Raw genomic sequence first — 54,663 nt, 5'->3', positions numbered from 1 at the left:
CGAGATCGGCGACGTGGACGTGGACGTGGAAGCGGTGCTGGGCGGTCATGGCCGGGATTCCTCCGGGGATGGGCTGCAGGGCGCGGCGGGCGTGCCGCAATCGGCGCCGGCGCAGCAGTTCTGGGTGAGATAGGCAAGCAGGGCGTTCATCTGCGCGTAGGCGGCGCTGACCCGGATCACCCGGCCCGCGCGCGCATCGCGCACCAGGCCGGCACGGCGCAGGACGTTGAGATGGGCGCTGAGGGTCGCCGCGGGCAGGTCGAGCTGCTCGCGCAGCTCGCCCACGCTCAATCCGTCCACGCCCGCCTGGACCAGGGCGCGGAAGGCGGCCAGGCGGCTGGGCTGGCCGAGGGCATGCAGGGCCTGGAGGGCGGTATCGGTGTGCATTGTTCGATACTTCCAGAAATATGGAATATCGTCAAGCAGGCCGTCGCGCCCGCTACCATCACACCATGTCCCGGGACCTGCTCACCGTCGTCGTCGCCGCCTTCAACGAGGCCGACGCCCTGCCCGCATTGCACCCGCGCATTGCCGCGGTGCTGGACCGCCTGCGCGGCGAGGGCGTCGACGGCCGGGTGCTGTACGTGGACGACGGCAGCCGCGACGGCACCTGGACCGTGCTGCAGCGGCTCGCCGCCGCCGACCCGCGGGTGGCGCTGCTGCGGCTGTCGCGCAACTTCGGCAAGGAGGCGGCGCTGACCGCGGGCCTGGACCGGGTCGAGGCCGGCGCCGCGCTGATCCTGGACGCCGACGCCCAGGACCCGCCCGAGCTGATCCCGCAGTTCGTGGCCAAATGGCGCGAGGGCTACGACGACGTCCACGGCACCCGCATCGCCCGCGACGGCGAGGGCTGGCTCAAGCGCGGCACCGCACACGTCTTCTACCGCCTGATCGGGCGGCTGTCGAAGACCCCGATCCCCGAGGACACCGGCGACTTCCGCCTGCTGTCGCCGCGCGCGCTGGCGGCGCTGCGGCAGTTGCGCGAGCGCCAGCGCTTCATGAAGGGCCTGTTCGGCTGGGTCGGCTTCGAGCGGGTGGCGATCGCCTACCAGCGCGAGCCGCGGATCGCCGGCCGCAGCAAGTTCAACTTCTGGAAACTGTGGAATTTCGCCCTGGAGGGCATCACCAGCTTCTCCACCGCGCCGCTGCGGCTGGCGACCTATCTGGGCGTGCTGACGGCGCTGCTGGCGTTCGTGTATGCGCTGTGGATCGTGCTCAAGGCGCTGTTGTGGGGCGACCCGGTCGCCGGCTGGCCGACGATGATGACGGTGATCCTGTTCCTGGGCGGGGTGCAGCTGGTGGCGCTGGGCCTGATCGGCGAATACCTGGGGCGCCTGTACATGGAGTCCAAGCAGCGCCCGCTGTACCTGATCGACGCCTGGCGGCCGGCGCCAGCATGCGCCGCGACAGCGCCCGGGGTATGCTCGCGCCAGTCCCCTGTCGAAGGAGATGGCCATGCGCAGCGTGCGGCAGTTGCTGGAGGCGAAAGCGCCTGAGATCTTCGCCATCGGCCCGGACGCGCCGGTGATCGACGCGATCCGGCTGATGGCCGAAAAACGCATCGGCGCGTTGCTGGTGATGCAGGCCGGCGGCCTGGTCGGGATCGTGTCCGAGCGCGATTACGCCCGCAAGATCGTGCTGCAGGGGCGCTCGTCGAAGGACACCCCGGTGCGCGACATCATGACCGCCGAGGTGATCGGCGTCGGCCTGGAGGACACGGCCGACCGCTGCATGCAACTGGTCACCGACCGTCGCATCCGCCACCTGCCGGTGCTGGACGGCGACAACGTGCTGGGCGTGGTGTCGATCGGCGACCTGGTCAAGGCGGTGATCGAGGACCAGCAACTGGAGCTGGAACAGCTGCAGCGCTACATCGCCAGCTGAACGCCGGCGGCGCGCCGCGACGCCGGACGAAAATCGCGCCGCGCCACAGGCCGCGCGTCCACCATGCGTTCCTGCCGTGCGCGCGGGCAGCCCTTGCTGCGCGGCGGGCGCCGCTCATTTGGCGTAGTTGCCGCCGCAGGCGGCGTCCTCGCCCGGGCCGAGTTCCAGGGTTGCCAGCAAGGCGGCCGGTGGCGCGATGCTGCCCAGCGCCAATGCGATCGCGCCGCGCAAGCCGACGCGCGCGTAATCCGGATGGAAGTCCGGATCCTTGAACGTGCCGCCGACGATCAGCGGCGAACGCAACACCAACAGGCTGCGGTCCTTGGGGCGGGGTCGCAGCTTCAACTGCAGCGTCTCGTCCTTCAGACTGATCGTGCCCTCGCCGACGATGATGGTGTCGGTGGTGTCGAAGGCCAGCGCACGTGCCGTCATCACCCCGTCCTCGACCGCGAAATCGCCGAACGCGCAGCGGATCGGGATCTTGCGGTCGCCCTGCACCAGGAATTTCAGCGCTTCGGCGATGTCCAGACCCGCGTATTCCATCAGCAGGTTGCCGATCTGGCCACGGCCCATGCCGAGCGCGGCGTCGCCATCGCTGCTGCCCAGCATCCGCGCGATCGAGTTGCCGCTGCCGCGCAGCGATACCTGGCCGCCGAGCTTGCCGATCGCGTCCTCCGCCAGTTTTGCCTCAGGCAGCAGTGGCCCCAGGTTGAGGCCGCGCGCGGCGATGTCGGCGCGAGTGCGGATCGGCGACTGGCGCGCGTCCATGCGGATGTCGGCGCGGATGTCGCCGCCGGCGACGCCGAAGTCGAGCGGCTGCAGCCGCAGGACGCCACTTTCCAGAAGCAGGTGCGCGTCCATGTCGTCGAGCGGCAATTTGGGCGCGTCGATCCGCTGCGCCTTCCAGCGCACGGCGGCGTCCATCGCGCGCAGTTTTTCCAGTGCGTAGGGCGTGTCCGGCAGCAGCTTCGGGCTGGCCCGCTGGCGCGCGGCCTGCGCGGCGAGTTCAGGGTTGGTGCTCTCGCTGCCGCCGGCCCGCGGCGCGGCGCCGACGAAGCCGGCGAGATCGTCGAAATCCAGTTGTCTCGACACCAGCTGTGCGCGCAGGTAAGGGCGCGGACCGCCGGTAGTGATGCTGGCGCTGCCGGACAGGTCGCTGTCGCCGACCGTGCCGCCGAAGCTGTCGTAATGCCAGGTGGTGCGAGCCCCCTGGATCTCGCGGGTCAGGCGTCCGTCCAGCGCATACGGCGGCGTGGGCGGCGTGGCGATGCCGAGCAGCGGGTACAGGTCGGCCATGTCCTGGCCCGCCAGCGCCAGCTTCAGGTCGAAATCGCGCAGCCGCAATGGATCGAGCAGGGTGCCGCGCGCATGCGCCTTGGTGCCGCCGGCCTGGGCGTGGGCATCGATGTGGTAGGGGCTTCGCGGATCACGCAGGTCCAGCGGCGATTGCGCGTGGCCGCGCACGCTGAACCTGTTGCCGTGCCAACGGCCGCCGCCTTCGACGTCGATCGGTGGCGCGACCTGGCCTTTGCCCTGCGCGGTGCTGTCGACGGCGACTTCGATGTCGGTCTTGTTCGCGGCATCGATGAAGCGCAGGCGGCCGTCGTCGATCCACAGCCGCCGGAACCGCGGCTGCATTTCGCCGCGCTCGCCGAACACCCAGTTGCCGACGCCCGTGGGGCCCTTTTCCAGGTGCAGACGCGGCTTGGCGAGGCGGATGTCCGGGATCAGAACCTCGCGATGCAGCAGCAATGGCCACACGGCGATGCCGAATTCGAGCCGGTCGGTGCTGGCCATGATCGGCGCCTTCGACCAGTGTGCGTTGCCGAAGCTGGGCGCGTCGGCGCGGATCGTGGTGATGCGCCCGAGGTCGACGTCCAGGTTGCCGCCGATCTCGAAACTGCGCCCGGTGCGGGCCTCGACCTGGCGTTCGATCGGGCCGCGGAACCAATTCCAGTCCCAGAGTGCGACCAGCACCGCAATCGCGGCCAGCAGCGAGGCCAGCACAGCCAGCCAGGGATGCCGCCGCAGCCCGGCCCACGCCCGGCGCGGATCGAAGGGAGGCATGCGGGCGTCCGGATCCGCCATCGGCGCAGCCGCTTATTGCGGCCGGCAGGTCAGTTCATTGGTGCGGTCGCCCTGCGTCAGGTACGCGCCGTTGTCGCCGATGGCGAAATACAGGTCTGCGCCGGTGAACACCGGCGGCTGGCTGCCGGCGACCTTGCTCAGGGTGATGTTGCGGCCCTCGGGCAGGAACACCCGGGCCCGCTCGCCCTCCAGGATGGCGACCTCGGTGTCGCCGTCGCACGCGTAGCGCATGAGCGCGCCGGCGGCATCGCGGGCGGGTGCGGCGGCAGGCGCGGGGGCATCCGTTGTCGGCGCGGCGGACTCGGCGGCGTTGCGGTTGCAGCCGGCGAGCAGCAGCAGCGCGAGCAACGGCAGGCAGATGAAGTGGCGCATGGGAACCTCGCGTGGCCGGGATCGCCGCCCACCATTGCCAGCGCAGGGTCAAGCGGCGGTGAAGCCTCGCCGCGCGGCTCAGCGCGGCGACAGCAGCAGCGGCAGCACCGCGAGATAGTGGCAGAGGCTGCCGGCGATCACGAACAGATGCCAGACCGCATGCGAATAGCGCAGCGACGGGCGATGATAGAACACCGTGCCCAGGGTATAGGCGCCGCCGCCGGCCAGCAGCCAGCCCAGGCTCCAGCCGCCCAGCGCGGCCAGCAGCGGCCGGATCGCGATCAGCGCCAGCCAGCCCATCGCCACGTATACCAGTGTCGACACCAGCTTGAAGCGCCCGGTGAAGCGCAGCTTGAACGCGATCCCGAGCGCGGCCAGCGACCAGATCGCCGCGAACAGCCACCAGCCCACGCTGTCGCGCAACGCGACCAGGGTGAACGGGGTGTAGGTGCCGGCGATCAGCAGGTAGATCGCGCAATGGTCCAGCACCTTCAGCCGCGCCTTGATGCGGGGCTGCCGGGCCGCGTGGTACAGCGTGGAGGTCACGTACAGCAGCAGCAAACTGGCGCCGAACACGATCGCCGCGGCCAGTTGCCAGCCGTCGCCGCGCAGTCCCGCCAGCGCGATCAGCGTCGCCCCGCCGGCCAGCGCGGCCAGCGCCCCGGCGCCGTGGGTCATGGCATTGGCGACTTCCTCGCGGGGCGACGCGACCTGCATGGCCGCAGCATCGCGGCCCCCGCTGGAGCAAATGCTCGGCTGCGCGGGCGCGGGCGCGGCCGCGAGCGGGGGGGCCGGGACGAGCGGTCGCGCGAAGGCGTCGCTTCCCCTGTGCGGGCGTCCGCGGGTTTGCCGGCCAGCGTCGCGGTCGCGGACGACGGCGCCGTCGCGCCGGCGGGCATCAGTCGGTGGCGACCGTGCGCGCGTGCTCGCGGGTGGCCAGGAACGTCACCCCCGGCGCGCGTTCCTGCGCCAGCTGCAGGTTGACCCGGCTGGGGGCGAGGTAGACCAGTTCGCCGGCGGCATCGATGCCCAGGTGCAGCGCGTGCTTGTCGCGGAATTCCTCCAGCGTCCTGGCATCGTCGCAGCGGATCCAGCGCGCGGTGGCGACCTGCACCGGCTCGAAGCTCGCGTCCACGCCGTACTCGTCCTTGAGCCGGTAGGCGACCACGTCGAACTGCAGCGTGCCGACCGCGCCCAGGATCAGGTCGTTGCTCATCAGCGGGCGGAAGAACTGGGTCGCGCCTTCCTCGCTGAGCTGGGCCAGGCCCTTGTGCAGTTGCTTGAGCTTGAGCGGATCGCGCAGGCGCGCGCGGCGGAACAGCTCCGGGGCGAAGTTGGGGATGCCGGTGAACTGCAGCGGCTCGCCTTCGCTGAAGCTGTCGCCGATGGAAATGGTGCCGTGGTTGTGGATGCCGATCACGTCGCCGGGATAGGCGGTTTCCACGATCTCGCGGTCGCTGGCCAGGAAGGTCAGCGCATTGGCCAGCTTGACCTCCTTGCCGCTGCGCACGTGGAAGGCCTTCATCCCCGCGCGGAATTCGCCCGAGCAGATGCGCATGAAGGCGACGCGGTCGCGGTGCTGCGGGTCCATGTTGGCCTGGATCTTGAACACGAAGCCGGTCAGCTTGTCCTCCGCGGGCTGCACCTCGCGGGTGGTGGTCGCGCGCGGCCGCGGCGCCGGCGCGTGTTCGACGAAGAAGTCCAGCAGCAGCTGCACGCCGAAGTTGTTGACGGCCGAGCCGAAGAACACCGGGGTCTGCCGGCCGGCGAGGTAGGCGGCCTGGTCGAACGGATGCGAGGCGCCCTGCACCAGCTCCAGTTCCTCGCGCAGCTCGGCCAGCATGGCCGCGCCGATCCGCGCTTCCAGTTGCGGGTCGTCGATCGAGGCGAAGATGGTCGAGTCCTGGCGGGTGAAGTTGCGCCCGGGCTCGTACAGGTGGACCTCGCCGCTGAGCAGGTGGACGACGCCCTTCAGCCGCTGGCCCATGCCGATCGGCCAGGTCACCGGCGCGCACCGGATGCCGAGCACCGATTCGACTTCGTCGAGCAGGTCGATCGGCGAGCGGCCCTCGCGGTCGAGCTTGTTGATGAAAGTCATGATCGGCGTGTCGCGCAACCGGCACACCTCCATCAGCTTGATCGTGCGCTCCTCCACGCCCTTGGCGACGTCGATCACCATCAGCGCCGAGTCGACGGCGGTCAGCACGCGGTAGGTGTCCTCGCCGAAGTCGGCGTGGCCGGGGGTGTCGAGCAGGTTGACGATGCGGCCGGCGTAGGGGAACTGCATCACCGAACTGGTCACCGAGATGCCGCGCTCCTTCTCCAGCGCCATCCAGTCGGAGGTGGCGCTGCGGGTGGTCTTGCGCGACTTGACCGAGCCGGCCAGCTGGATCGCGCCGCCGAACAGCAGCAGCTTCTCGGTCAGCGTGGTCTTGCCGGCGTCTGGGTGCGAGATGATCGCGAAGGTGCGGCGGCGCGCGGCTTCGAGGGAAACGTCGGGCATGGCGAAGCGGCGCAGGACGCGCCGGCCGAAAGCGGGGAGGCAGCGATTATACCGGCGCCGGGTGCCGCGCAGCGCGCCGGGCGGGAGAGGGGAAAGGCCGACAGGAAAGCCGCATGGGCGCCCTGCGGGCTCATCCGCGGCATCCAGGCCGCGCACAGGGTCGCGGTCTCTCCCGCCCGCGTGCACGGTGTTCTCGCCGTCCGACCCGCGGGCGAGACCCCGTGCCGCATCGGACTGTGCGCGCCTGCGCAGATCGCGGCGCGCCTCAAGAAAACCGGCCAGCGGGCGTTATCGTTGGGGAAAACAAGGAGGAGTGGAGCGTGCGCATTGCGATCCTGGGCGAGGACGGCGGTCGTGTCGGGCAGTTCGAGCAGGCGCTGGCCGACTTCGGACTGGACTGGGAGGTGGAACGCCCGCTGGACCCGGCCCACGCCCTCGATGCGTGCGAGCCGATCGACGTCTACGTGGCCACCCGGGCGCAGGCCGAGCTGCTGAAGCAGGTGCGCGAACGCCATCCCTCGGCCGTGCGCGTGCTGCTGGTCGAAGCGGAGCAGGAAACCGACGTGCTGCAGGCGCTGGACAGCGCGCATCGGCTGCTGCGCGTGCCGCTGGACGCCGGCGAACTGATCGAGGCGGTCGAGAGCCTGGCCGACTTGCGCGAGCTGCTCGGCAACGCCGACCTCAAGCGCCGGATCGGAGCGATCGGCTCGCTGCCGCCGCCGCCGCGGGTGTACATCGAACTGACGCAGCTGCTGCGCGACCCGGAGGCCAGCAACGGCGAGATCGCCGACGTGCTGGCGCAGGATCCGGCGATCGCGGCGAAAGTGTTGCGCCTGTGCAACTCCGCGTATTTTTCCGGCGGCCGCCAGATCACCGATTTCCGGATGGCGGTGACCCGGCTCGGGCACCAGGCGATCCGCCGGCTGGTGCTGGCGAGCGAAACCTTCGGCTCGATCCAGTCGGCCAGCCGGGTGGATCGCGATGCCCTGCAGGACCGCGCATTGCGCACCTCCCGCCTCGCCGGTCGCCTGCTGGCCGGCGCCAGCGCCGAGCTGGCGGTAACCGCCGGCCTGCTCTCCGAGATCGGCCTGCTGCTGCCGGGAGTGGGCGCCGACGGCGGCCCGCACTATGCCGAGGCGGGCGCCTACCTGCTCGGCCTGTGGGGATTGCCGATGCCGATCGTCGAAGCGGTCGCCTACCACCACAATCCGGCGCGCGTGCGTTCCGGCGGGTTCTGGGTGACCGGCGCGGTGCACGTCGCCTTCGCGCTGGTGACCGGTACCGAGGTGGACGAAGCGTACCTGCGCACCGTCGGCGTGCACGACAAGCTGCCGCGCTGGCGCGAGATGGTCGCGCAGATGGCCGACGCGGCGTAGCGGCCGACGGAACCGCCGTCGCGGGCGGTCGCGGACGCGGCCCGCCGAAGGCGTTCCGGGCCGGGCGTACCGCCGTCGCGGCCCGCGCGAACCGCTCGCCGCTGCACCCGCCGACGGGCGTTGCCGGAGCCCGGGAGGCGCCCGACGTCAGCGCGCCGCCGCCTCCACGCCCCGCATGCGGAACGGGATCGATTCCAGCCGCATGCCGCGGTTGACCTGCACCGCGAAGTGCAGGTGCGGGCCGGTGGTGAAGCCGGTGTTGCCCGACAGGCCGATCTGCTGCCCGGCCTGCACCCGCTGGCCCACGCGCACCAGCACGCCCTCGGGCTTGAGGTGCGCGTACAGCGCCATGCTGCCGTCCTCGTGCAGGATGCGGACGAAATTGGCGCGACCGCCGTATTTCTCGCGATTGAGGCCGGCCTTGTCGAAATCGCTCTCCACCTGCATCACCACGCCGGCGCGCGCGGCCAGCACCGGGGTGCCGACGTCGGCGGCGAAATCGACCGCGTAGCGGTTCTGCGGGTCGGTATGGCTGAAACTGCCGCCGTAGCCCTGGTCGACCTGCAGCGCGCGCTGGCGCAGCGGCAGCAGGTAGTCGACGTCGCGCGGCCGCGCCGAGGGATCGCCGGGAATGCCGTCCAGGCGCAGCTCGAACTGGCCCGGCAGCGAAGGGTCCGCGGCACCGATCCGCGCCACCAGCGCGCTGCCGCGCGCCGGCACGGTGGCGCGCGCGGGCAGCGGCGGATCGCCGGCGACGTTGCGCTGGCTGCCGAAACGCAGCAGCACCTCGATCGGCCCGGCCAGGGTGTTGTCGGCCCAGGCCAGATAGGCGCCGCGGTCGTTTTCCACCCGCAGCCGCACCATCGCGCCGGGTTGCGCCTGCACCGGGATCACCGTGATCGGGGAGGCCGCCATTTTCGCTTCCGGCGGGCGGTCGCCGTAATGCACCACGCCGTTGCGGTCGGTCCACTTGTAGACCTTGCCGGCCTGCGCCGCGCCGCTCGCTGCCACCAGCGCGGCGAGCAGCGCGGGCAGCAGGCGGGCGAGGGCCGGGCGCAAGGGCATCGCCGTCAGTGCACGCAATCCGCCGCCAGGCCGAAGGTGGCGGCGACGTCGCGCAGGTCGAACGCGCTCACCGACTTGTCGTCGTGCACCGCGTACAGCGCGCCGCCGGGGAAGCGCGGCGTGGCGATCGCGTGCAGCGCGACGCCGTCGGTGTGCGCGGTGACCTGGCCTTCGAAGCTGCCGCGCGGCTCCAGGGTGAGGCGGTCGAACAGATGGAAGGTGGTCAGCGGCGACAGCTGGTCGACCGCGATCCAGTAGCCGCCACCGTCCGGGCAGGCCCACAGCGCCACGCCCTCGGCCTCGGCGCCGAAGACGTCCTGCGGCAGGCTGACCCCGGTGTAGCGGCCGCTGAAGGAATATTCGCGCAGGGTGGAGGCGTGGCGGGTGTCCTCGTCGGCGATCAGCAGGCGGTCGTTGGCCGGGTCTCCGGCGATGGACTCCACCATCCGCAGCGCGGTGTCCTCGTGGGTGTCGCCGAAGGAACCGGCGTAATGGGCGCGCAGCCGCCCGGCCTGGTCGAACTGCACGCGGAAGCGGCGCACGCGCTGGTCGAGTTCGCGCCACGGCGGCACCTGGTCGAAGCGCTTGCCGTACATGAAGCTGTCGGTGACGTAGGCCTCCAGTTCGCCGGGTTCGGTCTCGTTGATCCAGATGCCGTAGGGGCTGCGCAGGATGTCGCCGCCGAAGCTGCCCAGCGGGGCGAAATCCGGCAGCGTGAACACCTGCACGCGGTGGTCGTCGCGCTCGACCACGAACAGGTGATCGCCGTACACGGCGACGCCGTTGGGGCGGTCGAACTGCCCCAGCGCGGTGCCCTCGCCGCCGACGGTACGCAACCGCTGGCCGGTCTGCGCGTCGTACACCACCAGGCGGTGGGTGGACTTGGCAGTGGCGATCAGCCAGGTGTCGCCGTCGGGCGTGGTCCAGGTCGCCAGCGAGTCCAGCTCCTCGGCCGGGGTCGGGGCCGAAACCCAGGCCTCGGCGATGCGCTGGACAGCCGGCGCGGCTGCGGCCGCCGGCCCGGCCGGGGCGGGCGCCGGTTCCAGGCGCGGTTGCGTGGTGCCGCAGGCAGCCAGTAGCAGGGCGACGCAGGCGCCCGGGAAGATTCGTTTCCGCATGCGCGCAGTATGCGGATATCGGGAAGAAATGCGACGGGGGCGGGGACTGCACGCCCCCGTCCCTGCCTGGCGACACGGCGATCGGCCAGCCAGGACAGGGCCGGAGCCGCCAGGGCGATCCGCGACGGACGGTACCGGGGTGCCGGCAACCGGGTTGCCGCCCGGCCGGACTCCGCACGCAGTTGCTTGCGGGTGCGGGGCCAAGGCCGGTGCGAGGCGCTGCCGCGCTGCCCGACGCTGCGCGCGGATCGCCGGACCGCAAGCGCCCGGCGGGCGGCCGCGTCTACCGGCTCAGCACTCGATGACGTTGACCGCGAGCCCGCCGCGCGAGGTTTCCTTGTACTTGTCCTGCATGTCGCGGCCGGTGTCGCGCATGGTCTTGATCACCTTGTCGAGGCTGACCTTGTGCTTGCCGTCGCCGCGCAGGGCCATGCGCGCGGCGTTGATCGCCTTGACCGAGCCCATCGCGTTGCGCTCGATGCAGGGGATCTGCACCAGCCCGCCGATCGGATCGCAGGTCAGGCCGAGGTTGTGCTCCATGCCGATCTCGGCGGCGTTCTCGACCTGCGACATGCTGCCGCCCAGCACCGCAGCCAGGCCGCCGGCGGCCATCGAGCAGGCCACGCCCACCTCGCCCTGGCAGCCGACCTCGGCGCCGGAAAGCGAGGCGTTTTCCTTGTACAGGATGCCGATCGCCGCGGCGGTGAGCAGGAAGTCGAACACGCCCTGCTCGTCGGCGCCGGGGATGAAGCGCGTGTAGTAGTGCAGCACCGCGGGGATGATGCCGGCGGCGCCGTTGGTCGGCGCGGTCACCACCCGGCCGCCGGCGGCGTTTTCCTCGTTGACCGCCAGCGCGAACAGGTTGACCCAGTCCAGGGTGGTCAGCGGGTCGGCCGGCGTCGGCGCCGGCCTGGCGGTCAGCTCGGCGTGCAGCAGCGGCGCGCGCCGCTGCACGTGCAGGCCGCCGGGCAGGGTGCCGCTGGCGCGGATGCCGCGCTGCACGCAGGCCTGCATGGCGTCCCAGAGTGCGCGCAACCCGGCGCGGATCTCCTCGTCGCTGCGCCAGACCCGTTCGTTGGCCCACATCAGCCGGGCGATGCTCAGGCCGTCGGCCGCGCAGCGCGCCAGCAGTTCGTCGCCGCTGCGGAACGGATGCGGCAGCGCCGTGGTATCGGCGACGATGCGGTCCTGCGCGGCCTCGTCCTGGTTGACCACGAAGCCGCCGCCGACCGAGTAGTAGTCGCGGGTGGCGAGGATGGCGCCGTCGCCATCGTAGGCGGTGAAGCGCATGCCGTTGGGGTGGTAGGGCAGCTTCTGCCGCTTGTTCATCACCAGGTCGGTCTTCTCCTCGAAGCCGATCGCATGGCTGCCGCGCAGCAGCAGCCGGCGCTCGCCGCGGATGCGCTCCAGTGCGGCGGGGATGAGGTCCGGGTCGATGGTGTCGGGCATGTGGCCTTCCAGCCCCAGCAGCACCGCCTTGTCGGTGCCGTGGCCGCGGCCGGTCAGCGCCAGCGAGCCGAACACCTCGGCGCGGATGCGGGCGGTGCGGTCGAGCGTGCCGGTCTCGTGCAGCCAGCGCTCGACGAAACGCGCGGCCGCGCGCATCGGCCCGACCGTGTGCGAGGAGCTGGGGCCGATGCCGATCTTGAACAGGTCGAAGGTGCTGACGGCCAACACGGATCTCCGGGTAAAAGGGCGGCCACCGCCGCGCGCCCGGCAGCGCGGCCGGACGCGGCTATTCTAGGCGGCCGCGCGTGCATGTGGCGCCGACGATCCGCATCCGCCCGTCAACGAGAGTCCGCATGACGCCGCCCGCCCTGATCCTCTACCAGCGCGACGATTGCCACCTCTGCGACCTGGCGCTGGAGGCGCTCGCGACGGTGCGTGCGCCGGCGTTCGAGAGCGTATTCATCGACGACGATCCCGAGCTTGAACAGTGCTACGGCCAGCGCGTGCCGGTCCTGCGCGACGCGGTCGCCGGCCGCGAACTCGACTGGCCATTCACGCCCGACACCCTCCGCGCCTTCCTCGCTGCCCCATAGGGCCGTGGCAGCAGGAATCCTTGCGGGGAAGCCGTCGGCCCTGCTTGTGCAGATCACGTCGTGAAGACATTCCGCCAGGCTCCGCGCTGACTCCAGGCTGGCAATGGTCTCGCCCGGATCCGCCTGCCGACACCTTTGCTGGCATCGCGCTGCGCATAGGGCAGGCACTCTGGGTTCTTGTCACAAGCACGGAGCCTCTGCGAGGGAAGCCGGTGGCCCGACCTGTGCGGGACACGCCGTGAATACATCCCTGTAGGCTCCTCGGCGGCATCCATGCCGCCGACGGTCCCGCACAGGCCGGGCCACCGGCTTCTGCGCAGTGAGTCGGCGCCTGCAGAAAAAAGCCGCCCGAAGCGACGGACTCCAAGCTCGCGCAGTCGCCGCCCGGCGGGCTGGGGGTGCGGAGAGTGGACCATGGAGGGTCCACGACCCGACTTAAAGACAGGAGGTCGTCAGGAGGGCGTAGCACCCCCAGCCCGCCGGGCGGCGACTCCTTCCGAAGCCGATCTCTCAAGGCCAGGCCATGGCCCGAAGTCAGGCCAGGCACGCCCTACGCCCCGACTTAAAGACAGGAGGTCGTCAGGAGGGCGCAGCACCCCCAGCCCGCCGGGCGGCGACTCCGTCTGAAGCCGGGGGCGTGTTTATCCGCCATTCCTGCGGAAGCAGGGCGCGCTTGCCCCTCTATGGCTCGACGCTGGATGGACAGACGCGCGTCTGCCGAAAGCCCCGTTTTTGCGAGGATGACGGCAATGCTGCCGGCCTTCCTCCGAGAAACAGCAGCAGTCGGGGGGACCGGAAGATCAGCGTGGTTGCAGGACGACGCGGGTGCTGATCGCGATTTCGTTGGGAATCAGATCGGTATCGGCCCAGTCGCCGCCGCCGACGTCGAAGTCCAGACGCCGCACCGTGGCCTGGCCCGCCAGCACCGGTCGCGCGCCCGCAGTCCAGGTGAAGGTAAGCGTGACCGGCCGCTCGATACCATGCAGCGCCAGCGTGCCGTCGGCCGCGTAACGGTTGCCGCCGAGGCTGCGGAAGCGGCTCGCCGTGTAGCGCGCCTGCGGGAAACGGGCGCTGTCCAGGAACGCCGCACCGCGCAGCTCGCTGTCGTAGTCGGGGTTGGCGGTGGTGGCGGTGGCCAGCGGGATGGTCACCTCCAGCCTGGCCGCCGCCAGCTGCGCCGGATCGAACGTCAGCGTGGTGACGAACCCGGGGAAGCGGCCGACGAACACCTCGTCCTGGTATTTGCCGGCGAACGCCAGGGTCGAACCCGGCGCCTGCCGATAGTCGGCGGCGAGGGCCGGGGCGGCGATCAGCGCGAACAGCGCGGCGAACACGACAACGCAATTACGCATCGGAAGACTCCTCGGAAGCCGGGACGCGCAGCCAGCCGCGCGGCAGCATCCGCGCCAGGGTGGCATCGCGCCGGAACAGGTGGTGCCAGAAGGCGGCGGCCGCATGCACCAGCACCAGCGCCGCCAGCGTCCAGAACAGGGCCGCATGCCAGCGCTCGGCCAGGTCCTGCAGCGCCGGATTGCGCGCCACCAGCGGCGGCACCCGCAGCAGCCCGAACCAGCGCAGCGGAAAGCCGCTGGCCGAATGCGCCAGCCAGCCGCTGAGCGGCATCGCCAGCAGCAATCCGTACAGCGCGGCGTGGGCCAGTGCAGCCGCGCGCTGCTGCCAGCGCGGCCCGGGCAGCGCGCGCGGCGCGCCGGCGTACCCGCGCCACGCCAGCCGCAATACCACCAGCGCCAGGATGCCCAGGCCGATCGACTTGTGCAGCGCATAGACGCGGACCTTGACCGGGGTGTTGGGCAGCTCGGTCATGCTCAGGCCGAGGTAGGCCATCACCAGGATCAGCGCCACGATCAGCCAGTGCAGCGCCTGGCTGACCGCGCCCCAGCGCGTGGCGGAATTCTTCAGGATCATGGCTGCGGACGCGCGGGCGGCGGCGCGGGCACCGGCGGTGGCGCGGCCGCGTCGGCGGGCGGTGGCGCCGCAGGGGCGGGGACGGCCGCGGGCGCCTCAAGGGTGTCGAGGGCCTGGAGCGCCTTGAGCGCTTCGTCGTCGCGCACCGCCTCGGCCTCGATCCGCAACTCGACCTCGTCGCCGATCATGCTTTTCCAGGCATCGATGCCGAAGTCGCTGCGCTTGAGGGTCGCGGTTGCGGAGAAGCCGGCGGTGCGCCGGAACGGCGGCAGGGGCGCGCGCCGGAGCTGGTGGAAGGTCACCTGCAGGCACTGCTCGCGGGCGACTCCGCGCAGGGTCAGGGTGCCGCAGACGTTGGCGCGGGCCGGGTCGATGGGTTCGATGCGGCTGGAGACGAAACTCGCCACCGGCCAGCGCGCGGTGTCGAGCAGGTTGCGGGCGGCCAGCGCGCGGTTCCAGCCCGCGTCGCCGAGATCGGCGCGGAGCAGCGGCACCTCCACCTGCAGCCGCGCGCTGCGCCAGTCCTCGGGGTCGAACGCCAGCGTGCCGGTGCTCCCGGACACGGTCCCCAGCGCGGTCGAGAAGCCGGCATGGCTGACCCCGAACAGCACCCGCGTATGCACCGGGTCCAGCCGGTAGCCTGCGGCCTGCGCCAGCGCCGACGCAGGCAGCGCCAGCGCGGGCAGGGCCAGCAGCGGCCAGGCGCGCAGGCAGGCGCGCAGCGGCGGGCGAAGGCGCGGAAACGGCAGCGGCAGGGGACGATACGGCATGCCGGGATTCTAGGCCGGAACGACGCAAGCCTCCGTCGCGCCGGTGGAACGGTGCGACTTGCGGCCGCCGACCCGGGTTGCGACCATGCCGGCGGGGGGCGCCGCGGCCTGCGGCGGCAAAGGGGGCGCCATGTCGCGCATCGCATGGATGCTGTCGGGGCTGTTGTGGCTGTGCGCCGCGCCGGCCCTGGCCGGGGTGCCGGAAACGCCGCGCTTCCGCCTGGTCGGCGTCGCCGAGGGCTTGCCGTCGAGCAGCATCAACGCGGTGGCGCGCGACCGTGCCGGCTATCTGTGGCTGGCCACGCCGGACGGACTGGCGCGCTACGACGGCATCGGCTTCCGCATCTGGCGCAGTGCCCCGGGCGCGGCGGATGCGTTGCCCGGCAACAACATCCAGGCCCTGCACGTCGACGCCCGGGACCGGGTCTGGGTCGCGACCGAAGCCGGCGGCCTGAGCGTGCTGGATCCCCAGCGCCGGCACTTCCGCCATTACCGCCAGGCCGACTATCCGGCGATCGGCAGCGACGACACCTGGGCGCTGGCCAGCCGCGACGGCGCGCTGTGGTTCGGCACCTACGGCGGCGGCCTGCACCGGCTGGACGCCGACGGCCGCATCACCCGCTACATGCCCGAGGCCGGCAATCCGCGCAGCCTGCCGGCGGACACGGTGCTGGCGTTGCTGTTCGACGCACAGGGCACGCTGTGGGTGGGCACCACGCAGGGCGTGGCGCGCTGGACCGGCAAGGATTTCGAGCGCATCGCGTTGCCGGGCGCGCAACCGGCGCCGCTGGTGTTCTCGCTGACCCGCGACGGCGACGCGATCTGGGTCGGCGCCGGCAGCGGCGTCTGGCGCCGCAGCCGCGACGGGCGCTGGGTGGCGCCGTCCTGGTCGCCGATGTTCGAACGCCCCAACGCGATGATGGTGCTGGCGCGCGACCGCGATGGGCAATTCTGGATCGGCAGCCAGCGCGGCCTGTGGCGCACGCGCGCCGACGGCGTGCCGGTGCCGGTGCACGACAACGGCCCGGGCATGAGCAAGGCCGTGGCCTCGCTGCTGCTGCAGGACGACGGCGCGCTGTGGGCGCCGATCCCGGGCGTCGGGCTGGGCTACCTGCGCGCGGACTGGCGTCAGCTGGCGCAGTTCGCGCGCAGCGACGGCGGCCTGAGCGGCAGCCTCTACCGCGGGATCGCGCCGGCGCGCCGGGGCGGCGTGTGGCTGGCCAACTATGCCGGCGCGCCCGAACGCCTGGCCGCGGACGGCAGCGTGGAGCACCTGCCGCCGGCCACGGTCGAGGCGCTGCAGGGCAGCAAGTTCATGGCGATCGTCGAGGACCCGCGCGGCGGGCTCTGGGCGGGCGAGCGCAGCGGGCTGGTGCGCATCGACGGCGACGGCCGCGTCCGTCGCTGGCGGCCGGACGACGCCGAGGAGCCGGTGTTCCCCGGCCTGGACCTGCTGCGGCTGGGCGCCGACGGCAGCCTGTGGCTGTCGTGCAACGGCAGCGGCGTGCAGCAGCGCGATGGACGCAGCGGCAAGCTGCTGCGCAGCCTGCCGGCGGGCAGCCACGGCCTCGGCAATGCCGACATCGAGGCGCTGGAGCTCGCCGCCGACGGCAGCGTGTGGATCGCCGGCGATGGCGGTGTCGCCCGCTGGCATCCCGGCCGCGAGCGCTTCGAGCCGCAGCCGGCGCTGGGGAGCGGGCGCGTGTACGCGATGGCCTTCGACGGCGCCGACGTGCTGTGGCTGTCGCGGCTGACCGGCCTGGAGCAGTACCGGCGCGTGCGCGGCGCCTGGCGCCGCGTCGCCGGGGCCGGCCCCGAGGCAGGCATCCCGGCGGTGGAGGCGGCCGGCATGCGCATCGACCGCAGCCACCGCGTCTGGCTGTCGACCACGCGCGGCCTGTTCCGCTGGGATCCGGAAACCCGCCGCGTGCGCCGCTTCGGCGTGCAGGACGGGCTCAGCAGCCAGGAATTCGAGACCCACAGCATCACCCTGACCGATACCGGCGTGCTCGCCGCCACCACCACCGACGGCGGCGTGGTGCTGGTCGACACCACCGCGCCGGACCCGGCGCCGGCGCGCCCGGAGCTGCGCATCGACGAGGTTGCGGTGCGCCGGGCCGGGCGCTGGCAGGCGTTGCCGCCGGGGCCGATCGCGCTGTCGCCGCAGACCCGGGAATTGCGCGTGCGCCTGCGCCTGCTGGCCTATGCCGACCCGCTCGCCAACCGCTACTTCAGCCGGCTGCAGGGTTACGACCGCGGCTGGCTGGCGCAGGGCGGCAACGGCGAGCGCATCTTCAGCGGCCTGCAGCCGGGCGCCTATGCGCTGCATCTGCGCGCCAGCGATGCCGCCGGCAATCCCGCGGCCGAGCAGGTGCTGCGCTGGCGGGTGCTGCCGCCGTGGTGGCGCACGCCGTGGGCGCTGGCCGGATTGCTGGCGCTGGTGGCGCTGGCGTTGTGGTGGATCGCCGCTGCCTGGCGCGCGCGCCTGCAGCAGCGCCATGCGCTGCGGCTGATCGCGCACGAGCGCGAACTCGCCGAGCAGGCTTCGCTGGCCAAGACCCGGTTCCTGGCCACCCTCGGCCACGAGGTGCGCACGCCGATGACCGGGGTGCTGGGCATGAGCGAACTGCTGCTGGGGACCGGCCTGGACGCGCGCCAGCGCGACTACACCGAAGCGATCCGTCGCGCCGGCAACCACCTGTTGCGGCTGGTTAACGACGCGCTCGATCTGGCCCGGATCGAGGCCGGCAAGCTGGAACTGGCGCCGCAGCCGTTCTCCCCGCAGGCGCTGGTCGCCGACGTGGTCGCGCTGGAAGCGCCGATGGCGCAGCGCAAAGGCCTGCGCTTCGTGCAGCAGGTGGCAACGGATGTGCCCGCAGTGCTGCTCGGCGACGCGCTGCGGATCCGGCAGATCCTGCTCAACCTGCTCGGCAACGCGATCAAGTTCACCGAGGCGGGCGAAGTCGGCGTGCGCGCGGAGCCGCTGGCGCCGCAGGGTGTGCGCTTCGTGATCAGCGACACCGGCCCCGGCCTGGATGCCGAACAGCAGGCGCGGCTGTTCCGGCGCTTCGAACAGGCCGAAGGCCCGCGCACCGCCGCGCGCTACGGCGGCAGCGGCCTGGGGCTGGCGATCAGCCAGGAGCTGGCGGCGGCGATGGGCGGGCGGATCGACGTCGACAGCGCGCCGGGCGCGGGCACCCGCTTCACGGTCGAGTTGCCGTTGCCGCCGGCGGCCGCGGCGGCTGCGGCGCCGGTCGCGACGCCGGCTGCGCCAGGGGCGCGGCCGCCGCTCGAATTGTTGCTGGTGGAGGACGAACCGACCGTGGCCGAGGTGCTGGCCGGGCTGCTGCGGGTGCAGGGCCACCGGGTGGTGCACGCCGCGCACGGCCTGGCGGCGCTGACGGCGGCCGCGGGCGCACGCTTCGACCTCGCGCTGCTGGATCTCGACCTGCCGGGCATGGACGGGCTGGCGCTGGCGCAGGCGCTGCGCGCCCAGGGCGTCGCGATGCCGCTGCTGGCGATCACCGCGCGCGCCGATGCCGAGGCCGAGCCGCAGGCGCGCGCTGCCGGGTTCGACGGCTTCCTGCGCAAGCCGCTGACCGGCGCGATGCTGGCCGAGGCGATCGAGGCCCTGCTGCCGCTGCCGGATCCGGCCTGAGGCGCGCCTGCCGCAGGGTCAGCGCGCGCTGTAGGCGTGCACTTCGTCGACCAGGGCCGCGACGTGCGCCGGATCCATGTCCGGCGACAAGCCGTGGCCGAGGTTGAAGACATGGCCCTCGCGCGAGCCGCCGTGGCCGGCGGCGTAGCTGTCCAGCGCCAGGCGCACCTGCGCGCGGATCGCGTCGGGCGAGCCGTACAGCATCGCCGGGTCGAGGTTGCCCTGCAGCGCGACCTTGCCCGCGGTGCGCCGCGCGGCTTCCTCCAGGGTCACCGTCCAGTCCACGCCCAAGCCCTCGCAGCCGCAGCCGGCGAGTTCCTCGAGATAGGGCGCGTTGCCCTTGCCGAACAGGATCAACGGCGTGCGCTGCGCGCCCTCGCCGCGGGGTAGTTCGCGCGCGATGCGGGTCAGGTAGGGCAGCGAGAATTCGCGGTACATCGCCGGCGACAGCACTCCGCCCCAGGTGTCGAACACCTGCAGCGCCTGCGCGCCGGCGGCGCGCTGCGCGGCCAGGTAGGCGATCACCGCGTCGGTGTTGACCGCGAGCAGCGCGTGCAGCGCCTTGGGGTCGTTCAGCGCCAGCGCCTTGATCCGCGCGTAGTTGCTGCTGCCGCCGCCCTCGACCATGTAGCAGGCCAGGGTCCAGGGGCTGCCGGAAAAGCCGATCAGCGGCACCCGGCTCTGGCTGGGCAGGCCGTCCAGCTCGCGGCGGATGGTGCGCACCGCGTCCATCACGTAGCGCAGCTCGGTCTCCATGTCCGGCACGCCGAGCTTCGCGATCGCCGCGGCATCGCGCACCGGGCGCTCGAACTTCGGCCCCTCGCCTTCGACGAAATACAGCCCCAGGCCCATCGCATCGGGGATGGTGAGGATGTCGGAGAACAGGATCGCGGCATCCAGCGGGAACCGCCGCAGCGGCTGCAGCGTGACCTCGCAGGCCAGCTCCGGATGCTTCGCCATCGCCAGGAAACTGCCGGCCTTCGCCCGCACCGCCCGGTATTCGGGCAGGTAGCGGCCGGCCTGGCGCATCAGCCAGACGGGGGTACGGTCGACGGGTTCGCGGCGCAGCGCGCGCAGCAGGCGGTCGTTGTGGGGGGTCGACACTCGGGTGCACTCCCGTGGGATGGTGGTCATGGGGTGGGTGGCCGGCCGGCCGTCGTCGCCGGCGCCGCGTCGCGGATGTCGGCGCTCCGGGCCTGCGCGGCCGCGCGTGCGGCGCGGCGCGGACGGCCGGGCCGGCGGTTCACGAACGCGACGCCTCACCCTGGGCGAACATCAGCTGGAAGCCTTTCTTCAGCTGCAGGTCGCGGGCGTGCTCGAACGCGGCCAGGGCACTGGCCTGGTCCAGGTACTGCTCGCGGCGCAGCGTGCTGCGGCCGCCGATCTGCCCGCTTTCGCGCACCAGCGTCCAGCCGCCCAGCAGGTCGCGTTCGAGCAGCAACTGCACGAAGCGGGGGGCCTGGTGGCCGTCGGGACGTTGTTGCAGCAGCAGGCGCATGGCCGGCTATTGTAGCCGTGGCGCGGGCGGCGGCCGCGCGTTTCAGGCGCTGCGCAGCACCTCCAGCACGGCCGCCTCCGGCACCCCGGCAAGCAGTCGCGCGGCGCCGGGACCGTCCCACAGCACGAACCGCAGGCCGTTGCCGGCGGCTTTCTTGTCCAGGCGCATGCGCGCCAGCAGCGCCTCGGCCGCCAGCCCGGCCGGCAGCGCGGTCGGCAACCCGAAGCCGGCGAGTAGCGCCTGCAACTGCTGCGCGTGCGCCGGCGCCGCCAGGCCCAGCGCCGCCGACAGCCGCGCGGCCAGCAGCATGCCGATCGCCACCGCCTCGCCGTGGTTGCAGCCCCCGTAACCCTGTTCGGCCTCGATCGCGTGGGCGAAGGTGTGGCCGAAGTTGAGCAGCGCGCGCTCGCCGTGCTCGTGCGGGTCGCGGGCGACGATGGCGGCCTTGTGCGCGCAGCTGCGGGCGATGGCGGCGGCCAGCGCGGCGTCCTCGCGCGCCAGCAGCGCCGCGGTGTGCGCGCGCAGCCAGTCCAGGAACGGCGCGTCCATGATCGCGCCGTACTTGACCACCTCGGCCAGGCCGGCGCGCAGCTCGCGCTCGGGCAGCGTGCGCAGCACCGCGGTGTCGGCGAACACCGCGCGCGGCGGATGGAAGGCGCCGACCAGGTTCTTGCCCTGCGGCAGGTCGATCGCGGTCTTGCCGCCGATCGCGGAATCCACCATCGCCAGCAGCGTGGTCGGCAACTGCACCAGGTCGATGCCGCGCATCCAGCAGGCGGCGGCGAAGCCGGCCAGGTCGCCGACCACGCCGCCGCCGAGCGCGAACACGCAGGCGTCGCGGGTGGCGCCCAGGTCGGCCAGTTCGCGCAGCAGGCCGGCGAAGCCGTCCAGCGACTTGGCCGCCTCGCCGGCGGCGACGCAGGCGACCGCGACCCGCGCCGGCGTGTGCGCCGACAGTGCCGCGACCACGCGCGCGGCGTACCGCGGGGCGACGTGGCTGTCGCTGACCAGCAGCACGTGACGGCCGCGGACCTGCGCCGCCAGGGCGTCGCCGGCGTCGAGCAGGCCCGGGCCGACCTGCACGGCGTAGGGGTGGGCGCCGCCGACCGCGATCGTGCGCACGGCGGCGTTCATGCCGTCGGACCGGCCGCGACGGTGGGGCGCCAGTGCGTCTGCAGCAGCGTCGCCAGCGCGCCGGCGGCCTCCGCCACGGCCAGGCCCCGGGTGTCGAAGGCCAGGTCGGCGACCTGCGCGTACAGCGGCGTGCGTTCGGCCGCCAGCCGCTGCAGCCGTTGCAGGCGGTCGTCGCCCTGCAGCAGCGGCCGGCTGCGGTCGCGCGCCAGGCGCTCGGCCTGCTCCGCCACCCCGACCTGCAGCCAGACCACGAAACCGCGCGCGCGCAATTGCCGGCAGTTGTCCGGATCCAGCACCGCGCCGCCGCCGGTGGCGATCAGGCGCCCGGAGCCGGCCAGCAGCTGCGCCAGCGCCGCGCGCTCGCGGGCGCGGAATCCGGCTTCGCCCTCGTAGTCGAAGATCGCACCGACGCTGGCGCCGGTGCGCAGCTCGATGTCGCGGTCGGCATCGGCGAACTGCAGCCCCAGGCGCTCGGCCAGACGCTTGCCGAGCGAGGTCTTGCCGGCCCCCATCGGGCCGACCAGCACCAGATTGGGGGCGGGATTCATGGCGGCGATGCTAGCAGCGCGCCCGCGCTTGCGCCTGCTTAACGGGCCGGGCATTAGGCTGGCCGGCGGCGGATGTCCGTCGATGCTTAGGGAGAAGGGCCATGTCGGTCGCCAAGATCATCGAACTCAATGCCGCATCCGGCACCAGCATGGAGGATGCGGTCCAGGCCGGGCTCAGCAAGTGCGCCGAATCGGTAAAGAACATCAAGGGCGCCTGGGTCAACGAGATCAAGGTGGTCACCGACGATCGCGGCAACGTCAAGGAGTGGCGGGTGAACCTGCGGATCTCGTTCGTCGTGGAATAGGCGCCTGCGCGCCGGACGGCGGGCACGGCCCGCCGGCTTCCGGCCGGTCCCGCGCCACGGGCCGCGGCCGCCGACCGGTACACTGCGCGGCGTTGGCGGAGGCCGCGTGGCCGTCCCGCGGGAGCAGGCATGGCGTTGCGGATCGCGCTGGCGCAATTCGATTTCCCGGTCGGCGCGGTCGCCGACAATGCGGCGCGCCTCGCCGCGCTGATCGCCCAGGCGCGCGATGAGCTCGGCGCCGGGCTGGTGCTGTTCCCGGAACTGGCCCTGTGCGGCTATCCGCCCGAGGACCTGCTGCTGCGGCCGGCGTTCCTGGCCGAATGCGAGGCCGCGCTGCAGCGCATCGCCGCCGCCACGCACGGTATTGCGGCCGTGGTCGGCTGGCCGCAGGCGGCCGGTGCGGTGGTGTACAACGCTGCCAGCGTGCTGCGCGAGGGCCGCGTCGAGGCCACCTACCGCAAGCGCGAGCTGCCCAACTACGCGGTGTTCGACGAACGCCGCTACTTCGACGTCGACCCCGACGGCGGCCCGTGCGTGTTCGCGGTCGAGGGCGTGCGCGTGGGCCTGCTGATCTGCGAGGATCTGTGGTTCCCGGAACCGCTGGCGCAGACCGTCGCCGCCGGCGCGCAGCTGGTGCTGGTGCCCAACGCCTCGCCGTTCGAGCGCGACAAGCACGCGCAGCGCGACGCCCTGCTGGCGCAGCGCGTCGCCGAGACCCGGGTCGACGGCCGCGGCGCGGCGCTGGCCTACCTCAACCTGGTCGGCGGCCAGGACGCGCTGGTGTTCGACGGCGCCTCGGTGCTGGCCGATGGCGACGGCGTAGTGCATCCGGCCGCCGCGGCGTTCCTCGACGACTGGCTGGTCGCGGACTTCGACCCGGACACGCGCCGCTTCCAGGCGGTGCTGTGGACGGTGGACGGCGACGAGAGCCGCGACGCGCTGGCCTGGCGCGCGGTGGTGCGCGGCACCCGCGACTACTGCCGCAAGAACGGCTTCGAGCGGGTCTGGCTGGGGCTGTCGGGCGGCATCGATTCGGCGCTGGTGCTGGCGCTCGCGGTCGATGCGCTGGGCGCCGACCGCGTCACCGCGGTGCGCATGCCCTCGCGCTACACCGCCGATGTGTCCAACGACCTGGCCGCGCAGCAGTGCGCGTCGTTGGGCGTGCGGCTGCTGGAGTTGCCGATCGAGGCACCGTTCCGGGGCTATCTGGATACCCTCGCGGCGACCTTCGCCGGCCGCCCGGCCGACACCACCGAGGAGAACCTGCAGTCGCGCATCCGCGGCGCGCTGCTGATGGCCCTGTCCAACAAATTCGGCGGCCTGCTGCTGACCACCGGCAACAAGAGCGAATACGCGGTCGGCTACGCCACCATCTACGGCGACATGTGCGGCGGCTACGCCCCGCTCAAGGACCTGTACAAGACCGAGGTGTTCGCGCTGGCGCGCTGGCGCAACACCGTCGGCGGCAGCGCGCCGCACGGCGGCCAGGTGATCCCGCAGGCGGTGATCGAGCGCGCGCCGTCGGCGGAGTTGCGCGCCAACCAGACCGACCAGGATTCGCTGCCGGCCTACGACGTGCTCGACGCGATCCTGCTGCGGCACGTCGACCAGGAGCAGTCGCGCGCGGAGATCGTCGCCGCCGGGTTCGATCCGGACGTGGTCGACAAGGTGCTGCGGCTGGTGCGCACCAGCGAGTGGAAACGGCACCAGGCGGCGCCGGGGCCGAAGGTGTCGCGGCGCGCGTTCGGGCGCGAGCGGCGCTACCCGATCAGCAACGGCTATCGCGAGGGCGACGGGGACGCAGGGAGCTGAGCGAAACGCTTCGCTCCCTGCGTCTTTCGCGTCAGTGACCCAGCGCCGAGCGGTCGCCCGCGAACGGGTTCAGACGGCGCAGGTGCGACGGGTAATCCGGCCAGTCGCCGCTCAGCCACGGGTGCGCGGGGTCGTTCTGCTGCAGCACGCGGCGGGCGTCGGCGGCCAGGGTGGCGTTGCCGAGCCGGGTGTAGGCCTCGCCGAGGGTGGCGACCGCATCGTTCTGGTAGAGGCTCTGCGGATAGGTCTCGAGCACGTACTTGGCGCGGCCGGCCGCGGCCACCCAGGCGCCGCGACGCAGGTAGTACAGCCCGACGTCCAGGTCGTGGCGCGCGAACATGTTGCGCAGCGCCAGCATGCGCTCGCGCGCGTCGGCGGCGTAGCGGCTGTTGGGATAGCGCTCGCCGACGATCTTGAAGTCGTTGTAGGCCTGCTGCGGCGTGGCCAAGTCGCGGCGGCTGGCGTCGAGTTTCCAGACCCGCTGCAGGAACACGGTGTCGCGGCCGGAGTTCACCAGCCCGCGCAGGTAGTACATGTAGGCCGTGTTGCGGTGGGTCGGGTAGGTGCGGATGAAGCGGTCGATGGTGGAGATGGCGTCGTCGTTCTTGCCCGACTTGAACTGGGCGTAGGCGGTTTCCATCAGCGCCTGTTCGGTATACGGCCCGTACGGGTACTGCGCGACCAGGCGCTTGTAGACCGTCAGCGCGCTGCTCCAGTCGCCGTCCACGATTTGCTCGTGGCCTTTCTGGTAGAGCTCGGCGACCGGCACCCCCTCGTTGGCGTCGGCATTCTTGAATACGCCCTTGAGACGGGCACAGCCGGCGCTGCCGAGCACGGCCACGATCAGCAGGAGCAGCACGGGGCGCAACAAGGGGCGTGGGATCATGGACAGGACTGAAGGCGCCGGAGGCACGAAGCGCGGATAATAGCAGGCCGCCAACGCGGTGCCGCCGCGGCCTGCGCGGCGGCTTCCCCGACCCCAGCAGGCTTGTGCCGCATGCCCGAAGATCGCCCCGATCCCGCCGTTGCAGCGCGTCGTGCCGTCGTCCCGGAGGCCGCCGCCGGGCGCCGTTTCGACGCGGTGCTGGCGGAACTGTTCCCGGAATACTCGCGCTCGCGGCTGGCCGCCTGGATCAAGTCGGGCGATGCCCTGCTCGCCGGCGCGCCGGCGCGGCCGCGCGACCCGGTGCGCGGCGGCGAGGCCGTGCTGCTGCACGCGGCGCCGGACACGCAGACCGAAGCCGCGCCCGAGGACATCCCGCTGGCGGTGCTGTACGAGGACCGCGAGGTGCTGGTGCTGGACAAGCCGGCGGGGCTGGTGGTGCATCCGGGCGCGGGCAATCCCGCGGGCACCCTGGTCAACGCGCTGCTGCATCGCGACCCGGCGCTGGCGGCGCTGCCGCGCGCCGGCATCGTCCATCGCCTGGACAAGGACACCTCGGGGGCAATGGTGGTGGCGCGCACGCTGCCGGCGCACACCGCGCTGGTGGCGCAGCTGGCGGCGCGCACGGTGCACCGGCAGTATCTGGCGCTGGTGGTCGGTGCGCTGGTGTCCGGCGGCACCGCGCACGCCGCGATCGACCGCCACCCGCGCGACCGCCTCCGCATGGCGGTGCGCGAGGGCGGCCGCGATGCGGTCACCCACTTCCGCCTGCGCGAGCGCTTCCGCGCGCACACGCTGCTGGAGTGCCGGCTGGAGACCGGCCGCACCCACCAGATCCGCGTGCACATGGCGCACCTCAAGCACCCGATCGTCGGCGATCCGCTGTACGGCGGGCCGCTGAAGCTGCCGCGCGGCGCCGGCGACGCGCTGGTCGCGGCGCTGCGCGGCTTCCGGCGCCAGGCGCTGCATGCCGAGAGCCTGGAGTTCGTGCATCCGGCCAGCGGCGAGCCGCTGCGGGTCGACGCCCCGCTGCCGGCGGACCTGCGCGCGCTGCTGCAGGCGCTGCGCGAGGACGCCGCCGCGCACGCGCAGGCGGGCCGCTGATGGCCGCGGCCGCGGTCGCCGCCAGCGTGCTGCGTGCCGATTGGCCGGCGCCGCCCGGGGTGCAGGCACTGGTGACCCTGCGCGGCCCGGCCGGCGCTTCCGCGCCGCCGTTCGCGCGCTGGAACCTGGGCCTGGGCAGCGGCGACGACGTCGCCGTGGTCGCCGCCAACCGCGCGCTGCTGCAGCCCGGCCTGGGCCTGCCGTCCGCGCCACGCTGGCTGCGCCAGGTGCACGGCGCCGCGGTGGCGATCGAACCTGGCACCGACGAACCCGAAGCCGACGCCGCGGTCACCCGCACGCCGGGCGCGGTGCTGGCGATCCTCACCGCCGACTGCCTGCCGGTGGTGTTCGCCGCCGCCGACGGCAGCGCGGTGGCGGCCGCCCACGCCGGCTGGCGCGGACTCGCCGCGGGCGTGCTGGAGGCGACGGTCGCGGCGTTGCGGGTGCCCCCGGCCGGGCTCCTCGCCTGGCTGGGGCCGGCGGCCGGGCCCGCCGCCTACGAGGTCGGCGCGGAGGTCCGCGACGCGTTCCTCGCGCGCGATCCGGACGCGGCCGCCGCGTTCGCCGCGACCCGTCCCGGGCACTGGCATGTGGACCTGTACGCCCTGGCGCGCCGGCGCCTGCGCGCCGCCGGCCTGGCGGCCGACGCGATCCACGGCGGCGGCTTGTGCACGATCTCCGATCCCGCGCGCTTCTACTCGCACCGCCGCGACCGCCGCAGCGGGCGCATGGCCACCCTGGTCTGGCGTCAGGCTTCCGCCAGCGCGGCGAGGTAGTCGCGGCGCCAGGCGGCGATGTCGTGGGCGAGCAGCGTGTCCATCATCGCCCGCCAGCGTTCGACGCGCTCGCCGTGGCGCATGCGCATGGCGCTGGCGATGGCGTCGGCGACGCCGTCCAGGTCGTAGGGGTTCACCAGTAGCGCGCGGTCGAGTTCGCGCGCGGCACCGGCGAAGCTCGACAGCACCAGCACCCCGGGATCGGCCGGGTTCTGCGCGGCGACGAATTCCTTGGCCACCAGGTTCATGCCGTCGCGCAGCGGCGTCACCAGCCCGACCCGCGCCAGCCGGTAGAAGCCGGTGAGCGTGGGGTGGGCGAAGTTGCGGTTGACGTAGCGCATCGGCGTCCAGTCCGGCTCGGCGTGGCCGCCGTTGACGTGGCCGGCGAGTTGTTCCAGCTCCTGGCGCAGCGCGCGGTACTCGGCGACGTCGCCGCGCGAGACCGGCGCGATCTGCAGGTAGGTGAGCTTGCCGCGCTGCTCCGGGTGCCGTTGCAGGTAGCGTTCGTAGGCGCGGAAGCGCTCCGGCAGGCCCTTGGAATAGTCCAGCCGGTCCACGCCGATCGCCAGCGCGCGTCCGGACAGGCTGTCGCGCAGCCGGCGCACGCTGGCCTTGTCGATCGCCTCGCGCGCCTGCCGCGCGATCAGCGCGGTGTCGATGCTGATCGGGAACGCGCCGGCGCGCAGGCGGCGGCCGCCGGCGGTCTCCAGCACCCCGGGCGCGATCACGTTGCCGCGGCCGAACAGGCGCACGTAGTCCTGGAAGCGCTCCAGGTCGCGCGTGGTCTGGAAGCCGACCAGGTCGTACGCCGACAGCCCCTCGAACAGGCGCCCGTGCTGCGGCAGCGCCGCCAGCAGGTCGGAGGACGGCATCGGCACGTGCAGGAAGAAACCCAGCCGGCAGCGCACGTCGCGCTCGCGCAGCAGCGCCGCCAGCGGGATCAGGTGGTAGTCGTGGACCCAGACCAGGTCGTCCTCGCGCAGCAGCGGCGCCAGTTTCTCCGCGAACAGCGCGTTGACCCGGCGATACGCCGCGTAGGTTTCGCGGCTGTAGTCGACCAGGTCCATGCGGAAATGCAGCAGCGGCCACAGCGAGCGGTTGGCGAAGCCGTTGTAGTAGTCGGCGTGGTCGCGCCGCGACAGGTCGATGGTGGCGTAGCGGATGTCGCCGGCCTGCTGTTCGCGCAGCCTGCCCGAGCGCAGCGGGTCGATCCGGCCGCTCCAGCCGAACCACAGCCCGCCGAACTCCTCCAGCGTGGCCTGCAGCGCCACCGCGAGCCCGCCGGCGCGCGATTCGCCGGGCACCGCCACGCGGTTGGAGACCACCACCAGGCGACCGCCGCGCTCGCGCCCGCTCATACCGCGCTCTGCCACGGCCGGCTCAGCGCCATCGCGGCGATGATCAGGCCCACGTGCGAGTAGGTCTGCGGGAAGTTGCCCCACAGTTCGCCGCCGTCGAATGCCAGATCCTCCGACAGCAGGCCCAGGTGGTTGCGCCGCGCCAGCACCTGCTCGAACATCGCCCGCGCCTCGTCGTGGCGGCCGATCGCGGCCAGTGCGTCGATGTACCAGAAGGTGCAGATGGTGAAGCTGGTTTCCGGCTTGCCGAAGTCGTCGGGCGCGATGTAGCGGTACAGGCCGTCGCCGCGCTTGAGCTCGCGGCCGATCGCCTCGACCGTGGCGACGAAGCGCGGGTCGCGCGGCGCCAGGAAACCCAGGTCCGCCAGCAGCAGCAGCGAGGCGTCCAGGCGCTCGCCGCCGAAAGCGTCGGCGAAGTAGCCGCGCGCCGGGTTCCAGGCCTCGTCCAGCACCCGCGCGCGGATGCTGTCGGCGCGCTCGCGCCAGTAGTCCGCGCGGTCGGACAGCGACAGCCGCGTGGCGATCCGCGCCAGCCGGTCGCAGGCGGCCCAGCACATCACCGCCGAATAGGTGTGCACGTGGCTGCGGCCGCGGAACTCCCACAGCCCGGCGTCGGGCTGGTCGTGCAGGGCGAAAGCGCGCTCGCCCAGCGGCTGCAGGCGCTCGAACATCGCCAGGTCGCCGCGCTGGCGCAGGCGCCGGTCGAAGAACAGCTGCGTGGAGGCCAGCACCACGCTGCCGTAGACGTCGTGCTGCTGCTGCAGCCAGGCCAGGTTGCCGCGCCGCACCGGGCCCATGCCGCGGTAGCCGGCGAGGCTGTCGATCTCGTCCTCGGCCAGGGTCTTCTCGAAGCCGATGCCGTACACCGGCTGTAGTTCCGGATGTTCGCCGGCGACCAGGTTGAAGATGTAGCGGATGTATTCCTCCATGCTGCGGGTCGCGCCCAGGCGGTTGAGCGCACGCACCACGAAGGCCGCGTCGCGCAGCCAGCAGTAACGGTAGTCCCAGTTGCGCGCGGTGCCCGGCGCCTCCGGGATCGAGGTGGTCATGGCGGCGACGATGCCGCCGGTGTCCTCGTACTGGCACAGCTTCAGCGTGATCGCGCTGCGGATCACCGCCTCCTGCCATTCCAGCGGGATCGACAGGTAACGCACCCACTCCAGCCAGTAGGCGCTGGTCTGGCGCTGGGCGTGGTCGACGAAATCGTCCAGCCCGCGGGTCAGGGTCTCGTCGGGGCCGAGCACGAAACGCAGCTCGCGGTCGAGCACGAACGGCAACTCGTCGCGCAGCAGCCGCAGCGGCGCGTCGGTGGTCAGGCGCAGGGTCATCCCCGGCAACAGGAAGCGCAGGTGGTTGCTGCCCCAGGTGCGCTCGGGCACGCGCGCGCCCCAGTCGGCCAGCGGCCGCAGGCGGATGCGCACGCGCGGGCTGCCGGTCAGCGGCCGCAGCCGCCGGACCAGCATCACCGGGCGGTAGAAGCGGCCGTGCTGGCGCCAGCGCGGGGCGAAGTCGATCTGCTCGACGCTGCCGCCGTGAGCGTCGTGCAGCAGCGTGCGCAGCAGCGCGGTGTTGTCCAGGTAATGCTGCTCGGCGTGGGAGAAGTCCTCCAGCTCCACGCTCCAGTCGCCGCCGTCGAGCCGGGGTTGCAGCAGCGCGCAGAACGCCGGATCGCCATCGAACGCCGGCAGGCAGCTCCAGATCACGCGGCCGCGGGCGTCGAGCAGCGCGCCGAAGCTGCCGTTGCCGACCAGGCCGAGGTCGAGGCTGGGGCGTGCGGTCGCCGTCTCGCTCACGGCGCGTCTCCTGCATGGACCGGTCCCGGCCCGGCGGCGCCGAGCCAGCCGCGCACCGCCGCCGGGTTGCGCAGCGCGTAGTGCGCGGCGCTGCGCTCGCGGGCGCCGACCAGCACGCTCAGGCCGCCGCAGGCGTTGACCACGGCGAAACCGCTCTCGTCGGTGAGGTCGTCGCCGGCGAATACCGGCAGGCGGTCGCGGAACGGCGGCTGCTGCAGCAGCGTGCGGATCGCCGCGCCCTTGTCGCCGTCGGCCGGGCGCAGCTCGACCACATGGTCGCCGTGCTGCAGCCGATAGCCGGGCAGCCGCGGCAGCGCGGCCTCGGCGAAGGCGTGCAGCGCGATGCGCGCCGGCGGTGCCGCCCGCCAATGCAGTCCCAGCGCGGCGCCCTTGTCTTCGACGACGACGCCGGGATAGCGCAGCGCCAGGAGCGCGGCCTCCTCGCGGATGCCCGCCAGCGCCGCGGGCGCGACCGGCGCCGGTCGCAGCCGCTCGCCGCTGCGCAGTTCCAGCCCGTGCAGGCCGGCGGCCGGCAGCCGCAGCGGCGCGAACAGTGCATCGATGCCGGCGATCGAGCGACCGCTGACCAGCGCCAGGGCGCCCTGCAGCCGCCGCGCCAGCGCCGCCAGCGTCGCCGGCAAGGCGGCGGGTACCGTTACCGCATCCGGCGCCGCGGCCAGGTCCAGCAGGCAACCGTCCACGTCGAGGAACAGCGCCCAGTCGTCGGCCGGCGCCGGCGGCCGCACCCGTGTCCGAATGCTCGCTGACATGCGGCCATTGTGGCGCAAGGCGGCGTTAGCGGCCCTTCACGCGTTTCTCATCGTCGCGGCGCGTTCGCCGGGTGCATCGGGATCGCCGCGCACCGCGTCTGGCGCGGGATCGCATCGAGGTCGGCGCTTTCCCCGTCCGCATGGCTGCCGGAACCGGCGATGCCCATGCCCTCCGGGCCGTCGGCGCAGGTCGCCGGCGCAGGCGAGCGCTAGCGAAACTCGAACAGCTCGTGGCGCAGGTTTTCCGCGGGCACGCCGTTGGCGGCGAGCTCGGCGCGCACGCGACCGAGCAGGCCTTTCGGGCCGCAGAAGGCCACGTCCACCGCGCGCGGACCGTGTTCGCGGCACAGCGCGGCGAAACGCTCGACGAACGCTGGATCGCCGGGACCACCGGCCACGCCGACCAGCTCGGCGCCGCGTTCGCGCGCCATCGCCTCCAGCACCGGCAGCTCGGGGAACTCGCGGCCGGGGGTGTAGAAGTAGAACAGCGTGACCTTGTGGAAGGCGTCGGCGGCCTGGTCCTGCAGCCAGGCGATGAACGGCGAGATGCCCACGCCACCACCGATCCAGACTTCGCGCGGCGCGGCGGCATTGCGCACGAAGCGACCGTAGGGCGCGTACACGTCCGCGCGCATCCCGGGACGCACCTGCGCCACCAGCTTCGCGGTGAAGTCGCCCAGCGCCCGGACCACGAAATCCACGCGGCCGTCGCCGCCGCTGCCCGAAGCGATGGTGAACGGATGCGGTTCGCGCAGGCCATCGTGCTTCATGCGCAGGAAGCCGAACTGCCCGGGCACGAAGCGCACCGGATGCGCCACCGGCGTCAACTGGATGTGCGCCGCCGCCTGCCCCGGGTCGATCGCCACCACCTCGTACTCGGCCTGCCGCGCGAGCAGCGGATACAGCAGCAGCTTGTACAGCGCGCCCGCCGCCCCCAGCACCGACCAGGTCGCCAGCCACACGCCCGCAGGGCTCTCCAACCGGATCGGCGAGCGGAAGCTCAGCCAGTGCAACACCACCACCAGGAACAGCGGCCCCGACAGCTTGTGCCACCAGCGCCAGACCGAGTAGCGGATGTTGCGGTTGAGCGCGAGCAGCACGATCAGACCCAGCGCCACGTACGACAGCTGGCGCACCAATCGGGTCCAGAATGCCGGCAGCTCCAGGATCGCCGCCACGTCCCAGCCGTCGGCGTCGGCCTTGAACAGGAAGTGCGCGCTGGCCAGTGCCAGCGCCCAGATGCCCAGCCACTTGTGGGCGACGTAGACCCGGTCGAGGCCGCCGAAGGCGTGCTCGACCCAGCGCCAGCGCGAGCCCAGCAGCGCTGCGGCGGCCATCAGCGTCAGTGCCGCGACGCCCGCGGCCAGGCTGAAACCACCCATACCCAGGCGGGTGCCGGCGGGCAGCGCCGCCAGGGTCAACGCCGCGGCCACCGCCGCGGGGCCCGCTACCGCCTGCCATGCCCGGATCGTCATCGCTCAACCTCGGTGCCGGTCGGCGCGGATGTTACCCGCCCGGCTTGCATTCGTGCTTCACGGCCGCACCTCCACGCTATCGCCGGACCTCCGGCCCAACATGGAGTTCGCGTCCATGCGCATGGACAAGCTCACCACCCGCTTCCAGCAGGCGCTGGCCGACGCGCAGTCGCTGGCCGTGGGCCGCGACCACAACCTGATCGAACCGGCGCACCTGCTGGTAGCGCTGCTGGACCAGGCCGGCGGCGGCAGCCGCCCGCTGCTGGCCCAGGCCGGGGTCAACGTGCCGCTGCTGCGCGAGCGCCTGGGCGAGAGCCTGGAGAAGTTGCCGAAGGTGTCCGGCCAGGCCGGCAGCGTCAGTCTCGGCAACGACTTGTCGCGCCTGCTCAACGTCACCGACAAGCTGGCGCAGCAGCGCGGCGACGGTTTCATCGCCAGCGAGCTGTTCCTGCTGGCGGCGGTCGACGACTCCGGCGAGGCCGGGCGTGCGCTGAAGGCCGCCGGCGCCACCAAACAGAAGCTCGAGGCCGCGATCGACGCGATGCGCGGCGGCGAGAAGGTCCAGGACGAGAACGCCGAAGAAGCGCGCCAGGCGCTGGAGAAATACACCATCGACCTGACCGCGCGCAGCGAGAAGGGCAAGCTCGACCCGGTGATCGGCCGCGACGAGGAGATCCGCCGCACCATCCAGGTGCTGCAGCGCCGGACCAAGAACAACCCGGTGCTGATCGGCGAGCCGGGCGTGGGCAAGACCGCGATCGTCGAAGGCCTGGCCCAGCGCATCGTCAACGGCGAGGTGCCCGAGGGCCTCAAGGGCAAGCGCGTGCTGTCGCTGGACATGGGCGCGCTGATCGCCGGCGCCAAGTACCGCGGCGAGTTCGAGGAGCGGTTGAAGGCCGTGCTCAACGACCTGGCCAAGAACGAAGGCCAGATCATCCTGTTCATCGACGAGCTGCACACCATGGTCGGCGCCGGCAAGGCCGAAGGCGCGATGGACGCCGGCAACATGCTCAAGCCTGCTCTCGCCAGGGGCGAACTGCACTGCATCGGCGCGACCACCCTGGACGAGTACCGCAAGTACGTGGAGAAGGACGCCGCGCTGGAGCGGCGCTTCCAGAAGGTGTTCGTCGGCGAGCCGAGCGTGGAGGACACCATCGCCATCCTGCGCGGCCTCAAGGAGCGCTACGCCGTGCACCATGGCGTGGAGATCACCGACCCGGCGATCGTCGCCGCGGCCACCCTGTCGCACCGCTACATCGCCGACCGCCAGCTGCCGGACAAGGCCATCGACTTGATGGACGAGGCCGCTTCGCGCATCCGCATGGAGATCGACTCCAAGCCCGAGGAGCTCGACCGCCGCGAGCGCCGGCTGATCCAGCTCAAGATCCAGCGCGAGGCACTGAAAAAGGAGAAGGACGCCGAATCGAAAAAGCGCCTGGCCGACCTGGAAACCGAGATCGCCGCGCTGGAGCGCGAGTTCAACGACCTGGAGGAGGTGTGGAAGGCCGAGAAGGCGACCTTGCAGGGCGCGACCCGGATCAAGGAGCAGATCGAGGCCGCCAGGCTGGAACTGGAAGCCGCGCAGCGGCGCCAGGACTACGCGCGCATGAGCGAGATCCAGTACGGCACGCTGCCGGCGCTGGAAAAGCAGCTCAACGCCGCGCAGGAGGCCGAAACCCGCGGCTTCACCCTGTTGCAGGACAAGGTCACCGCCGAGGAAATCGCACAGGTGGTGTCGCGCTGGACCGGCATCCCGGTCAGCAAGATGCTCGAGGGCGAGCGCGAGAAGCTGCTGCAGATGGAGGCGCAGCTGCACACGCGCGTGGTCGGCCAGGACGAGGCGATCGAGGTCGTGTCCGACGCGATCCGCCGCTCGCGCGCGGGCCTGTCGGACCCGGGCCGGCCGACCGGCTCGTTCCTGTTCCTGGGGCCGACCGGCGTCGGCAAGACCGAGTTGTGCAAGGCGCTGGCGGAATTCCTGTTCGACAGCCAGGACGCGATGGTGCGGATCGACATGAGCGAGTTCATGGAGAAGCACTCGGTCGCGCGGCTGATCGGCGCGCCCCCGGGCTACGTCGGCTACGAGGAAGGCGGCTATCTGACCGAGGCGGTGCGCCGGCGGCCGTACAGCGTGATCCTGCTGGACGAAGTCGAGAAGGCGCATCCGGACGTGTTCAACATCCTGCTGCAGGTGCTCGACGACGGTCGCCTGACCGACGGCCAGGGCCGCACGGTGGATTTCCGCAACGCGGTGATCGTGATGACCTCCAACCTGGGCTCGCACCAGATCCAGGAGCTCGCGGCGGACGATTCGGCCGAGGCCTACACGCAGATGAAGGCCGCGGTGATGGGCGTGGTGCAGGCGCACTTCCGCCCGGAGTTCATCAACCGGCTCGACGACATCGTGGTGTTCCATCCGCTGGACAAGGCGCAGATCCGGCAGATCGCGAAGATCCAGCTGCGCGGGCTGGAACAGCGGCTGGCCGAGCGCGGGATCGCCATCGCGCTGTCGGAGGACGCCGTGGCCTTGCTCGGCAACGTCGGTTTCGATCCGGTGTACGGCGCGCGTCCGCTCAAGCGCGCGATCCAGCAGCAGCTGGAGAATCCGTTGGCGCAGAGGATCCTCGCCGGCGAGTTCGGCAGCGGCGACACCGTCCACGTCGACGCCGAGAGCGGGCACCTGGTCTTCCGCTGATCGGCTCTTCTCCCGACTCCGGGAATCGGCTTCCGATGGAGTCGCTACCCGGTGGACTCGGGGCGCTGCGTCCGCCTGACGACGTCCTGTCTTCAAGTCGGGGGCGGGCCATGTCTGGCTTGCTCTCGTGTAATCGGCTTCGGCAGGAGTCGCCGCCCGGCGGGCTGGGGGTGCTGCGCCCTCCTGACGACCTCCTGTCTTTAAGTCGGGTCGTGGGCCATCCATGGCCCACTCTCCGCACCCCCAGCCCGCCGGGCGGCGACTTCGCGAGCTTGGAGTTCATCGCTTCTGGCTGGTTTTCTCTACAAGCGCCGACTCACTGTGCAGAAGCCGGCGGCCCGGGCTGTGCGGGACCGTCGGCGGCATGGATGCCGCCGAGGAGCCTACAGGGATGTATTTACGGCGTGTCCCGCGCAGGCCGGGCCACCGGCTTCCCCTGCAGAGGTTTCCGCGCTTGAGGGATGTATTCACTGCGCGTCCCACACAGGCCGGGCCGCCGGCTTCCCCCACGAAGGCTTCCGCACTTGAAGGGAAGTCTTCGCGCCGTGCCCAGCACAGGCCGAACCGCCGGCTTTCCCGCCCGGCTTCATGCGAAGGAGAAAGGGCGCCGCGGGCGAACGGGCGTCAGGCACGCGCGGGGCGGTAGGGCGGGGTTGCCATCACCATTTCCGCGAGCGAGTAGGCGAGTTCGCGTTCGGCCAGGACCGCGGCGTCGGCGCCGCGCTCCAGCAGGTGCTTGACCTGGGCATCGCTGTGCGCACGCGCGAGCACGGTGATCGCCGGATTGAGCAGCTTCAGCCGCGCGATCGTCTCGCCCGCCTCCAGCGCCTGCGGGATGGCGAACACCGCCAGTTTCGCCCGCTCCGGCGCGGCCTCCAGCATCACCCGCTTGTTCGCCGCGTTGCCGCGAATCGTCGGCAAGCTGTGCGCACGCGCGCGCTCGGCCAGGTCGGCATCGTCCTCGATCACCACCAGCGGCACGCCGCGCTCGTGCAGCAGCCTGGCCAGCTCGCTGCCGACGCGGCCGTAGCCGATCACGATCGCGTGCCCGTCGATGTCCATCGGCACGACGTCGGGTTCGGGCGGGGTCTCGCGCCGGATGCGCGCATCCTCGCGCGCGTCCTGCCGCGCTTGCCAGCGGTCCAGCAGCATGAACAGGACCGGATTGAGCATGATCGAGATCAGCGCGCCGGCGAGCACCAGGCTGTATCCGTCCCGGGGCAGGATCCCCAGCGTCAGCCCCAGCCCGGCGATGATGAAGGCGAACTCGCCGATCTGCGCCAGGCTGGTGGAGATGGTGAGCGCGGTCGAGTTGGGATGGCCGAACGCGCGCACGATCACGTAGGCCGCCGCCGACTTGCCGAACACGATGATCAGCGTCGTCGCCAGCACCTGCAGCGGATGCTCGACCAGGATGCGCGGGTCGAACAGCATCCCGACCGAAACGAAGAACAGCACCGCGAACGCGTCGCGCATCGGCAGCGAGTCCTGCGCCGCCTGGTGGCTGAACTCGGACTCGTTGAGCAGCATGCCGGCGAAGAACGCGCCCAGCGCGAACGACACCCCGAACAGCTCGGCCGAGCCGAACGCCACGCCCATCGCGATCGCCAGCACCGCCAGCGTGAACAGCTCGCGCGAGCCGGTGCCGGCGGTGCGCGCCAGGATCCACGGGATCGCCTTGCGCCCGATCAGCAGCATGAAGGCCACGAACGCGACGACCTTGCCGAGGGTGAGCGCCAGCGCCTGCCACACGCCGCCCGCATCGGGCTTGCCGTCGAACGCGCCGGCCAGCGCCGGGATCAGCACCAGCGCCAATACGCAGGCCAGGTCCTCGACGATCAGCCAGCCGACCGCGATCTTGCCGCGGCGGGTGTCGAGCAGGCGCCGTTCCTCCATCGCCCGCAACAGCACCACGGTGCTCGCCGTCGCCAGCGAGAAGCCGAACACGATGCCCTCGATGTGCGACCAGCCCATCAGTTCGGACAGGCCCCAGCCCAGCAAGGTCGCCACTGCGATTTGCGCCAGGGCGCCGGGGATGGCGATGTTCTTCACCGACATCAGGTCGCGCAGCGAGAAATGCAGGCCGACCCCGAACATCAGCAGGATCACGCCGATCTCGGCCAGTTGCGGCGCGATCTCGGCATCGCCGACGAAGCCGGGCGTGAACGGCCCGGCCAGCACGCCGGCCAGCAGGTAGCCCACCAGCGGCGACAGCCGCAGCCGGTTGGCCAGCGCGCCCAGCACGAAAGCCAGCACGAAGCCGAACACGAGCATGGCGATCAGCGAGGTGTGGTGCGGCATCCGGATTCCGGGCGGGGGCAGGGGCGGGAGTGTCGCCGCTGCGCCGGTCGGCGCGCAAACGCCCGGCCCGGGCGGGGCCGGTACGGTCGCGCGTCCGCACCCGGGGCCGGCCCGCGCGGCGCCGGCCGGCGCGGCGGCAACGCGGCGCCCGCATCGGCCGGCGGCGCGCGGGGCGCCAGCGAGCGGCCGGTACAATGCGCGGATGATTTCCTTCCGCAATTTCGCCCTGCGCCGCGGCGAGCGCCTGCTGCTGTCGGACGTCGACCTGACCCTGCACGCCGGCTGGCGGGTGGGCGTGGTCGGCCGCAACGGTACCGGCAAGTCCTCGCTGTTCGCAGCGCTGATGCGCCAGCTGGAGCCGGACCGCGGCGAACTGGAGCTGCCGGGCAAGGCGCGCATCGCCTGGGTGGCGCAGGAAACCCCGTCGCTGCCGGATTCGGCGCTGGACTTCGTGCTGTCCGGCGACGCGGCGGTGCATGCGGCGCTCCAGCTGGAAGCCAACGCCTTCGCCAGCGAAGACTGGGAAGCGGTCGCGGCCGCGCACCAGCGGCTGGAGGAGCTCAACGGCTACGACGCCAGCGCGCGCGCCGGACGCCTGCTGCACGGCCTCGGGTTTCCGGCGGACACGCACGCCAGGCCGGTGGCGGCGTTCTCCGGCGGCTGGCGCGTGCGCCTCAACGTCGCCCGCGCGCTGATGACGCCCAGCGACCTGCTGCTGCTGGACGAGCCGACCAACCACCTGGACCTCGATGCGGTGCTGTGGCTGGAGCAGTGGCTGCTGCGCTACCCGGGCACGCTGCTGGTGATCTCGCACGACCGCGAGTTCCTCGACAACGTCGCCACCCACACCCTGCATCTCAACGACGGTCGCGCCAGGCTGTACGCCGGCGACTACACCGACTTCGAGCGCCAGCGCGCCGAGCAGCTGCGCCAGCAGCAGATCGCGCACGACAAGGAGCAGGCCGAGCGCGCGCACCTGCAGAGCTTCATCGACCGCTTCAAGGCCAAGGCCAGCAAGGCGCGGCAGGCGCAGTCGCGGATCAAGCGCCTGGCCAAGCTCGCCGGCACCGAGGCGGTGCGCGTCGAGCGCGCGCTGCGGATCGAATTTCCGCAACCGGCGCGGATGCCCAACTCGCTGCTGCGGCTGGAGCACGCCGATTGCGGGTACCGGCTGCCGGAGGCCGAACAGGCCGGCGCCGCGCACGCGGCCGCGGCCGCTTCCGCTTCCGCGCAGCACGCGGGACATTCGGCCGTCATCCTGCATGACGTCGGCTTCGGCCTGGAAGCCGGCGACCGCGTCGGCCTGCTCGGCCCCAACGGCGCCGGCAAGTCGACGCTGGTCAAGACCCTGGTCGGCGAGCTGCCGCTGCTGACCGGCGAGCGCAACGCCCATCCGGACATGCGCATCGGCTATTTCGCCCAGCACACGGTGGAGTCGCTGCGCGCCGGGCAGTCGCCGGTCGACCATCTGCGCGCGCTGTCGCCCGACGCGCCGACCCAGGCGTTCCGCGACTTCCTCGGCAAGTGGAACTTCCCCGGCGACCGCGCCTTCGAGTCGATCGACAGCTTTTCCGGCGGCGAGAAGGCGCGCCTGGCGCTGGCATTGATCGCCTGGCGGCAGCCCAACGTGCTGCTGCTGGACGAGCCGACCAACCATCTGGACCTGGACATGCGCGAGGCGCTGGCCGAGGCGCTCTCCGACTTCGACGGCGCGATCGTGCTGGTCTCGCACGACCGCCACCTGATCGGGCTGGTATGCGAGACGTTCTGGCGCGTGGCCGGCGGCGCGGTCGAGGCCTTCGACGGCGACCTCGACGCGTACGCGGCATGGCTGCGCACGCGCCCGGGCGGCGAGGCGGACAAGGCCGCGAAGCCGGCGAAAGCCGCCGCCGTGCCGGCGCCGCCGCCGCGACCGGCGGCGCGGGTCAACCCGCACAAGCTGGCTCGGGCCGAGGCGCGCGTGGCCGAGCTGGAAACCCGGCTGGCGGCGCTGGAAGCCGAGCTCGCCGATCCGCAGCTGTATGCCCGCGACCACGGCGCGCGGGCCACGCAGCTGGGCCGCGAGCGCGGCGAACTGCGCGCCGCACTCGACCGCGCCGAACAGGAGCTGCTGGCGCTGTACGCCGCCGCGGCCTGAGTCCGCTGCTGCGACCCGGCCGGAACAACGCCGCCGGCGCGGCATCCGCGACACGCGCCGTCGCGCGCGCTGCCGCGTCGTCCGGGTCAGTCCTTGAGGAAGTATTCCACCGTCGTCACCACCCGCACCTTTTTCACTTGCGGGCTGCTCTGGTCGCGGTCGCTGATGCTGACCACGCCCTGGTTGGCGCTGCGGATGCCGCCCAGGCGCGCGCCGGAGTCCTTGGCGAACTGCTCCGCCGACTCGCGCGCATTGGCGGTGGCTTCGGCGATCAGCGCCGGCTTGATGTCGTTGAGCCGGGTGTAGTCGAACGCCGGGCCGCCGCCGCCCGGATCGCCTTCGCTGCCCAGCATCACCCCGCGGGCGACCAGCTCGCCGCTGCGGCGCAGGACCGCCAGCGCCTGGGCGACGTTGCTGGTGCGCAGGGCGACCGTGTTGGCGTAGCGGTAGCGCTCCGGCGGCCGGTTGTCGCCGAAGGCCCAGGCCCAGCGGTCCTCCAGCCGCGGCGGCGAGACCACGATCTCCTCGGGCTTGAATCCGGCCTCGGCGAAGAACGCCCGGATGCTGGCGGTGTTGGCGTCGAGGTGGCGCTGCACCTCCGCCAGGTCGTTGCCGCTGACGGTGTGCGGCAGCGGCCACACCACCAGGTCGGCGTCGACGATCTTTTCCGCCGAGCCCTTGACGGTGACGTAGCGGTCCTGGGTTTTCAGCCGCGCCATGCCCTGCGCGGCGAACCAGCCGGCGCCGAGCAGGCCGAGCGCGAGCAGCAAGGCGGCGACGATGGAGCGGGGGCTGTTGGGGGTCATGGCCGGCGCCTCGCGGATCGGGGTGGGGCGAGTGTAACCGGGGGATCCGTGCGCGACGCGAAGTCGCGCGGCTTGATTGCGCGGCCGCAGGCCCCAAAATGGGGGCAGGTTTTCCGCGTTGCCCCTCCCGCCATGCCGATATACGCTTTCCGTTGCGCCGCCTGCGGCCATCAGTTCGATCGCCTGCAGAAACTCTCCGATCCCGACCCGGCTGCCTGCCCCGACTGCGGCGCGGCCGCCGTGCGGCGCCAGGTGACCGCGCCGAGCTTCCGCCTGGCCGGCAGCGGCTGGTACGAGACCGACTTCAAGAAAGACCACAAGCGCAACCTGGCCGGCGACGGCGCCAAGCCGGCCGGGCACAAGCCCGCGGATGCCAAGCCCGCCGCGGCCAAGTCCGCCGAGGCCAAGCCGAAGGCGGACGCGTAACCGCTAGAATGACGGGCTGTTCCTGCCGGCCCCCATTCCGATGCGTACCCATTTCTGCGGCCTGATCGACGAGTCCCTGGTCGGGCAGACCGTGACCCTGTGCGGCTGGGCCGATGTCGCCCGCGACCTCGGCGGCCTGTGCTTCATCGACCTGCGCGACCACGAGGGCATCGTCCAGATCGTCGCCGAGCCGTCGGATGCGCCCGGCAACGGCGCGGTGCTCGCCACCGCCGCGCGGGTCGGTTACGAGGACTGCCTGCGCGTCACCGGACGCGTGCGTCGGCGCCAGAGCGTCAACGCCAAGATCCGCACCGGCCAGGTGGAAGTGGTCGCGACCGCCATCGAGGTGCTGAACAAGGCCGAGCCGCTGCCGTTCCACGCCCACGAGAACGCCGGCGAGGACATCCGCCTCAAGTACCGCTACCTGGACCTGCGCACGCCGAAGATGCAGCGGATGCTGCGCACGCGCATCCGCCTGGTGCAGGCGCTGCGGCGCTGGCTCGACGCGCGCGGCTTCCAGGACATCGAGACCCCGATCCTGACCAAGGCCACGCCCGAGGGCGCGCGCGACTTCTTGGTCCCGGCGCGCATGCACCCGGGCGAGTTCTACGCGCTGCCGCAGTCGCCGCAGCTGTTCAAGCAGATCCTGATGGTTGCCGGCTTCGACCGCTACTACCAGATCGCGCGCTGCTTCCGCGACGAGGCCCTGCGCGCCGACCGCCAGCTCGAGTTCACCCAGCTGGACATGGAGTTCGCCTGGGTCGACGAGCAGATCGTGCAGGACACCACCGAGGCGCTGATCCGCGACGTGTTCCGCGAGGTGATGGGCGTCGAACTGGCCGACCCGTTCCCGCGCATGACCTGGGCCGAGGCGATGCGCCGCTACGGCTCCGACAAGCCGGACCTGCGCATCGCGCTGGAGCTGGTGGACGTGGCCGACCTGGTCAAGGACTGCGGCTTCAAGGTGTTCGCCGACTGGGCCAGTGCCGAAGGCGGCCGCGTCGCCGCGCTGCGCATCCCCGGCGGCGCCGCGCTGTCGCGCAAGCAGATCGACGAGTACGCCGCGCACGCGGCCAAGTTCGGCTCCAAGGGCCTGGCCTACGCGAAGCTCGACGAGGCCGGCGCGGTCAACTCGCCGATCGCCAAGTTCTTCGACGAAGCGGCCTTCGCCGCGCTGCTGCAGGCCACGGGCGCAGGCAAGGGCGACCTCGTGTTCTTCGGCGCCGGCCCCTACCGGACCGTCAGCGACTTCATGGGCGCGGTGCGGCTCAAGGCCGGCAAGGACTTCGGCCTGGTGGGCGCGGGCTGGAAGCCGTTGTGGGTCACCGACTTCCCGATGTTCGAGTGGGACGAGGAGGAACAGCGCTACGTCGCGCTGCATCACCCGTTCACCGCGCCGGCGGTGGACGACGAGGCCGACCTGCGCGCGAATGCCGCGACCGCGGTCAGCCGCGGCTACGACATGGTGCTCAACGGCAACGAGATCGGCGGCGGCTCGATCCGCATCCATCGTTCGGCGATGCAGTCGGCGGTGTTCGAACTGCTCGGGATCGGCGCCGAGGAAGCCCGGGCCAAGTTCGGCTTCCTGCTCGACGCGCTGAAGTACGGCGCGCCGCCGCACGGCGGCATCGCCTTCGGCATCGACCGGATCGCCGCGCTGATGGCCGGCACCGACTCCATCCGCGACGTCATCGCCTTCCCCAAGACCACCAGTGCGCAATGCCTGCTGACCGACGCGCCGTCGCCGATTCCGGACCCGCAGCTGGCTGAGGTGCACGTCGCGGTGCGGAAAACGCCGGAATCGGAAAACCCGGGGTCGAGGTAGGATTTCCCGCGACCGTACCGGACACCGCATGACTGCAACCGACCCCGCTCCGCCCCTGGTTTCGCCGACGATCCGCCGCGCGACGCCGGCGGACGCGCAGGCGCTGGCGCGGATCGGTGCCGACACGTTCGTGGCCACCTTCGGCCACCTGTACCCGGACGAAGACCTGCAGGCGTTCCTCGCCGACAGCCATTCGTCGCAGGCGTATGCGCGCTACCTCGCCGATCCGCGCTACGCAGCGTGGCTGCTGGGGGATGCCGGCCGGGTGCTGGGCTACGCGCTGGCCGGGCCGGCCGGGTTGCCGCATCCGCAACTGGCGCCCGGCGACGGCGAGCTCAAGCGCCTGTACCTGCTGCCCGCGCTGCACAACGGCGGCTGGGGCGGGCGCCTGTTCGCCACCGCGCTGGACTGGCTGCAGCGCGACGGCCCGCGCACGCTGTGGATCAGCGTCTGGTCGCAGAACCACGGCGCGCAACGCTTCTACGCACGCCATGGTTTCGAGCAGGCCGGCGAATACGAGTTTCCGGTGGGCCGGGTGCGCGATCGCGAGTTCATCTTCCGGCGCCGCGCCGCCTCGGCATGAACCGCCGCGTCGTCCTGCTGCCCGGCCTGTGGATGCCCGGCGCGGCGATGCACTGGCTGTCCGCGCGGCTCCAGGCCGCCGGCTTCGCCCCGGAAGTCTTCGGCTACCGCAGCGTCGCCGACGGCCCGGACCTGGCGGTGCCGCGTCTGGTCGGGTTGCTGCAGGCCAGCCGCGCGCAGGGCGGTGCCGACATCCTTGCCCACAGCCTCGGCGGCCTGATCGCGCTGCAGGCCCTGTGCGAGGCGCCGCAGCTGCCGGTGGCGCGGGTGGTGTGCCTGGGCTCGCCATTGACCGGCAGCGGCGCGGCCAGCGGCATGCTGCGCTGGGCACCGGCGGCGACCCTGCTCGGGCGCAGTGCGGCGCTGCTGCAGCACGGCGTCGCCTGCTGGCAGGGCCGGGCCCAGGTCGGGGTGATCGCCGGGCGGGTGCCGCACGGCCTCGGCGCGCTGTTCGCCGGCTTTTCCGGCGAGCACGACGGCACCGTGGCGGTGGCGGAAACGCGGTTGCCGGGGCTGACCGACCATGTCGTGGTCGATGCCAGCCACAGCGGCCTGCTGTTTTCGGCGGCGGCGGCGGAACAGGCGATCGCGTTCCTGCGCGACGGCGGTTTCCGGCATCCGTAGCCGGGTGCGGCGCGGCGCGCGGCGGGCGGAAGATCCGCCCGCGCGCAGGGAAGCGGTAAAATCGCCGCCCCTTCCCGCAACTATCCGGAACTCCCATGGGCAGAGGCCCCTCCATCGAGGCCCGCAAGAACGCCGAGGACGCGCGGCGCGGCAAGATCTTCACCAAGATCATCCGCGAGATCTCCGTGGCGGCGCGCGCCGGCGGCGGCGACCCGGCCGGCAACCCGCGCCTGCGCGGCGCCATCGACAAGGGCCTGTCGGCGAACATGACCAAGGATGTGATCGAGCGTGCGATCAAGAAGGCGACCGGCGAGCTGGAGGGCGTGGAGTACGAGGAAATCCGCTACGAGGGCTACGCCCCGGGCGGCGTCGCGGTGATCGTGGACTGCCTCACCGACAACAAGGTGCGCACCGTGGCCGACGTGCGCCACGCCTTCGGCAAGTTCGGCGGCAACATGGGTACCGAGGGTTCGGTGGCCTTCATGTTCCACAAGCTTGGGGTGCTCAGCTACGCCGCCGGCGCCGACGAGGACGCCATCACCGAGGCCGCGATCGAGGCTGGCGCCGACGACGTGGTGGTGTACGACGACCGCGCGATCGACGTGGTCACCGCGCCGGAAGCGTTCGCGCAGGTCAAGGCGTCGATGGAGGGCGCCGGCCTGAAGCCGGCCATCGCCGAGATCACCATGCGCGCCGACAACAACGTGTCGGTCGAGGGCGAGAACGCCGAGCAGGTGGCCAAGCTGCTGCACTGGCTCGAGGACATGGACGACGTGCAGGCCGTGTACTCCAATGCCGACCTCGGCGCGGATGCCTACGCGTAACCGCGTAAGCTGGCCCCCGTGACCAGAATCCTCGGGATCGATCCCGGCTCGCAGCGCACCGGCATCGGCATCATCGACGTCGCCGCCGACGGCCGCTGCGCCTACGTCCACGCGCAGGCGCTGGTGCTGCTGGGCGCGGAGGATTTCCCCGCGCGCCTGGGATTGCTGTGCGAAGGCCTGGAGGCGCTGCTGGAGCAATGGCAGCCGCAGCAGGTCGCGATCGAAACGGTGTTCATGGACAAGTCCGCGACCTCGGCGCTCAAGCTCGGCCATGCCCGCGGCGCGGCGTTGGCGACGGTGGTGCGCCGGCACCTGCCGGTCAGCGAATACGCGCCGCGCTTGATCAAGCAGTCGCTGGTCGGCCGCGGCGCTGCGGACAAGGTGCAGGTGCAGCACATGGTGCGGTTGCTGCTCAATCTGGCCGACACCCGGCTGCAGGCCGACGCCGCCGACGCCCTGGCGGTGGCGTTGACCCACGCGCACATGAGCGCGACCGCCGCGCGGAGCGGCGTCAGCGCGGCCCTGATGCGGAGAAGATGATGGCGGCCTCCAACCCGTTGCTCCCCGCCGCAGTCGCCGGCCGTTGCCGGCCGTCGCGGATCCTGCGGCCCCGCCCGCGCGACGCCATGCCCGGAGGCCATCCGTGATCGGCCGGCTCAAGGGGATCCTGGCGCACAAGCAGCCGCCGTGGCTGATCGTCGACGTCGGCGGCGTCGGCTACGAGCTGGAAGCGCCGATGAGCACTTTCTACGACCTGCCGGACGTGGGCCGCGAGGTGTCGTTGTTCACCCATTACGCGCAGAAGGAAGACAGCGTGGCGCTGTACGGCTTCCTGCGCGAGGGCGAGCGACGGCTGTTCCGCGACCTGCAGAAGGTGTCCGGCATCGGCGCGAAGATCGCGCTGGCGGTGCTGTCCGGCGCCAGCGTGGGCGAGTTCGCGCGGCTGCTGCAGGCCGGCGACGTGGCCGCGCTCACCCGCATCCCCGGCATCGGCAAGAAGACCGCCGAGCGCATGCTGGTGGAGCTGCGCGACCGCGTCGCGGGCCACGAATGGGGTGGCGTCGAGGTCGGCGCGCCCACAGCCGCCGGCGCACCCGCCGACGCCCAGGGCGAGGCCACGATCGCGCTGCAGCAACTGGGCTACAAGCCGGCCGAAGCCGCGCGCATGGCGCGCGATGCGACCGGCGCCGGCGACGATGCCGCCACCATCATCCGCAAGGCGCTACAGTCCGCGCTGCGCTGAGCGGCGCCGCGGCCCAGGAAGCCCGATGTCCACACAGAACCCACCCGTGCAGGCCGTCGCCGGCACGCATGGCAACGGCAATGTCGGCCTGGCCGGACTGATGGTCGGTGCCGTCGGCGTCGTCTTCGGCGACATCGGTACCAGCCCGCTGTACACGCTGAAGGAAGCCTTCAGCCCGCACTACGGCCTGACCGCCAACCACGACACCGTGCTCGGGATCCTGTCGCTGGTGTTCTGGGCGCTGACGATCGTGGTCACGCTCAAGTACGTCACCATCATCATGCGCGCCGACAACGAAGGCGAGGGCGGCATCATGGCGCTGATGGCGCTGGCGCAGCGCACGCTCTCCCTCGGCTCGCGGCCGGCGTTCGCGGTCGGCATCGTCGGCATCCTCGGCGCCTCGCTGTTCTTCGGCGACGGCGTGATCACGCCGGCGATCTCGGTGCTGTCGGCGATCGAAGGCCTGGGGGTGGTGGCGCCCGGGCTGCACCACTGGATCGTGCCGCTGACGGTGATCGTGCTGCTGGCGCTGTTCATGGCCCAGCGTTTCGGCACCGCCAGCGTGGGCAAGGTATTCGGCCCGGTGATGGTGTTGTGGTTCGTGGTACTGGCGACGATCGGGGTGGCCAATATCCTGCACGCGCCGCAGGTGCTGCAGGCGATGAACCCGGCCTGGGCGGCGCGCTTCTTCGTCGTCCACCACTGGCACGGCATCTTCATCCTCGGCGCGGTGGTGCTGGCGGTCACCGGCGGCGAGGCGCTGTACACCGACATGGGGCATTTCGGCGCGAAGCCGATCCGCCGGGCCTGGTATTTCTTCGTGCTGCCGGCGTTGATGCTCAACTACCTCGGCCAGGGCGCGCTGGTGCTGGAGGACCCGGCCGCGATCCGCAACCCGTTCTACATCGGCGTGCCGGAATGGGGGCGCTGGCCGATGCTGGTGCTGGCCACGGCCGCCACGGTGATCGCCTCGCAGGCGGTGATCACCGGTGCCTACTCGATCGCGCGCCAGGCGATGCAGCTGGGCTACATCCCGCGCATGCGCATCGTCCACACCTCGCGCGAAACCATCGGCCAGATCTACGTGCCGGCGGTCAACTGGTTCCTGATGGTACTGGTGCTGGCGCTGGTGCTGAGCTTCCGCACCTCCTCCAACCTGGCGGTGGTGTACGGCATTTCGGTGTCGCTGACGATGTTCATCGACACCCTGCTGCTGGTGCTGGTGGCGCGCAAGCTGTGGCCGCGGCAGCGCTGGTGGGTGTTGCCGTTGTGCCTGCTCTTCATCTCGATCGAATCCGCGTTCGTCGTCGCCAACGGCGGCAAGCTGATGCAGGGCGGCTGGTTCCCGGTGGTGCTGGGGATCGTGCTGTTCACCCTGCTGCGCACCTGGCGCCGCGGCCGCGCGCTGCTGTACGCGGAACTGCGCAAGGAAGGCATCCAGATCGACAGCTTCCTGCCGGGGCTGATGCTGGCGCCGCCGGTGCGGGTGCCGGGCACGGCGATCTTCCTGGTTGCGCAGCAGGGCATGGTGCCGCAGGCGTTGCTGCACAACCTCAAGCACAACAAGGTGCTGCACGAGCGCAACGTGTTCCTGACCGTGGAGACGTTGAGCGTGCCGTACGCGCCGCACGACCGGCGCATGGCGATCGACCCGATCGGCGAGGATTTCTACCGCATCGTGCTGCGCTTCGGGTTCATGGAGACGCCGGACGTGCCGCTGGCGCTGATGCGCTCGTGCGACCGCTCCGACGTCAGCTTCGATCCGATGGACACGACCTATTTCGCCAGCCGCGAGAACGTGGTGGCCGGCCGCCATCGCGGCATGCCGATCTGGCGCGACCGGCTGTTCGCGATCATGCACCGCAACGCGGCCTCGGCCACCGGGTTCTTCCGGATCCCGGGCAACCGGCTGGTGGAGCTGGGAGCGCAGGTGGAGATCTGAACGGCCGGGGTTCCAGCGGGGCGCCGACCACCGCGGGCGGCGCCGATGTGCGAGCATGGATGCGGTTTCCCGCGCCCCGCACCCCTCCCTTGTCCGGCTGCAAATGACCGAAGACCGCATCATCGCCGCCGCCGCCACCCGCGAGGACGAGGCCGCCGAGGCCTCGATCCGGCCGCAGCGGCTGGACGAATACCTCGGCCAGCAGCCGGTGCGCGAGCAGCTCGGGATCTACATCGAGGCGGCGAAAAAACGCGGCGAGGCGCTCGACCACGTGCTGATCTTCGGCCCGCCCGGGCTGGGCAAGACCACGCTCAGCCACGTCATCGCCAACGAGCTGGGCGTCGGCCTGCGCGTGACCTCCGGCCCGGTGATCGAGAAAGCCGGCGACCTGGCCGCATTGCTGACCAACCTGCAGCCGCACGACGTGCTGTTCATCGACGAGATCCATCGTCTCTCGCCGGTGGTCGAGGAAGTGCTGTACCCGGCGATGGAGGACTACCAGATCGACATCATGATCGGCGAGGGCCCGGCCGCGCGCTCGATCAAGCTCGACCTGCCGCCGTTCACCCTGGTCGGCGCCACCACCCGCGCCGGGTTGCTGACCGCGCCGCTGCGCGACCGCTTCGGCATCGTCCAGCGGCTGGAGTTCTACGGGGTCGAGGACCTGACCCGGATCGTGCGCCGCTCGGCGCGGATCCTGGGCATCGACTGCGCCGGCGACGGCGCCGGCGAGATCGCGCGGCGCGCGCGCGGCACCCCGCGCATCGCCAACCGGCTGCTGCGGCGGGTGCGCGATTTCGCCCAGGTGCGCGCCGCCGGGCACATCGACCGCGCGGTCGCCGACGCGGCAATGAAGATGTTGAAGGTCGATCCGGAAGGCTTCGACGAACTCGACCGGCGCCTGCTGCGCACCGTGGTGGAGTCCTTCGACGGCGGCCCGGTCGGGGTCGAGTCGCTGGCGGCGGCGCTGAGCGAGGAGCGCGGCACGCTCGAGGACGTGGTCGAGCCGTTCCTGATCCAGCAGGGCTACCTGGTGCGCAGCGCGCGCGGCCGCATGGCCACCGCCAAGGCCTACCGGCACCTCGGTCTGCCGCCCCGGGCCGGCGCCTCGGAGCTGTTCGAACCCGATCCGGCCGCGGATGCAAGTGGCGCCTGATTCCGTGTTCAGTTGGCCGACACGGGTGTACTGGGAGGATACCGACGCCGGCGGCGTGGTCTATCACGCGCAGTACCTGGCGTTCCTCGAGCGCGCCCGCAGCGAGTGGCTGCGCGCGCGCGGGCAAGGCCAGGAGTGGCTGCGCCGCGAGCACGACCTGGTGTTCGCGGTGCGCGCGATGCGGATCGACTTCCGCCTGCCGGCCCGGCTGGACGATGCGCTGGAGGTCACGGTCGCGCTGCTGCAATGCCGCCGTGCCAGCCTGACGCTCGCGCAGACGGTGCGGCGCGAGGGCGCGTTGCTGCTGGAGGCGCAGGTGCGGGTGGCGGCGCTGGGCGCCGGCGACTTCCGCCCGCGCGCGATCCCGGCGCCGCTGTACCAGGCATTGAAATCGCTCGAAACCACCGATCCGAGGCAAGACACCGATGGAGCGTGACGCATGATTCCCTTGCTGGCTGCCCTGCAGGCCGCGGCCGAACCGCTGCCGGAAGACGCGCCCGCCAACGCGGCGCAGGCCGTCGCCGGCACCGCGCCCGCCGTCGCCCACAACGGCATCGACATGCTGGCGCTGGCGCTGCATGCCAGTCTGCCGGTGCAACTGGTGATGCTGCTGTTGCTGTTCGCCTCGGTCGCCTCCTGGGTGATCATCTTCCGCAAGAAGCGCGTGCTCGACCGCGCCGAGCGCGAGGCCGACGGCTTCGAGGAGCGCTTCTGGTCGGGCACGGAATTGTCCAGGCTCTACGCCGGCGCCACCGAGCGCAACCGCGAGGTCGGCGGCCTGGAGGCGATCTTCGAGGGCGGGTTCCGCGAATTCGACCGCGTCCGCCAGCGCCGCGGCATGGATGCGCGGGCCCGGCTCGAGGGCGCGCAGCGGGCGATGCGCGCCGCCGCCTCGCGCGAGCTCGACGGCCTGGAGCGCAACCTGGAGTTCCTCGCCAACGTCGGCTCGATCGCGCCCTACGTCGGCCTGTTCGGCACCGTGTGGGGGATCATGGTCTCGTTCCAGGGCCTGGCCAACGTCAAGGAAGCGACGATCGCCACCGTCGCGCCGGGCATCTCCGAGGCGCTGATCGCCACCGCAATGGGCCTGTTCGCGGCGATTCCCGCGGTCTGGGCCTACAACCGCTTCGCCACCAAGGTCGAGCGCATGAGCGTGCGTTACGACACTTTTTCCGAGGAATTCTCCTCGATCCTGCAGCGGCAGGCGCACGCGGACGACTAGCCGATGGCGCCGCGCGCGGGACAACGGGAAGGGACGGAGCGCAATTCTGTGGCAGGAGTCCGGGTCCTGGCGGCAGCCGTCGGCGCGACATTCACTTCGACCTTTCCCGCCGACGCCTCGAGAGGATTTCTGCCATGGCCATGACCGCCACCGGGCGCCGCATCCGCAAGCGCAAACTCAAGGCGGAAATCAACGTCGTGCCCTACATCGACGTGATGCTGGTGCTGCTGATCATCTTCATGGTCACCGCGCCGCTGCTGAATCTGGGCGTGGACGTCAAGCTGCCGCAGGTTGCCGCGGCGACGGTCGAGCAGCCCAAGCAGCAGGTGGTGGTGCAGGTCGCCGACGACGGCGCGTTGTCGCTGATCCAGCGCGACGAGCACGGCGCCACCAGCAAGCTGGCGCTGGAGGAGGAGGCGCTGATCGATCGCGTCCGCGCCTTCCGTGCCGCCAATCCCGCGCTGGTGGTGTTCGTCGCCGGCGACGGCGCCGCGCGCTACGACACGGTGCTCGCCATCCTGCAGCGCCTGCGCACCGACGCCGGGGTCGAAAAAGCGACGCTGCTGACCAGCGCGCCGGAGCCGACGCGCCCGTGAGGGAAACCCGCGCCGACACCCGGGCCGCGGTCGTCAGCGCGCTGGCGCTGCACGCGCTGTTGTTCGCGCTGCTGTTCGCCGGGCTGTGGTGGACGCGGACGAACGCGCCGGCGTCGGCGGCCGGACCGGCGATCGAGGCCGACCTGGTCGACCCGGCTGCGCTGTCGGCGCCGCTGCGCCGCGCCCTCGACGCGCCAGCCGAGGCGCCGCCCCCGCAGCCGGCTGCCGCCGCGCCGCCGCAGCCGCAACCCGAACCCAGGCCGCAGGACGCGCCGCTGCCGCCGCAACCCCAGGCGCAGGAACGCCTTGCCGAGCCGGACGTGCGCGAGCAGGCCCGGGTCGAGCGCGACGCCGAGGCGGCGCAGCGCGCCGCCCGCGAGCAGGAGGAAAAACGCCGCCAGGAACAGATCGACCTGACGCAGCGCCAGCGCCAGGCCGCCGCCGAACAGCAACGCCGGCTGGCGCAGCAGCGCGAGCTGCAGGACAAGCTGGACCGGATCCGCGCCGAGCGCGCCCGCGCGCAGCGCGAGGCCGACCTCGCCGAGCAGAAACTCCGGCAGCTGGCCGACGCGCGGTCGCGCAATGCCGCCGAAACCGCGGCGTCCGCCAGCCCGCCGCCGGGCAACGAGGGCGCCGACCAGGCCCTGCTGGGCCAGTACGTCCTCGCTATCCAGCGCGCGGTGGAGAGCAACTGGACGCGCCCGGACAACATCCCCGCCGGCGCGGCCTGCCGGGTCCTGATCGTGCAATTGCCCGGCGGCGAGGTCCTCAGCGCCGAGGTCGATCCCAGCTGCCCCTACGACGAGCTCGGTCGACGCTCGGTCGAAGCCGCCGTGCTGCGCGCGCAACCGCTGCCCTATGCCGGATTCGAGCGGGTGTTCCGCCGCCGCCTCAACTTCACCTTCCGGCCCTCGAACTAGTCGCGGCGCGGTCATCCGGGCGCAAAACGCGGCCGGTAATTTCCGTCGGGTTACGGCTCCATTCATCTTTGAGGTGGCCTTCACGACCAAGCTGTTAACAATCCTGACTGCCCCCTCCCCGGAAGTGCCGATGAACCCTGCCTCGCGCCGGCTGGTCCCCCTGCTGCTGCTTGTGGCCGCCCTGCTGTTGCCGCTGACCGCGGCGGCCCAGGAACAGGGCCTGGAAATCGACATCGTCGGCGGCAATGCCGCGGCGCTGCCGATCGCGGTGGTGCCGATGCCCTACCAGGGCGCTGCCGCCATGCCGGGAACCGACGTCGCCGCGGTGGTCCGCGCCGACCTGGACCGTTCGGGCCAGTTCCGCAGCCTGCCCGAGCGCGACCTGGTCGAGCGTCCGACCCGCGGCAGCGAGGTCAACTACCCGACCTGGCGGCTGCTGAAGCAGGATTTCCTGGTGGTCGGGCGGGTGCTGGACGCCGGCGCCGGCAGCTACCGGGTCGAGTACGAGTTGTTCGACGTCGCCCGGCAGCAGCGCCTGCTCGGCTTCGCCCTGACCGCGCGCAGCAACGCCCTGCGCGATGTCGCCCACCAGATCGCCGACGCGATCTACGAGAAGGTGCTCGGCGTGCGCGGCGCGTTCTGGACGCGGATCGCCTACGTCACCGCCTCGGGCGTCGGCAAGGGCAGCCGCTACGCGCTGATGGTCGCCGATGCCGACGGCTGGAACCCGCAGACCGTGGTGCGCTCGGGCGAGCCGCTGCTGTCGCCGGCGTGGAGCCCGGACGGGCGCAAGCTGGCCTATGTCAGCTTCGAGCGCGGCAATTCCTCGATCTACATCCAGGACATCGCCAGCGGTGCGCGCGAGCTGGTCGCCAGTTTCCGCGGCATCAATGGCGCCCCGAACTTCTCTCCCGACGGCCGTCGCCTGGCGCTGACCCTGTCCAAGTCCGGCAACCCCGAGATCTACGTGATGGATCTGGGCAGCAAGGCGCTGACCCGGATCACCAACCAGATGGGGATCGACACCGAGCCGGTGTGGAGCGCCGACGGCGCCACCCTGTATTTCACCTCCGACCGCGGCGGCCGCCCGCAGATCTACCAGGTGTCCGCCAGCGGCGGCGGCGCCAGCCGGGTCACCTTCCAGGGCAGCTACAACGCCACCGCGACGGTGTCCTTCGACGGCAAGAAGCTCGCCATGGCCCAGGGCAACGGCAACAACTACCGGATCGCGCTGATGGACCGCAGCCTGGGGTCGCCGCGCTGGTCGCTGCTCTCGCCCGGCTCGCTGGACGAGTCGCCGAGTTTCGCCCCCAACGCCAGCATGGTGCTGTACGCCGCGCGCGAAGGCGGGCGCGGCGTACTGTATGCGGTCTCGGCCGACGCCCGGGTGCGCCAGCGCCTGGTGCTGGCCGACGGTGACGTGCGCGAACCGGCCTGGGGCCCGTACCGGCAGCCGCGCTGAGCGCGCCGCCCACCGCGACCGGAATCGGCAAGTTTCCACAGCCAGCTTTCACCAGCCAGCTGTTCCACAGCAAGAAAACGAGGAAGGAACGACGATGAACACGCCCACCCGAGTACTGTTGACCGCGCTGATGTGCGCCGCGGCCGTTGCCTGCTCCAAGAAGGTCAAGGAAGCTCCGCCGGTCGAGACCGGTCCCAGCACCGCCCCGGTCACCGAGCCGGCGCCGAGCACCGGCATGTACGGCCCCGAGGACCTGGATACCGACGCCTGCCTGCGCCAGCGCGTGGTGTATTTCGATTTCGACCAGGACGCGCTGCGGCCGGAGTTCCAGGCGGCGATGGCCTGCCACGCCAAGTACCTGCGCGACCGCCCGTCCTCGCGCATGAGCCTGGAAGGCAACGCCGACGAGCGCGGCAGCCGCGAGTACAACCTCGGCCTGGGCGAGCGCCGCGGCAACGCGGTGTCTTCCGCGCTGCAGGCCAACGGCGGCGCCGGCAGCCAGATCACCGTGGTCAGCTACGGCGAGGAACGCCCGACCTGCACCGAGTCCAGCGAGGACTGCTGGGCCAAGAACCGCCGCGTCGAGATCGTCTACACGGCCAAGTAAGGCGAAGGATGCGGTGCCGGGAGCCGGCGGATGCCGTTCCCGGCACCGCGTCGCAGGGCCCTCGCCACGGCGAGGGCCGCAAGCCCCCGTCACCGGGGGCTTTCTGTTTCCGTTCCGCTTCGATGGACTAGAGTGCAGCCATGAACACACCCCGCATCCCGCTTCTGGCCGGCGCGCCCTTGCTTGGCGCACTGCTGCTCGGCGCACTGTCGCTCGCCACCGCCCTGCCGGCGACGGCGCAGCGCGCCAGCCTCGCCGAGCGCGTGGCCGCGCTGGAGCAGCAGGCCGCCAACCACCAGGGCAATGTCGACCTGCTCAACCAGGTCACCGCGCTCAAGGCCGAAGTGCAGGCGCTGCGCGCGCAACTGGAGGAGCTGCAGCACCAGCAGCAGCAATGGCGCGACAGCAGCCGCAACCAGTATCTGGACCTGGACGGCCGCCTCAACCGGCTCGAGGGCGGCGCTCCGCCGGCGACGCCCGCCGCGGCTCCGGCAACGACGCCCGCCGCCGCGAAGCCGGTGACCGGGTCCGAGCGGCCCCCGGCGGTGCACGGCGACGCCGGTACGCTGGCCCGGGGCGAGGGCGAGCGCGCAGCCTACGAGGCCGCCTTCGAGGTGCTCAAGGCCGGCCGCTATGCCGACTCGGCGCAGGCGTTCCAGGACTTCCTGCAGCGCTACCCGGGCGGTGCCTGGGCGCCCAATGCGCTGTACTGGCTCGGCGAGAGCTACTACGTCACCCAGAACTACGCGCTGGCGCAGCAGCAGTTCCAGGCCCTGCTGGACCGCTATCCGACCCACGACAAGGCGCCGGGCGCGCTGCTCAAGGTCGGCCTGTCGCAATACGGCCTGCGGCAGCTGGAGGCCGCCGAGGCGACCCTGGCGCAGGTGCTGCAGCGCTACCCCGGCACCGACGCCGCGCGCACCGCCGACGACCGCCTGCACGCGATCCGGCTCAACGCGCTGCGCTGACCGGCCGCCGGCGGCAGGCCCGGGTAAAATGGCGGCGTGAACACTGTCGCGCCCGCAGCGACCGTCGCC

51 protein-coding genes (2 of these 51 cut by a window edge) are annotated in these 54,663 nt (G+C 72.0%); 28 read left to right on the top strand and 23 right to left on the bottom strand.

The window, feature by feature from the left end; genetic code table 11:
- Together D0Y53_RS01410 and D0Y53_RS01405 are read right to left on the bottom strand one after the other, a co-directional pair.
- On the bottom strand, positions 1–49 hold the 5' portion of the coding sequence (locus D0Y53_RS01410; protein ID WP_117201322.1) for an ArsI/CadI family heavy metal resistance metalloenzyme. It extends 515 nt beyond the left edge of the window; only the first 49 of its 564 coding nucleotides appear in the window; its start codon is at positions 47–49; its stop codon lies off the left edge, out of view.
- Positions 46–387: an ArsR/SmtB family transcription factor gene (locus D0Y53_RS01405; protein WP_117201321.1), complete on the bottom strand. Its 342-nt coding sequence runs from the start codon at positions 385–387 to the stop codon at positions 46–48. The genes D0Y53_RS01410 and D0Y53_RS01405 overlap by 4 nt, the downstream gene beginning before the upstream one ends.
- Positions 388–452: 65 nt before the next feature.
- Between D0Y53_RS01405 and D0Y53_RS01400 the strand changes: the two genes are divergently transcribed.
- Both D0Y53_RS01400 and D0Y53_RS01395 read left to right on the top strand, forming a co-directional pair.
- On the top strand, positions 453–1,496 hold the full coding sequence (locus D0Y53_RS01400; RefSeq protein WP_117201320.1) for a glycosyltransferase family 2 protein: 1,044 nt from the start codon (positions 453–455) through the stop codon (positions 1,494–1,496).
- A complete protein-coding gene (locus D0Y53_RS01395) occupies positions 1,456–1,884 on the top strand; it encodes a CBS domain-containing protein (protein WP_117201319.1) in 429 nt (142 codons plus the stop codon). Before D0Y53_RS01400 ends, D0Y53_RS01395 begins: the two co-directional genes overlap by 41 nt.
- Before the next feature lie 114 nt (positions 1,885–1,998).
- On the opposite strand, the gene D0Y53_RS01390 is transcribed toward D0Y53_RS01395, so the two are convergent.
- The 4 genes from D0Y53_RS01390 to D0Y53_RS01375 form a co-directional block, all read right to left on the bottom strand.
- The gene (locus D0Y53_RS01390) at positions 1,999–3,951 is read right to left on the bottom strand and encodes an AsmA family protein (protein ID WP_233511587.1); all 1,953 of its coding nucleotides are present in this window, start codon (positions 3,949–3,951) and stop codon (positions 1,999–2,001) included.
- A gap of 33 nt (positions 3,952–3,984) precedes the next feature.
- Positions 3,985–4,344, bottom strand: coding sequence for a hypothetical protein (locus D0Y53_RS01385; RefSeq protein ID WP_117201317.1), 360 nt, complete (start codon positions 4,342–4,344; stop codon positions 3,985–3,987).
- Between the two features lie 78 nt (positions 4,345–4,422).
- Positions 4,423–5,061: a PAQR family membrane homeostasis protein TrhA gene (gene trhA, locus D0Y53_RS01380; protein WP_117201316.1), complete on the bottom strand. Its 639-nt coding sequence runs from the start codon at positions 5,059–5,061 to the stop codon at positions 4,423–4,425.
- Positions 5,062–5,242: 181 nt separating this feature from the next.
- Positions 5,243–6,847 (bottom strand): peptide chain release factor 3, encoded by a 1,605-nt coding sequence (locus tag D0Y53_RS01375; RefSeq protein ID WP_117201315.1) that lies wholly within the window; start codon positions 6,845–6,847, stop codon positions 5,243–5,245.
- 320 nt (positions 6,848–7,167) lie between these two features.
- Between D0Y53_RS01375 and D0Y53_RS01370 the strand changes: the two genes are divergently transcribed.
- Positions 7,168–8,223, top strand: coding sequence for an HDOD domain-containing protein (locus D0Y53_RS01370; RefSeq protein WP_233511586.1), 1,056 nt, complete (start codon positions 7,168–7,170; stop codon positions 8,221–8,223).
- 147 nt (positions 8,224–8,370) lie between these two features.
- On the opposite strand, the gene D0Y53_RS01365 is transcribed toward D0Y53_RS01370, so the two are convergent.
- The 3 genes from D0Y53_RS01365 to D0Y53_RS01355 all read right to left on the bottom strand — a co-directional run bounded on the left by D0Y53_RS01365 (position 8,371) and on the right by D0Y53_RS01355 (position 12,080).
- Positions 8,371–9,288, bottom strand: a complete 918-nt coding sequence (locus D0Y53_RS01365; RefSeq protein WP_117201313.1) for a peptidoglycan DD-metalloendopeptidase family protein — start codon at positions 9,286–9,288, stop codon at positions 8,371–8,373.
- A 5-nt stretch (positions 9,289–9,293) separates the two neighbouring features.
- Positions 9,294–10,406 carry an NHL repeat-containing protein gene (locus D0Y53_RS01360; protein WP_117201312.1) on the bottom strand — a complete coding sequence of 371 codons (1,113 nt, stop codon included), beginning with the start codon at positions 10,404–10,406 and terminating at the stop codon, positions 9,294–9,296.
- A 291-nt stretch (positions 10,407–10,697) separates the two neighbouring features.
- On the bottom strand, positions 10,698–12,080 hold the full coding sequence (locus D0Y53_RS01355; protein WP_117201311.1) for an L-serine ammonia-lyase: 1,383 nt from the start codon (positions 12,078–12,080) through the stop codon (positions 10,698–10,700).
- Between the two features lie 128 nt (positions 12,081–12,208).
- On the opposite strand from D0Y53_RS01355, the gene D0Y53_RS01350 reads away from it, so the two are divergent.
- Positions 12,209–12,448, top strand: coding sequence for a glutaredoxin family protein (locus D0Y53_RS01350; protein ID WP_117201310.1), 240 nt, complete (start codon positions 12,209–12,211; stop codon positions 12,446–12,448).
- A gap of 800 nt (positions 12,449–13,248) precedes the next feature.
- On the opposite strand, the gene D0Y53_RS01345 is transcribed toward D0Y53_RS01350, so the two are convergent.
- The 3 genes from D0Y53_RS01345 to D0Y53_RS01335 are packed head-to-tail and all read right to left on the bottom strand — an operon-like array spanning position 13,249 to position 15,144.
- A complete protein-coding gene (locus tag D0Y53_RS01345; RefSeq protein WP_117201309.1) occupies positions 13,249–13,800 on the bottom strand; it encodes a YceI family protein in 552 nt (183 codons plus the stop codon).
- Entirely contained in the window at positions 13,793–14,374 is a 582-nt protein-coding gene (locus tag D0Y53_RS01340; RefSeq protein ID WP_117201308.1) for a cytochrome b, read from the bottom strand. Before D0Y53_RS01340 ends, D0Y53_RS01345 begins: the two co-directional genes overlap by 8 nt.
- Positions 14,371–15,144 (bottom strand): YceI family protein, encoded by a 774-nt coding sequence (locus D0Y53_RS01335; RefSeq protein ID WP_117201307.1) that lies wholly within the window; start codon positions 15,142–15,144, stop codon positions 14,371–14,373. Before D0Y53_RS01335 ends, D0Y53_RS01340 begins: the two co-directional genes overlap by 4 nt.
- Positions 15,145–15,274: 130 nt before the next feature.
- Between D0Y53_RS01335 and D0Y53_RS01330 the strand changes: the two genes are divergently transcribed.
- Positions 15,275–18,802, top strand: a complete 3,528-nt coding sequence (locus tag D0Y53_RS01330; protein WP_117201397.1) for a hybrid sensor histidine kinase/response regulator — start codon at positions 15,275–15,277, stop codon at positions 18,800–18,802.
- 18 nt (positions 18,803–18,820) lie between these two features.
- On the opposite strand, the gene hemE is transcribed toward D0Y53_RS01330, so the two are convergent.
- The 4 genes from hemE to D0Y53_RS01310 all read right to left on the bottom strand — a co-directional run bounded on the left by hemE (position 18,821) and on the right by D0Y53_RS01310 (position 21,982).
- Positions 18,821–19,936, bottom strand: coding sequence for a uroporphyrinogen decarboxylase (hemE, locus tag D0Y53_RS01325; protein ID WP_117201306.1), 1,116 nt, complete (start codon positions 19,934–19,936; stop codon positions 18,821–18,823).
- Between the two features lie 109 nt (positions 19,937–20,045).
- Positions 20,046–20,300, bottom strand: a complete 255-nt coding sequence (locus D0Y53_RS01320) for a WGR domain-containing protein (RefSeq protein ID WP_117201305.1) — start codon at positions 20,298–20,300, stop codon at positions 20,046–20,048.
- A gap of 42 nt (positions 20,301–20,342) precedes the next feature.
- Positions 20,343–21,434: a 3-dehydroquinate synthase gene (aroB, locus tag D0Y53_RS01315; protein WP_117201304.1), complete on the bottom strand. Its 1,092-nt coding sequence runs from the start codon at positions 21,432–21,434 to the stop codon at positions 20,343–20,345.
- Positions 21,431–21,982 (bottom strand): shikimate kinase, encoded by a 552-nt coding sequence (locus D0Y53_RS01310; RefSeq protein ID WP_117201303.1) that lies wholly within the window; start codon positions 21,980–21,982, stop codon positions 21,431–21,433. The genes aroB and D0Y53_RS01310 overlap by 4 nt, the downstream gene beginning before the upstream one ends.
- Positions 21,983–22,083: 101 nt before the next feature.
- Between D0Y53_RS01310 and D0Y53_RS01305 the strand changes: the two genes are divergently transcribed.
- A complete protein-coding gene (locus tag D0Y53_RS01305; RefSeq protein WP_117201302.1) occupies positions 22,084–22,287 on the top strand; it encodes a dodecin family protein in 204 nt (67 codons plus the stop codon).
- Between the two features lie 129 nt (positions 22,288–22,416).
- On the top strand, positions 22,417–24,099 hold the full coding sequence (locus D0Y53_RS01300; protein WP_117201301.1) for an NAD+ synthase: 1,683 nt from the start codon (positions 22,417–22,419) through the stop codon (positions 24,097–24,099).
- Positions 24,100–24,130: 31 nt separating this feature from the next.
- On the opposite strand, the gene D0Y53_RS01295 is transcribed toward D0Y53_RS01300, so the two are convergent.
- On the bottom strand, positions 24,131–24,985 hold the full coding sequence (locus D0Y53_RS01295; RefSeq protein WP_117201300.1) for an outer membrane protein assembly factor BamD: 855 nt from the start codon (positions 24,983–24,985) through the stop codon (positions 24,131–24,133).
- A gap of 111 nt (positions 24,986–25,096) precedes the next feature.
- Here D0Y53_RS01295 and rluD point away from each other — a divergent pair, with 111 nt between their 5' ends.
- A complete protein-coding gene (gene rluD / locus D0Y53_RS01290; RefSeq protein ID WP_117201299.1) occupies positions 25,097–26,086 on the top strand; it encodes a 23S rRNA pseudouridine(1911/1915/1917) synthase RluD in 990 nt (329 codons plus the stop codon).
- Positions 26,086–26,862, top strand: a complete 777-nt coding sequence (pgeF, locus tag D0Y53_RS01285) for a peptidoglycan editing factor PgeF (protein WP_117201298.1) — start codon at positions 26,086–26,088, stop codon at positions 26,860–26,862. The genes rluD and pgeF overlap by 1 nt, the downstream gene beginning before the upstream one ends.
- On the opposite strand, the gene otsA is transcribed toward pgeF, so the two are convergent.
- The 4 genes from otsA to D0Y53_RS01265 form a co-directional block, all read right to left on the bottom strand.
- Positions 26,835–28,220, bottom strand: coding sequence for an alpha,alpha-trehalose-phosphate synthase (UDP-forming) (gene otsA, locus D0Y53_RS01280; RefSeq protein ID WP_117201297.1), 1,386 nt, complete (start codon positions 28,218–28,220; stop codon positions 26,835–26,837). The two genes, pgeF and otsA, sit on opposite strands and share 28 nt — an antisense overlap.
- The gene (locus tag D0Y53_RS01275; protein WP_233511585.1) at positions 28,217–30,013 is read right to left on the bottom strand and encodes a glycoside hydrolase family 15 protein; all 1,797 of its coding nucleotides are present in this window, start codon (positions 30,011–30,013) and stop codon (positions 28,217–28,219) included. Before D0Y53_RS01275 ends, otsA begins: the two co-directional genes overlap by 4 nt.
- On the bottom strand, positions 30,010–30,783 hold the full coding sequence (gene otsB / locus D0Y53_RS01270; protein ID WP_117201296.1) for a trehalose-phosphatase: 774 nt from the start codon (positions 30,781–30,783) through the stop codon (positions 30,010–30,012). The genes D0Y53_RS01275 and otsB overlap by 4 nt, the downstream gene beginning before the upstream one ends.
- A 209-nt stretch (positions 30,784–30,992) precedes the next feature.
- Entirely contained in the window at positions 30,993–32,258 is a 1,266-nt protein-coding gene (locus D0Y53_RS01265) for a ferredoxin reductase family protein (RefSeq protein WP_117201295.1), read from the bottom strand.
- A gap of 115 nt (positions 32,259–32,373) precedes the next feature.
- Between D0Y53_RS01265 and clpB the strand changes: the two genes are divergently transcribed.
- Positions 32,374–34,953 (top strand): ATP-dependent chaperone ClpB, encoded by a 2,580-nt coding sequence (gene clpB / locus D0Y53_RS01260; RefSeq protein ID WP_117201395.1) that lies wholly within the window; start codon positions 32,374–32,376, stop codon positions 34,951–34,953.
- Between the two features lie 624 nt (positions 34,954–35,577).
- Here clpB and ybaL read toward each other — a convergent pair.
- On the bottom strand, positions 35,578–37,254 hold the full coding sequence (gene ybaL / locus D0Y53_RS01255; protein WP_117201294.1) for a YbaL family putative K(+) efflux transporter: 1,677 nt from the start codon (positions 37,252–37,254) through the stop codon (positions 35,578–35,580).
- A 202-nt stretch (positions 37,255–37,456) separates the two neighbouring features.
- On the opposite strand from ybaL, the gene D0Y53_RS01250 reads away from it, so the two are divergent.
- On the top strand, positions 37,457–39,391 hold the full coding sequence (locus D0Y53_RS01250; RefSeq protein WP_117201293.1) for an ABC-F family ATP-binding cassette domain-containing protein: 1,935 nt from the start codon (positions 37,457–37,459) through the stop codon (positions 39,389–39,391).
- 86 nt (positions 39,392–39,477) lie between these two features.
- Here the strand turns inward: D0Y53_RS01250 and D0Y53_RS01245 are convergent, their stop codons facing one another.
- Positions 39,478–40,197 carry an SIMPL domain-containing protein gene (locus D0Y53_RS01245; RefSeq protein ID WP_158550546.1) on the bottom strand — a complete coding sequence of 240 codons (720 nt, stop codon included), beginning with the start codon at positions 40,195–40,197 and terminating at the stop codon, positions 39,478–39,480.
- Positions 40,198–40,329: 132 nt separating this feature from the next.
- Here D0Y53_RS01245 and D0Y53_RS01240 point away from each other — a divergent pair, with 132 nt between their 5' ends.
- The 17 genes from D0Y53_RS01240 to queE all read left to right on the top strand — a co-directional run.
- Complete coding sequence (locus D0Y53_RS01240) at positions 40,330–40,623, top strand: FmdB family zinc ribbon protein (protein WP_117201394.1); 294 nt, start codon at positions 40,330–40,332, stop codon at positions 40,621–40,623.
- 40 nt (positions 40,624–40,663) lie between these two features.
- Positions 40,664–42,448, top strand: a complete 1,785-nt coding sequence (aspS, locus tag D0Y53_RS01235) for an aspartate--tRNA ligase (RefSeq protein ID WP_117201291.1) — start codon at positions 40,664–40,666, stop codon at positions 42,446–42,448.
- A 28-nt stretch (positions 42,449–42,476) separates the two neighbouring features.
- Positions 42,477–43,031 carry a GNAT family N-acetyltransferase gene (locus tag D0Y53_RS01230; RefSeq protein ID WP_117201290.1) on the top strand — a complete coding sequence of 185 codons (555 nt, stop codon included), beginning with the start codon at positions 42,477–42,479 and terminating at the stop codon, positions 43,029–43,031.
- Positions 43,028–43,654, top strand: coding sequence for an esterase/lipase family protein (locus D0Y53_RS01225; RefSeq protein ID WP_117201289.1), 627 nt, complete (start codon positions 43,028–43,030; stop codon positions 43,652–43,654). The genes D0Y53_RS01230 and D0Y53_RS01225 overlap by 4 nt, the downstream gene beginning before the upstream one ends.
- A gap of 95 nt (positions 43,655–43,749) precedes the next feature.
- On the top strand, positions 43,750–44,478 hold the full coding sequence (locus D0Y53_RS01220) for a YebC/PmpR family DNA-binding transcriptional regulator (protein WP_117201288.1): 729 nt from the start codon (positions 43,750–43,752) through the stop codon (positions 44,476–44,478).
- An 18-nt stretch (positions 44,479–44,496) separates the two neighbouring features.
- Positions 44,497–45,018: a crossover junction endodeoxyribonuclease RuvC gene (ruvC, locus tag D0Y53_RS01215; RefSeq protein ID WP_117201287.1), complete on the top strand. Its 522-nt coding sequence runs from the start codon at positions 44,497–44,499 to the stop codon at positions 45,016–45,018.
- 103 nt (positions 45,019–45,121) lie between these two features.
- A complete protein-coding gene (gene ruvA, locus D0Y53_RS01210; protein ID WP_117201286.1) occupies positions 45,122–45,721 on the top strand; it encodes a Holliday junction branch migration protein RuvA in 600 nt (199 codons plus the stop codon).
- 100 nt (positions 45,722–45,821) lie between these two features.
- Positions 45,822–47,663, top strand: coding sequence for a potassium transporter Kup (locus D0Y53_RS01205; protein ID WP_233511600.1), 1,842 nt, complete (start codon positions 45,822–45,824; stop codon positions 47,661–47,663).
- 103 nt (positions 47,664–47,766) lie between these two features.
- Positions 47,767–48,819, top strand: coding sequence for a Holliday junction branch migration DNA helicase RuvB (gene ruvB / locus D0Y53_RS01200; protein WP_117201284.1), 1,053 nt, complete (start codon positions 47,767–47,769; stop codon positions 48,817–48,819).
- Positions 48,803–49,255, top strand: a complete 453-nt coding sequence (ybgC, locus tag D0Y53_RS01195) for a tol-pal system-associated acyl-CoA thioesterase (RefSeq protein ID WP_117201283.1) — start codon at positions 48,803–48,805, stop codon at positions 49,253–49,255. The genes ruvB and ybgC overlap by 17 nt, the downstream gene beginning before the upstream one ends.
- Positions 49,256–49,258: 3 nt before the next feature.
- A complete protein-coding gene (gene tolQ / locus D0Y53_RS01190; RefSeq protein WP_117201282.1) occupies positions 49,259–50,041 on the top strand; it encodes a protein TolQ in 783 nt (260 codons plus the stop codon).
- A gap of 134 nt (positions 50,042–50,175) precedes the next feature.
- Positions 50,176–50,637, top strand: coding sequence for an ExbD/TolR family protein (locus tag D0Y53_RS01185; protein ID WP_233511583.1), 462 nt, complete (start codon positions 50,176–50,178; stop codon positions 50,635–50,637).
- Positions 50,634–51,557 (top strand): TonB C-terminal domain-containing protein, encoded by a 924-nt coding sequence (locus D0Y53_RS01180; protein WP_117201281.1) that lies wholly within the window; start codon positions 50,634–50,636, stop codon positions 51,555–51,557. The genes D0Y53_RS01185 and D0Y53_RS01180 overlap by 4 nt, the downstream gene beginning before the upstream one ends.
- Before the next feature lie 130 nt (positions 51,558–51,687).
- On the top strand, positions 51,688–53,019 hold the full coding sequence (tolB, locus tag D0Y53_RS01175; RefSeq protein WP_117201280.1) for a Tol-Pal system beta propeller repeat protein TolB: 1,332 nt from the start codon (positions 51,688–51,690) through the stop codon (positions 53,017–53,019).
- A 94-nt stretch (positions 53,020–53,113) separates the two neighbouring features.
- Entirely contained in the window at positions 53,114–53,626 is a 513-nt protein-coding gene (gene pal, locus D0Y53_RS01170) for a peptidoglycan-associated lipoprotein Pal (protein ID WP_117201279.1), read from the top strand.
- A 140-nt stretch (positions 53,627–53,766) separates the two neighbouring features.
- Positions 53,767–54,594 carry a tol-pal system protein YbgF gene (gene ybgF / locus D0Y53_RS01165; protein ID WP_199491980.1) on the top strand — a complete coding sequence of 276 codons (828 nt, stop codon included), beginning with the start codon at positions 53,767–53,769 and terminating at the stop codon, positions 54,592–54,594.
- 36 nt (positions 54,595–54,630) lie between these two features.
- Positions 54,631–54,663, top strand: the 5' end (the start) of a protein-coding gene (gene queE, locus D0Y53_RS01160) for a 7-carboxy-7-deazaguanine synthase QueE (RefSeq protein WP_117201278.1). The gene runs 648 nt beyond the window's last position; the window shows 33 of its 681 coding nt (coding positions 1–33); its start codon is at positions 54,631–54,633; its stop codon lies beyond the right edge, outside the window.

The organism is Cognatiluteimonas weifangensis (genome assembly GCF_003416885.1).
GTDB classification, from domain to species: Bacteria; Pseudomonadota; Gammaproteobacteria; order Xanthomonadales; family Xanthomonadaceae; genus Cognatiluteimonas; species Cognatiluteimonas weifangensis.
This window is presented reverse-complemented; position numbering and strand designations above follow the sequence as displayed.

Excerpts from the sequence above, each read along its gene's own strand:
- D0Y53_RS01405 (WP_117201321.1), bottom strand. The coding sequence starts at position 387 with ATGCACACCGATACCGCCCTCCAGGCCCTGCATGCCCTCGGCCAGCCC.
- D0Y53_RS01400 (WP_117201320.1), top strand. The coding sequence starts at position 453 with ATGTCCCGGGACCTGCTCACCGTCGTCGTCGCCGCCTTCAACGAGGCC.
- D0Y53_RS01395 (WP_117201319.1), top strand. The coding sequence starts at position 1,456 with ATGCGCAGCGTGCGGCAGTTGCTGGAGGCGAAAGCGCCTGAGATCTTC.
- D0Y53_RS01390 (WP_233511587.1), bottom strand. The coding sequence starts at position 3,951 with ATGCCTCCCTTCGATCCGCGCCGGGCGTGGGCCGGGCTGCGGCGGCAT.
- D0Y53_RS01385 (WP_117201317.1), bottom strand. The coding sequence starts at position 4,344 with ATGCGCCACTTCATCTGCCTGCCGTTGCTCGCGCTGCTGCTGCTCGCC.
- trhA (WP_117201316.1), bottom strand. The coding sequence starts at position 5,061 with ATGCAGGTCGCGTCGCCCCGCGAGGAAGTCGCCAATGCCATGACCCAC.
- D0Y53_RS01375 (WP_117201315.1), bottom strand. The coding sequence starts at position 6,847 with ATGCCCGACGTTTCCCTCGAAGCCGCGCGCCGCCGCACCTTCGCGATC.
- D0Y53_RS01365 (WP_117201313.1), bottom strand. The coding sequence starts at position 9,288 with ATGCCCTTGCGCCCGGCCCTCGCCCGCCTGCTGCCCGCGCTGCTCGCC.
- D0Y53_RS01360 (WP_117201312.1), bottom strand. The coding sequence starts at position 10,406 with ATGCGGAAACGAATCTTCCCGGGCGCCTGCGTCGCCCTGCTACTGGCT.
- D0Y53_RS01350 (WP_117201310.1), top strand. The coding sequence starts at position 12,209 with ATGACGCCGCCCGCCCTGATCCTCTACCAGCGCGACGATTGCCACCTC.
- D0Y53_RS01345 (WP_117201309.1), bottom strand. The coding sequence starts at position 13,800 with ATGCGTAATTGCGTTGTCGTGTTCGCCGCGCTGTTCGCGCTGATCGCC.
- D0Y53_RS01340 (WP_117201308.1), bottom strand. The coding sequence starts at position 14,374 with ATGATCCTGAAGAATTCCGCCACGCGCTGGGGCGCGGTCAGCCAGGCG.
- D0Y53_RS01335 (WP_117201307.1), bottom strand. The coding sequence starts at position 15,144 with ATGCCGTATCGTCCCCTGCCGCTGCCGTTTCCGCGCCTTCGCCCGCCG.
- D0Y53_RS01330 (WP_117201397.1), top strand. The coding sequence starts at position 15,275 with ATGTCGCGCATCGCATGGATGCTGTCGGGGCTGTTGTGGCTGTGCGCC.
- hemE (WP_117201306.1), bottom strand. The coding sequence starts at position 19,936 with ATGACCACCATCCCACGGGAGTGCACCCGAGTGTCGACCCCCCACAAC.
- D0Y53_RS01320 (WP_117201305.1), bottom strand. The coding sequence starts at position 20,300 with ATGCGCCTGCTGCTGCAACAACGTCCCGACGGCCACCAGGCCCCCCGC.
- aroB (WP_117201304.1), bottom strand. The coding sequence starts at position 21,434 with ATGAACGCCGCCGTGCGCACGATCGCGGTCGGCGGCGCCCACCCCTAC.
- D0Y53_RS01310 (WP_117201303.1), bottom strand. The coding sequence starts at position 21,982 with ATGAATCCCGCCCCCAATCTGGTGCTGGTCGGCCCGATGGGGGCCGGC.
- D0Y53_RS01305 (WP_117201302.1), top strand. The coding sequence starts at position 22,084 with ATGTCGGTCGCCAAGATCATCGAACTCAATGCCGCATCCGGCACCAGC.
- D0Y53_RS01300 (WP_117201301.1), top strand. The coding sequence starts at position 22,417 with ATGGCGTTGCGGATCGCGCTGGCGCAATTCGATTTCCCGGTCGGCGCG.
- D0Y53_RS01295 (WP_117201300.1), bottom strand. The coding sequence starts at position 24,985 with ATGATCCCACGCCCCTTGTTGCGCCCCGTGCTGCTCCTGCTGATCGTG.
- rluD (WP_117201299.1), top strand. The coding sequence starts at position 25,097 with ATGCCCGAAGATCGCCCCGATCCCGCCGTTGCAGCGCGTCGTGCCGTC.
- pgeF (WP_117201298.1), top strand. The coding sequence starts at position 26,086 with ATGGCCGCGGCCGCGGTCGCCGCCAGCGTGCTGCGTGCCGATTGGCCG.
- otsA (WP_117201297.1), bottom strand. The coding sequence starts at position 28,220 with ATGAGCGGGCGCGAGCGCGGCGGTCGCCTGGTGGTGGTCTCCAACCGC.
- otsB (WP_117201296.1), bottom strand. The coding sequence starts at position 30,783 with ATGTCAGCGAGCATTCGGACACGGGTGCGGCCGCCGGCGCCGGCCGAC.
- D0Y53_RS01265 (WP_117201295.1), bottom strand. The coding sequence starts at position 32,258 with ATGACGATCCGGGCATGGCAGGCGGTAGCGGGCCCCGCGGCGGTGGCC.
- clpB (WP_117201395.1), top strand. The coding sequence starts at position 32,374 with ATGCGCATGGACAAGCTCACCACCCGCTTCCAGCAGGCGCTGGCCGAC.
- ybaL (WP_117201294.1), bottom strand. The coding sequence starts at position 37,254 with ATGCCGCACCACACCTCGCTGATCGCCATGCTCGTGTTCGGCTTCGTG.
- D0Y53_RS01250 (WP_117201293.1), top strand. The coding sequence starts at position 37,457 with ATGATTTCCTTCCGCAATTTCGCCCTGCGCCGCGGCGAGCGCCTGCTG.
- D0Y53_RS01245 (WP_158550546.1), bottom strand. The coding sequence starts at position 40,197 with ATGACCCCCAACAGCCCCCGCTCCATCGTCGCCGCCTTGCTGCTCGCG.
- D0Y53_RS01240 (WP_117201394.1), top strand. The coding sequence starts at position 40,330 with ATGCCGATATACGCTTTCCGTTGCGCCGCCTGCGGCCATCAGTTCGAT.
- aspS (WP_117201291.1), top strand. The coding sequence starts at position 40,664 with ATGCGTACCCATTTCTGCGGCCTGATCGACGAGTCCCTGGTCGGGCAG.
- D0Y53_RS01230 (WP_117201290.1), top strand. The coding sequence starts at position 42,477 with ATGACTGCAACCGACCCCGCTCCGCCCCTGGTTTCGCCGACGATCCGC.
- D0Y53_RS01225 (WP_117201289.1), top strand. The coding sequence starts at position 43,028 with ATGAACCGCCGCGTCGTCCTGCTGCCCGGCCTGTGGATGCCCGGCGCG.
- D0Y53_RS01220 (WP_117201288.1), top strand. The coding sequence starts at position 43,750 with ATGGGCAGAGGCCCCTCCATCGAGGCCCGCAAGAACGCCGAGGACGCG.
- D0Y53_RS01205 (WP_233511600.1), top strand. The coding sequence starts at position 45,822 with ATGGTCGGTGCCGTCGGCGTCGTCTTCGGCGACATCGGTACCAGCCCG.
- ruvB (WP_117201284.1), top strand. The coding sequence starts at position 47,767 with ATGACCGAAGACCGCATCATCGCCGCCGCCGCCACCCGCGAGGACGAG.
- ybgC (WP_117201283.1), top strand. The coding sequence starts at position 48,803 with ATGCAAGTGGCGCCTGATTCCGTGTTCAGTTGGCCGACACGGGTGTAC.
- tolQ (WP_117201282.1), top strand. The coding sequence starts at position 49,259 with ATGATTCCCTTGCTGGCTGCCCTGCAGGCCGCGGCCGAACCGCTGCCG.
- D0Y53_RS01185 (WP_233511583.1), top strand. The coding sequence starts at position 50,176 with ATGGCCATGACCGCCACCGGGCGCCGCATCCGCAAGCGCAAACTCAAG.
- tolB (WP_117201280.1), top strand. The coding sequence starts at position 51,688 with ATGAACCCTGCCTCGCGCCGGCTGGTCCCCCTGCTGCTGCTTGTGGCC.
- pal (WP_117201279.1), top strand. The coding sequence starts at position 53,114 with ATGAACACGCCCACCCGAGTACTGTTGACCGCGCTGATGTGCGCCGCG.
- ybgF (WP_199491980.1), top strand. The coding sequence starts at position 53,767 with ATGAACACACCCCGCATCCCGCTTCTGGCCGGCGCGCCCTTGCTTGGC.